Consider the following 57,671-nt stretch of genomic DNA (forward strand, 5'->3'; position numbering starts at 1 on the left):
CACGCACTCCACATCCTGGCCCCTGCACCACTGAACGCCCGACGGCCGAACCCCCCGGGCCCGCGGGCCCGGGGTCCTACGCGCCCTGGGCCGAGGTCAGGCCCTGGACGCGGGCCAGTATCGAGACCCGCTGTCCGGCCGCGCCCTTCGGCGGGTCGAGGGCCATCTCGTTGGAGATGAACTCCATCGTCAGGGACTGCTTGATCTCGCCCGTGGTGAGGGCCTGGACGTCCTTGTTGGGGGCGGGGACGGAGGCGCCCTCGGCGGCGGTCTGCTTCTCGTAGTGGCGGGTGGTGAAGAACACCAGCGCGCCGCCGTCCGCGGTGCGCAGCGCCAGAGGGGCGTAGGCGCCGTCCGTCATGGGCTGGTCGATGTACTGCCGTGCCAGCCCCGGCCGGCTCGCGGCCTTGGCACGCAGCTTGCGCCAGCCGGTGGTGTGGGTGCCGTCGGCGAAGGCGTCCCCGCCGCCGCCCAGGTACGTCGCGTAGTCCTTGCTCAAGTCGCCGGGCGCGACCGCCAGTTCGGTGCTGCTCTCGGGCAGGGCCTCGGCCAGGCCGTCCTCGTCCTTCCGGAACTCCGGCACGTCCCCGGGGGCCGCCAGCGTCAGATACGCCACCCGCCACTCCTCGGTGGCGCCGTAGCGCAGGAACACCAGAAGCCAGCGCTGGTCGCCGCCCTTGTTCCCCTTCGCGTCGGCGAGGAACCAGCGCGGCCAGCCCGCCTTCTTGGGGATCGTGAACCTGGCGTCCGTCAGCGTCAGCGGCGTGTGCGCGGGGTTGCCGCCCGGGTTGTTGGTGCGCCCCGCCTTCAGCCGCGCCCCGTCGATGGCGCCGAGCGCGCCGGTGACGAAGTCCGCGTCAAGGGAACGGTCGTAGGCCTTGTCCGCCGCGTTGTAGGCGTCGGTGAACCGTGTCAGCGCCTTCGCGGCCTCCGCGGGGGTGGTGGCCGGAAGCACCTCACGCTCTCCGTGCACCACCACGCACCCGCTCGCCGTCAGCGTCAGCGCGGCCGCCGTGACCGCCGCCGTCGCCCAACGCTCAAGCCTGCGAAGCCTGTGAGGGCCGCGAACCCTGCTCATCAGCCACCGTCACCTTCCTCTTCCCGGAGGCGAACCCTACCGGGGCGAAGAAGAACGTGAGCGTCGGGACCAGGTACAGCAGCCACACCGTGACCTGGAGGACCGTCGGGTCGGGCTGGAAGTTGAACACGCCCTTCAGCAGCGTGCCGTACCAGCTGTCCGGCGGGACGGTGCCGCTGATGTCGAAGGCCAGATTGCCCAGCCCCGGGACCCAGGCGGCCTCCTGGAGGTCGTGGAGGCCGTACGCCAGCACACCCGCCGCGACGACGACCAGCATGGCGCCGGTCCAGGTGAAGAACTTGGCGAGGTTGATCCGCAGCGCGCCCCGGTAGAACAGCCAGCCCAGGAGGACCGCCGTGGCCAGGCCCAGGGCGACCCCGATCAGCGGGCGCGGGGTGCCGTCGGAGGCCGCGTGCACCGACGCCCACACGAACAGCGCCGTCTCCAGGCCCTCGCGGCCCACGGCCAGGAACGCGGTGGCGACCAGCGCGCCCGTGCCCATCGCCAGCGCCTGGTCCAGCTTGCCGTGCAACTCGGACTTCAGGTGCCGGGCGGTGCGCCGCATCCAGAAGACCATCCAGGTCACCAGGCCCACCGCGATGATCGACAGGGTCCCGCCGAGCGCCTCCTGCGCCTCGAACGTCAGCTCCTGGGAGCCGAATTCGAGGACGCAGCCGAAGCCCATGGCGATGGCGACCGCGATGCCGATGCCGATCCAGATCGGCTTCAGGGCGTCCCTGCGGCCGGTCTTGACCAGGTAGGCGATGAGGATGCACACGACGAGGCTGGCCTCCAGCCCCTCGCGCAGGCCGATCAGATAGTTGGAGAACACGGGTTACGCCTCCTCGGACAGCAGGGTGCGGCCCCACCAGTCGTGCGCGTCACGCACGCCGGGCGGGATCGCGAAGACCGCCGAACCCACGTGCTGGATGTACTGGTTGAGCGCGTCCGACGCCGCCAGCCTGCGCTGGAGCGGGATGAACCCGTTGCGCGGGTCGCGCTGGTAGGCCAGGAAGAAAAGTCCGGCGTCCAGGCGGCCGAGGCCGTCGGTTCCGTCGGTGAAGGAGTAGCCGCGGCGCAGGATCGTGATCCCGCCGTTGGCGTCGGGGTGCGAGAGCCGTACGTGCGCGTCGGGCTTCATCGCCTTCAGGAACGGCTCGTCGTGCTCCTTGGCCCTGCCGACCGGTGCGCCCTCGCCCTTGTCCCGGCCGAAGATGTCCTCCTGCTCCTGGAGCGGAGCCCGGTCCCAGGTCTCGATGTTCATCCGGATGCGCCGGGCGACGAGGTACGAACCCCCGTGCATCCAGGCGTCGTTCGCACCGCCGTCCCCGTCGCCGACCCACACGAACTTCTTCAGCCGGCCGGTCTCGGTGCCCGCGATGTTGCGGGTGCCGTCCTTGAACCCGAAGAGATTGCGCGGGGTGTGGGCGTCCGGGGTGGTCGAGGAGGTCTTGCCGAAGCCGAGCTGGGACCAGCGGACGGCGACCTTGCCGAAGCCGATGCGGGCCAGGTTGCGGATCGCGTGCACCGCGACCTGCGGGTCGTCCGCGCAGGCCTGGACGCACAGGTCGCCGCCGGTGCGGGAGCGGTCCAGGTTGTCGCCGGGGAACTTGGGCAGGTCCACCAGGGCGGCCGGCCGCCTGTCCCGCAGCCCGAACCTCTCGAACAGCGACGGCCCGAAGCCGATGGTCAGCGTCAGCCGCGAGGGCTTGAGGCCCAGCGCCTCGCCGGTGTCGTCGGGCGGCGCCTCGGCGAGTCCGCCGTACGCGCCCTCGCCGACCTCCTTCCCGGCGGTCATCCGGCGCGCGGCGGCCGTCCAGTCCTTCAGCATCCGCACGAACTCGGCGCGGTCGTCGGTCTTCACGTCGAACGCGGCGAAGTGCAGCCGGTCCTGCACGGGCGTGGCGATGCCGGCCTGGTGGACGCCGTGGAACTCCGTCGCGCCGCCCGCGTCCGCGCCGACCGGGTCCAGGTCGGAGCCGGCCTTCGTCATCGCCACCGCGCCGCCGGCCGCGACGGCGCCGAGCGCGATCCCGGCCCCGCCCCAGCCGATCACGGCGCGGCGGGACGGAGTGCTGCCCTGGGTCTCGGTCATCTCCCGCCCTCTACTTCACGACGGCCGCGGCGAGCTTGGACAGCGGCTCGGCGAGCGCGTTCACCGCGTCCGAGAGCTCCTTGCGGTCGTCCTTGCCGACCTTGTCGTAGGAGACGAAGTCGTACGACGTCTTGTCCGTGCGGTACTTGTCGAGGAGCTCCTCGAGCGCCGCGAACTGCTTGTCGAGCTCCTTGGCCAGCGCCGGGTCGTTCTTCGAGGCGACCGGCTTGAGGAGTTCGTAGGCCTTCTGCGCGCCCTCGACGTTGCCCTTGAAGTCGACCAGGTCGGTGTGGGCGTAGCGGTCCTCCTCGCCGGTGACCTTGCCCTGGGCGACCTCGTCGAGGAGTTCCTTGGCGCCGTTGGCCATCGAGGTCGGGGTGATCGCGGCGGTGCCCACCCGCTTCTGCCAGTCCTGGAGGTCGGTGAGGAGCCGGTCGGCGAGCGTCTTCTCCTCGGTGCCGATCTTCCCGTCCTTCCACAGCGCCTTCTCCAGGCGGTGCCACCCGGTCCACTTCTGGCCGTCCTCCAGGCCGTCCTCGCGGACGTCGACCTTGGGGTCGATGTCGCCGAAGGACTCCGCGACCGGCTCGGTGCGCTCCCAGCCGAGGCGAGAGATCGCGTACGCCTTCTTGGCGGCCGGCACGTCGCCGGCCTTGATCGCCTTCACGAAGGTCTCGACGCGGGGGAGGGTCTCGTCGGCCTGCTCCTGGACGTACCGGCGGTAGTCGGCGACGGCCGTGTCCAGCTTCGGGTCGCGCTTGGCGACCGTGCCGCCGGTCGCCTTGACCTCCTGGCGGATGCCCTTGCCCTTCATGCCCGGCTTGCAGGCGATGACGTAGTCGCCGGCCTTCACCTCGGCGGTGACCTTCTGCTTGATGCCGGGGCCGATGTTCTCGCGCTCGGCGACGATCCGGTCGTCCGGGAAGAGGAGGTAGACCTCGGTGACCTTCGAGCCCTTGTTCTCGACGGCGAGCTCGAGGTGCCCGGCCGGGAACTCCTTCTTCGAGACCTCGCAGGCGTCGTCCTTCGCGGTCACGTCGACCACGCGGCCGCCGTCGTCCTGCGTGCCGCTCTTTTGCGTACAGGCCGTCACGGCGGTCAGAGCGACCGCGGCGGCGGCGGTGATGACGGAGAGGCGGACGGCTCGCATGCGAGGGCTCCCGGAAGTGGCTGGAAGGTGACCTGACGCCCCACGACAATTGGTGAGGCTTGCCTAACTTAACCGAGGCTTACCTCGTTCCTACCCGTGCGGACCGTGATTCAGGTCTCATGATCGGCGTACGGGAACGAATAGATCGCGAATGCGCCAAGCGGGGACAAAGGAATAGCCAAGGAAAGGTCAAGGGCTTCGTCCCGGGGTCACCAGGACCGCGCCCGTGCGCGGGTGCGGCAGCACCTCCACCGGGTGGTCGTAGACCCGGGCAACGGCACCTCGGGCGGCGGCTCCGGCGCGGGCGGCACCGGCACCTCCGGGGGTACGGGCGGCACCGGCTCGACGACCGGAGGCATCGGCTCGACCGCCGGCGGCATCGGCGGCAGCATGGCCGCCACCGGCTCCGACGCCCCCGTGGGCACCCTGGGCGCGGCCGCCGCGGCGACCGTGGCGGGGGGCGGGCGTGCTCTACGCGCTGTGCAGGCGGCGCGACACGCAGGCCTGATCCGCGTCGGCGGCGGTGCCGTCCCCGTTCGGGCGGCACCGCCGCCGCGATGCTTCAATGCCCGGGTGACTGACTACGACGTGCTGCGCGTCTTCTGCGGGCCGCGTGGCCGCTACGGCAACGAACTCGGTGTCGTCCGCGACGGCTCGCTCGTCCCCGACCAGGACGACCGCCAGGAGCTGGCCGCCAAACTCGGCTTCAGCGAGACGGTGTTCGTCGACGACCCCGAGCGCGGCGTCATCGACATCTTCACCCCCACCCTGCGCCTGCCGTTCGCAGGCCACCCCTGCGTGGGGGTGGCCTGGCTGCTTGACGTGCCGGAGCTGGTGACCCCCGCCGGGACCGTGGGCACCCGCTTGGACGGCGAGTTCACCTGGATCGAGGCCCGCCCGGAGTGGGCCCCGCCGCGCACCCTGCGCCAGTACGCCACCGCAGCCGAGGTCGACGACCTGCCCGTACCGCCACCCGGCGACTGGCTCTACGCCTGGTCCTGGGAGGACGAGGCCGCCGGCCGCATCCGCGCCCGCGCCTTTCCCGGCCGCGACGACGGCATCGAGGAGGACGAGGCAACGGGCGCGGCGGCGCTGTTGCTGACCGCCGAACTGGGCCGCGCCCTGAACATCGTCCAGGGCGCCGGCAGTCAGATTCTCACGGCTCCCCAGCCGGGCGGCTGGGTCGAGGTCGGGGGCCGCGTGGTCCTGGAACGCTGACGCGCACGGGCCGTCCCTCCCGTGGCCCACGGGTGGCCCCCGGCCAGGGTCACGCCGACAGGGGGAATTCCTCGCCCAGGGCGTGGAAGACCGCCGTGTTCAAGGTGAACGCCCGCTTGCACTCGGTCACGATCCGCTGCCTCTCCAGGTCGTCGACGTCGACGGTGTCCAGGAGTTCGCGGTAACTGCGCTTGAAGGCGGCCGGGTTGGGGATCTCCTCGAAGACGTAGAAGCGGACGCCGTCGCCCTTCTTCGTGAAGCCCCATGTCTTCTCGGCCTTGTCGCGGATGATCTGGCCGCCGGAGAGGTCGCCGAGGCAGCGGGTGTAGTGGTGGGCGATGTAGCCGGCCGCCCACTGCTCGGCGCACTCGCGTACCCGTGCCGCGTAGGCCTCGGTCGCGGGCAGCGCGTTCAGCCCCGAGCGCCAGGAGGCGCCCCGCAGATGCGCCAGGTCCCGCTCCAGCGCGGCCAGCCGGAACAGCTCGGGCCGGACGAACGGGCCCGCCACCGGATCCGACGCCAGCCGTCCGGCCCCGTCCTCCAGTGCCTCGTACACGAACCAGAGCTGCTCGGTGTACCGCGCGTACGCGTCCACGCCGAGCCGGCCGCCGAGCAGATCACTCATGAAGGTGGAGGTCTCCGCCTCCGCGTGCTGCTCGTGGGAGGCGGTGCGGATGAGTGCCGAGAAGGAATCCATGAGGCCATCCCCTAATAAGGTAAGCCCTGCCTAAATCAATGTTTTACCGACATGCTGTCGGGAAAACTCTACCCGAATTCCTGCCAAACGGACGCCAAGCGGACACAAGGGCAAGTGGACACAAGAAAAGGCCCCGCCCCCGAAGGCGAAGGGAGTGGGCACGGCAGAGGCGGGCGCGGTGCTACCGGGACTCATTCGCAGCGCACCGGGGTTCACGCCGTGGTGAAGCGAATCCGGCGGGTGCGACGCGGAGCGCCGCGGGATCGTTCCAGCGGAGCTGGATTCGGCTGATCCACTCCGGACCGTCAATGGCTGCTGCCAGCGCCCGGATCACCCACACGGAAACCGTGTCGCGCAGCGGCACAGCAACCCGTGGGACGGCCGGAATCCTCGGGCTTCAGCCCGAGGAGCATGTCAAGGCAGCGTCAGGATCTCCGCCCCCGTGTCCGTCACCACCAGCGTGTGCTCGAACTGGGCGGTGCGCCTGCGGTCCTTGGTGACGACCGTCCAGCCGTCGTCCCAGACGTCGTACTCGTAGGTGCCCAGCGTCAGCATCGGCTCGATCGTGAAGGTCATCCCGGGCTGGATGACCGTCGTGGCGTGCGGGCTGTCGTAGTGCGGGACGATCAGCCCGGAGTGGAACGACGTGTTGATGCCGTGGCCGGTGAAGTCGCGGACCACGCCGTAGCCGAACCGCTTGGCGTACGACTCGATGACCCGGCCGACGACGTTGATCTGCCGCCCGGGGCGGACCGCCTTGATCGCGCGGTTGAGGGCCTCGCGGGTGCGTTCCACCAGCAGGCGGCTCTCCTCGTCCACGTCACCGACCAGGTAGGTCGCGTTGTTGTCCCCGTGCACCCCGCCGATGTACGCCGTCACGTCCAGGTTGACGATGTCGCCGTCCCGCAGCACGGTCGAGTCCGGGATGCCGTGGCAGATGACCTCGTTGACCGAGGTGCACAGCGACTTGGGGAAGCCGCGGTAGCCGAGCGTGGAGGGATAGGCGCCGTGGTCGCACATGAACTCGTGGGCCACCCGGTCCAGCTCGTCCGTGGTGACGCCCGGCGCGATGTGCCGGGCCGCCTCCTCCATCGCCTGCGCGGCGATCCGCCCGGCGATCCGCATCGCCTCGACGGTCTCCGGCGTCTGCACCTCCGGCCCGGTGTACGGCTTCGGTGCGGGCCTGCCGACGTACTCGGGGCGGCGGATGTTTCCGGGCACGGAACGGGGCGGGGACAGCTCCCCGGGGACGAGCAGCGACTGGCCAGACATGTCGGCGAGTCTATCCAGGGGCGATGGGGGAACATGTCCGTGGCGAGAGGAGCTGGTCATGGCCCTGTTCAAGAAGCGGACCGCCGGAAAGCCGGGCGAGTGGTACTACTGCCTGGAGCACAAGAAGGTCGAGGAGGGGCCCGAGTGCCCCGCCAAGGACCGGTTCGGCCCGTACGCCTCCCGCGAGGAGGCGCAGCACGCGATGGACACCGCCCGCGAACGCAACCTCCAGTGGGAGAACGACCCCCGCTGGCACGACGCGCCGGCGGGCGGCACCGAGGAGGGCTGACCAGGCCCGAAGACGCCGATCACGCGGCCGCGCGCACGGCGGCGGCCGCGCGGTCCTCGCGCAGCCGCACCGCGTGCTCGTTCGTCCGGGCGTCGTACCGCATCAGCCCCGGCGGGCACAGCGCCAGCAGCCCCACCGCGCCCGCGCACAGCAGCCCGCCCGACCACACCGACGCCCGTACGCCCCACCACGCGGCGAACCCGCCCGATCGGCAGGCGGAGGGCCACCGGCAACCGGTTTTTCCGCCGCCCCGCTACCAGCGCGGCGGCGGAGGCGCCGTCAGGAGTTCCGTCAGCCGCGACAGGCGGTCCCGGAAGCGGCCGCGGCCACGCGGGGCCGGCAGCGCGTTCTCCCCGGCCGCCGCGCTCACCAGGTGCTGCACGGTGTCCAGGTCCAGCTCGGCCCCCGGCGGCACCGCCAGCGTCTCGTGCGCCATCGCCTCCAGCTCGCCCCCGCCGGAGCCCAGGGCCAGCACCGTCGCTCCGGCCCGCCGCGCCTCGTGCACGCGCTCCAGGAGCGGGGCGGGCTCCTCGGGGGCCACCACGAGCAGCGTCTCACCGCGCCGGGCCGCCGCCAGCCGACCCAGACCCACGGCCAGGTGCTCCCGGTCCGCGGGGCGGGGGGCGTGCCGTACGAGCGTCGGGGCCAGCTCCGGGGTGCCCGACCAGGCGGCCTCGTCCATCAGATGGGCCGCCAGGTGCCAGGGCTCGTCCTCCGGTGTGCCCACGAGCAGCAGCCCGCCCCCGTGCGACACCACGGACCCCCGCAGCACCCCCGCGAACCGCCGCGTGGCCCCCAGCCACTCCGTTCCGGCGAGCACCTCGCGCAGCAGCGTGACCCGTACGGCGTCCATACGCACGCATCCTGCCGCAAACAGGCACGGCCGGGGCGGACTTCGGTCCGCGTTCGCCCTCCCGGGGGACCCGGCGGCAGCGGGTGCCGCGGACGTAGAGTCGGCACATGACCTCTAGCGACAGTGCACACAAGGCCCCCGCCAAGGACCCCTGGGACCTCCCCGACGTCTCCGGGCTGGTCGTGGGGGTGCTCGGGGGAACCGGTCCGCAGGGCAAGGGCCTGGCCTACCGGCTCGCCCGCGCCGGGCAGAAGGTGATCATCGGCTCGCGGGCCGCCGAGCGGGCCAGGGCGGCGGCCGAGGAGACCGGGTACGGCGTCGAGGGCGCCGACAACGCCGAGACCGCGCGCCGCAGCGACATCGTGATCGTCGCCGTGCCGTGGGAGGGCCACGGCAAAACCCTCGACGCCCTGCGCGAGGAACTGGCCGGCAAGCTCGTCGTGGACTGCGTCAACCCGCTCGGCTTCGACAAGAAGGGCGCCTACGCGCTCAGGCCGGAGGAGGGCAGCGCCGCCGAGCAGGCCGCGGCCCTGCTGCCGGACTCACGGGTGACGGCGGCCTTCCACCACCTGTCGGCGGTCCTCCTCCAGGATCCCGGGATCGAGCGGATCGACACCGACGTGATGGTCCTCGGCGAGGCACGCGCCGACGTGGAGACCGTCCAGGCGCTGGCCGGCCGCATCCCCGGCATGCGGGGCGTCTTCGCCGGGCGGCTGCGCAACGCCCACCAGGTGGAGTCGCTGGTCGCGAACCTGATCTCGGTCAACCGCCGCTACAAGGCGCACGCGGGACTCCGCATCACGGACGTATGAGCCGATGGGGGACACTGATGCCGGACGCTTCCGCGCGGAGGCCTCCGCCACGCTCGAAGCAGTGTCCCCCGACAGGAGCCGACCGCCATGCAGCCCTCGCCCCCGCCCGGCCCGGCCCGGCGACTCGCCCTCTACGCCCTGATCGTCTGCGTGCTCGCCGTGGCCGCGGCCGTCGTCTCCTTCGTCCAGGGCAGTTGGCTCGGGGTGGTCTGGGTGCTGCTGGCCGGGCTGTCGTCCAACATGACCTGGTACTACGCCCGCCGCGGCCGGATGGGGCAGGACCGCTCCGTCACCGGCTGACCGCGCAGAACTCGCTGGTGCTCCCCCAGAAGCGGTACAGGTCCCGGCCGCAGGCCTGGTCCAAGTCCCCGACACCCAGGTGACGCAGGATCGCGTGGATCATGTCGAAGAAGGCGCTCCCGACCGACGGCAGGAACAGCAGCGCGAAGACCAGCAGCAGGCCGAACGGCGCGATCGACTGCACCTGGCGCTTGACGCCGTACGACAGCCAGGGCTCGATCACGCCGTAGCCGTCCAGGCCCGGCACCGGCAGGGAGTTCAGGATCGCGGCCGTCACCTGGAGCAGCGCGAGGAAGGCCAGCGCGAACCGGAACTCGCCGGGTACGCCGTCCAGCGCGTGCAGCCAGAACGGGGCCGTGCACACCATCGCCAGCAGCGCGTTCGTCAGCGGTCCCGCCGCCGAGACCAGGCTGTGCCGCCAGCGGCCCCGGATCCGGCCGCGCTCGATGAACACGGCGCCGCCGGGCAGCCCGATCCCGCCCATGATCAGGAACAGGAGCGGAAGCAGGATGCTCAGCACCGCGTGCGTGTACTTGAGCGGGTTCAGCGTCAGATAGCCCTTGGCGCCGACCGTGATGTCACCGCTGTGCAGCGCGGTGCGCGCGTGCGCGTACTCGTGCAGGCACAGCGAGACGATCCAGGCCGCGGTCACGAACAGGAACACCGCCAGGCCCGGGCGGGCCGCAATCGGTGCGAATCCGGTCCAGGCGGCCCAGCCCGCGACCGCGGTGACGGCCAGGATCGCGAGGAAGACGGGACTGACCCGGCGGTCACCGCGGTGGGTGGTGGCGGACGTCATGGGGGACGGCTCCTGTGCTCGTACGGTTCGTCCGGCGAGCCCGACCGTACCGGGCACACGGGGAGAACGGCCCGCTCCGGGCCACGGGTTCCCGGTCGCCCGCGCGCCGCGCCGCCGAAATCCCGTGACCGTCCGTGAGACCACCGGAGACAATGGACCCCGTGCGCTATCGCATCCTCGGCACCACCCAGGCGCTCCGCCCCGACGGCACCGTCGTCCAGGTCGGCGGGGCGCGGCTGCGTGCCCTGCTGACCGTGCTCGCCCTGCGCCCCGGCCGTACGGTCCCGGTGCGCGTCCTCGTCGACGAGGTGTGGGACGGCGAGCCGCCCGCCGACGCCACGGGTGCGCTCCAGGCCCTGGTAGGGCGGCTGCGCCGGGCGCTCGGCGCGGACGCGGTGGCCTCCGCGGAGGGCGGCTACCGGCTCGCCGCCGCGGCCGACGACGTCGATCTGCACCGCTTCGAGCGGCTGGCCGGGGAGGGCCTGCGTGCGCTGGGCGACGGCGACCCCGCGAAGGCGGTAGTCGTCCTCGACGACGCCCTCGCGCTGTGGCGCGGCCCCGCCTTGGCCGACCTGCCCGACCGCACCGCCGAGGCGGCCCGCTGGGACACCCGCCACCTGGACGTACGCCGGGCCCGCCTCACCGCCGCCCTCGCCCTCGGCCAGGCCGAGCAGACCCTGCCCGAGCTGACCGCCCTGTGCGACACCCACCCGCTGGACGAACCCCTCCGGGCCCTCCGCCTGCGCGCCCTGCGCGACGCGGGCCGCACGGCCGAGGCCCTGGCCGCCTACGAGGACGTACGCCGTCTGCTGGCCGACCGCCTCGGCTCCGACCCCGGCCCGGAACTGCGCGCGCTGCACGGGGAACTGCTGCGGCCGCACGGGCGGCGCCCCGCCGTCGGGCCGCGGCAGGCGCCCGACCCGGCCGCGGGCGCAGGGGCCCGGACCGCGGCGCTCGATTCCGGCACGGCGTCGGGACCGCGCGCCGCCGAGAACACCGCCCCTTCCGCGAAGGCACCCCTTGCCGGGCCCGGCGCCGGCGTCCCGGACGGCGCCGGGAGCGAGCAGGCGGCCCCCGCCGCGCTCACCCCCCGGCCCCCGAGCAACCTCCGCGCCCGGCTCACCTCCTTCGTGGGCCGCGAGGCCGACATCGAGACGATCCGGGCCGACCTCGGGGTCGCGCGGCTGGTGACCCTGCTCGGGCCGGGCGGGGCCGGGAAGACCCGGCTGTCGCAGGAGGCCGCCGAGGCCGTGCGGCCGGTGCCGCGGGACGGGGTGTGGCTGGCCGAACTCGCCCCCGTCGACGACGCCGAGGCCGTGTCCGAGGCCGTGCTCACGGCCGTCGGCGCCCGAGAGACCGTGCTGTACGGGGCCGGAGCCGAGGAGATGCGGGCCGCGGTCGCCGACCGGCACGACGACCCCGTCGAGCGGCTGGTGGAGCACTGCGCCCGGCGCCGCATGCTGCTCCTGCTCGACAACTGCGAGCACGTCGTCGACGCGGCGGCCCGTCTCGTCGAGGAACTGCTCGCCCGCTGCCCCCACCTCACCGTCCTCGCCACCAGCCGGGAACCCCTCGGCATACCCGGCGAGGTGCTGCGGCCGGTCGAGCCGCTGCCCGAGCCGGTAGCGCTGCGGCTGCTCGCCGACCGCGGCGCCGCCGTACGGCCCGGTTTCCGCACCGACGCCGACCAGGACACCGCGGACGCCTGCGCCGAGATCTGCCGGCGCCTGGACGGGCTGCCGCTGGCCATCGAACTCGCCGCCGCCCGGCTGCGGATGCTGGCTCCACGGCAGATCGCCGACCGGCTCGACGACCGCTTCCGCCTGCTCACCTCCGGCAGCCGTACCGTCCTGCCCCGCCAGCAGACCCTGCGGGCCGTCGTCGACTGGTCCTGGGACCTGCTCGACGCCGAGGAGCGGTACGTCCTGAGCCGGCTGTCCGTCTTCGCCGGCGGCTGCGACCTCGACGCCGCCGAGGCCGTGTGCGGCCCCGCCGCCTTCGACGCCCTAGCCTCCCTCGTCGACAAGTCCCTCGTGGTGGCCGCCCCCGCCGCCGACGGCGGGATGCGCTACCGGCTGCTGGAGACCGTCGCCGAGTACGCAGGGGAACGGCTCGACGAGGCCGGAGGCCGGGCCGGGACCGAGCGCGCCCACCTGACGTACTACCGCGAACTCGCCCGCACCACCGACCCGTTGCTGCGCGGCCCCGGTCAGCGCGCCGCCATCGGGAAGCTGGAGCGGGAGTACGAGAACCTGCGCACCGCCCTGCGCCACGCCGTCGCCGTGCGCGACGAGCAGGAGGGGCTGTGCCTGATCCTGTCGCTCGTCTTCTACTGGCAACTGCGCGACGCGCGCATCGAGGCCCGCAACTGGTGCGGCGAGGTCATGGCGCTCGGCCCCGACCCCTTCGCCGAGCCGGTCCAGCGCGCCGCCCCGGTCCGGCAGCGGTGCACGGACACCCCGCCGCCGATGACCGGCGAGGTCCTCGCGGAGGCCCGCCGGGGGCTGCACCTCGCCCATCTGGCCTGCATGGACACAGAGTTGGAGGCCTGGGAGTCCCCGGAGGCGCAACGCAAGCTGCGCGTCGTCACCGAGGTCTACGAGCCGGGTATGCCGCAGGTCTGCCGCAGCCCCGGCGTGCTCTGGACGTACGCGGTGATGCTGACCGGTGACGTGGAGCGCCTGCGCGAGGTCAGTGACGCCGCCGTACGCACCTGCCGCAGCGATCCGGGATTCGAGTGGGAGCTCGCCCACGCCCTCCAGTGGCGTGCCAACCTGCTGGCCAACCACACCGACTCGGCCGGGGACGCGGGCCGGGACGCCGACGAGTCCCTGGAGATCTTCCGGCGCCTCGGGGACGCCTGGGGCACCGCCGAGGCGCTCTCCGCACGCGCGGAGGCCCACGAGCGCACCGGCTCCCACCTGGCGGCCGCCGCCGACTACCGCGCGGCCGTCGAGCACGCCGAACGCCTCGGCGCCCACGCCCAGATCGCCGTCCTCAACGTCCGCCTCGGCGGCGTCCTGCTGGAGACGGGCGAGGCCGAACAGGGCGAGCGGATGCTGCGCGAGGTCGTCGAGCGGAGCGACGGCGGCCACAACGAGGCCATGCCGGCCGCCCGGATCTTCCTCGCCGGCCGGCTCAGCATGACCGGTCGCATCCCCGAGGCGCGCGAGCAACTGCGGCTTCTGCGCGAGGAGTTCACCATCTCGCACTTCGTCGTCTTCGACGCCTTCATCCTCGGCGCGGAGGCCTGGCTGGACGCGGCCGACGGCCGCTACGAGGACGCCCTGGACAAGTGCCGCCGGGCACTGGAGCGAGCCCAGAACCCGCTGTCCCAGGCCATCGCGCCCCATATGTTCTCGACGTATCTGACCATCGGCGCCGCGGCCGTCGCCGGCGCGGACGGCGGACGCCGCGCCCGGGACGCCGCCCGCTGCCTCGGCGCCGCCGACGCCCTGCTGCCGCCCCGCCACGTGCCCTCGTCCCTGGAACGCCACGTCCACGGCCAGGCGGTCGCCCGCATCCGGGCCGTACTCGGCGACGAGGCGTACGAGGCCGCGTACGCGGAGGGCGACGGCCTCTCCCCGCAGGAGGCCGCCGCCCTGATCTGAGCCGCACCGGCGCGAGGCCGTACGGTCAGCTCTTGGTGCGGAACTTGTGGATCGCGACGGGCGCCATCACCGCCGTGAGCGCCGCCGACCAGGCCAGGGTGATCCACAGGCTGTGCGCCACCGGGCCGCCCACCATCAGCCCGCGGGCGGTGTCCGCGAGGGCGGACAGCGGGTTGTACCGGGTGAAGGTCCGCAGCCAGCCCGGCATCGTCCCGGGCGGCGCGAAGATGGACGAGCCGAACTGGAGCGGCATCAGCACCAGGAAGCCCATCGCCTGCACGGACTGCGCGTTCTTCATCACCACGCCGAGCGTGAGGAACACCCACATCAGTGCCGAGCCGAACACCGCCGACAGTCCCACGGCGGCGAACAGGCCGGGCCAGCTCTCGATCTCGAAGCCGACCAGGACGCCGACGACCAGCAGCACGGCCGTCGCGATCAGCATCCGCACCAGCTCGACCGAGATCTTGGCGAACAGCACCGAGCCACGCCCGATCGGCAGGGACCGGAAGCGGTCCATGACACCGGAGTTGAAGTCCTGGTTGAAGCCGGTGCCCACGCTCTGGGCGAGGTTCATCCCCATCATGGCCATCAGGCCGGGCACGATGTACTGCACGTACTGCTGCTGTCCGCCGCCCAGCGACTGCCCGATCGAGCCGCCGAAGACGTACACGAACAGCAGTGTGAAGATCACCGGGAACAGGATCGCGTCGAACATCGACTCCGGGTCCTGCCGGATCCACAGCAGGTTGCGGCGGACCAGCGCGCCGGTGTGCCGCAGATGGCCGCGCAGCGGGATCCGGGCGTCGGCCTGGAGGCCGGGGGAGCCCAGGGGGGTCGTGGTGACGGCGCTCATACGGCGACCTCTTCGCGGGTGTCGGCGGGCACGGCGTCCTGCGGGGCACTGGCGCGGTGGCCGGTGAGGGACAGGAACACCTCGTCCAGGCTGGGCAGTTCGGTGGTGATGGAAGTGATCGTGACGCCGCGCGCGGTGACCGCGCCGACTACGGCGGTCAGCTGCTCGTCGCTGAGGACCGGCACGAGCAGGGAGCCGGTCGCGGTGTCGACGGTCGTCGCGGCGAGCCCGGTGATGCCCAGCTCGTCGAGCATCCCGGCCAGCGGGCGCAGTTCGAGCGCGTCGGCCGGCTTCACGCGCAGGGTGCGGCCGCCGACCTTCGCCTTCAGCTCCTCGATGCCGCCGCCCGCGACGACCTTGCCGCGGTCGACGACGGTCAGCTCGGAGGCGAGCTGTTCGGCCTCCTCCATGTACTGGGTGGTCAGCAGCACGGTGACGCCGTCGCCGACCATCGCCTTGACCTCGTCCCACACCTCGTTGCGGGTACGGGGGTCGAGGCCCGTGGTCGGCTCGTCCAGGAACAGGACGGCGGGCCGCCCGATCATCGAGGCGGCGAGGTCGAGCCGCCGCCGCATGCCGCCGGAGTAGGTGCGGGCCGGCCGCCGCGCGGCCTCGGTGAGCGAGAACCGCTCCAGCAGCTCGTCGGCGCGGGCGCGGGCCTCCTTGCGGGGCAGGTCCAGCAACCGGCCGATCAGGTACAGGTTCTCCCAGCCGGGGAGCTTCTCGTCGACGGAGGCGTACTGCCCGGTCAGCCCGATGACCCGGCGCAGCTGCCGGGGCTGCCGTACGACGTCGTGGCCGGCCACGACGGCGTGTCCCGCGTCCGGGGCGAGCAGGGTGGAGAGGATGCGTACGAGGGTGGTCTTGCCGGCCCCGTTCGGCCCGAGCACGCCCATCACGGTGCCCTCGCGCACGTCCAGGTCCACACCGTCCAGTGCCTTGGTCTCGCCGTAGTGCTTGACCAGCCCCCGCACGGTCACGGCGTTCGGTACGCCGCCGGGGTCGTCGTCGATTCGCGTCATGCCCTGAACGATGCCAGCCCCCACCGACAAACCACCGACAGCCCACCGACAGACGGCACCAGGCGCCGACATGTCACCGACGAGCACCGCAACCGTGAATCGAGGAACCACGACGGCGGGCAACCACCTCCGCGAGGAGGCGCCGGTTCAGGCGCAAAAAGGGGTCGGCCCCGCCGACGGGGGAAGATCGGCGGGGCTGCCCTGGTACCGCGATGGCTGAACCGGAGGTCAGTGCACCGAGTGCTCCTCCAGCGGGAACGTCCCGCCGACCACGTCCTGGGCGAAGGCCTTGGCCGCGTTGCCCATGACCTCGCGCAGATCCGCGTACTTCTTGACGAACTTCGGCACCCGCCCGCCGGTCAGCCCGAGCATGTCGGTCCACACCAGCACCTGCGCGTCCGTCTCGGGCCCTGCGCCGATGCCGACGGTCGGGATGTGCAGCACCCGCGTCACCTCGGCGGCCAGTTCGGCCGGCACCAGCTCCAGGACCACCGCGAACGCGCCCGCGTCCTGCACGGCCTTGGCGTCCCGCAGCAGTTGCTGCGCCGCCTCCTCGCCGCGGCCCTGGACGCGGTAGCCCATGGTGTTGACGGACTGCGGGGTCAGGCCGATGTGGGCCATGACCGGGATGCCGGACTCCACCAGGAGCCGGATCTGCTCGTGCGACCGCTCGCCGCCCTCCAGCTTCACCGCGCCGACGCCCGCCTCCTTCACCAGCCGGGTCGCCGAGCGCAGCGCCTGCACCGGGCCCTCCTGGTAGGAGCCGAAGGGGAGGTCGCCGACGATGAGGGCGCGCTTCGTGCCGCGGACGACCGCGGCCGACAGCATGGTCATCTCGTCGAGTGTGACGGGTACGGTCGTCTCGTAGCCGAGGTGGCAGTTGCCCGCGGAGTCGCCGACCAGCATCACGGGGATGCCGGCCTCGTCGAAGACGGACGCGGTCATCGCGTCGTAGGCGGTGAGCATGGGCCACTTCTCGCCGCGTTCCTTGGCGAGGGAGATGTCGCGGACGGTGATGCGGCGGGTGCCCTTCCCCCCGTACAGCGCCTTGCTGCCGTCGGAGGGCTTGTTGCGGGCAGCCGAAAGCTGCGTCATGACAACGGCTCCTTCAGTCATCTCGAGGCGCCCTGACGGCGTCCCCGGATCCCTCCCATGGTGGCACCTCGTGCCGGACACGGCCAGGGGAGCTCCGTGTGCGCAACGTCTCGGCACGCCGGGCGTAAGATCTGGGTAAAGGATTGCGATACGATACGGTCTCGTATCGCAAGTGTCCTAGGCTCGGCGCCATGACTTCTCCTGCCGACCGCGCCGCCCACGGCCCCCGGGTTCCGGAAGCGGTGCACCGCCGACGCTGGGCGATTCTCGGCGTGTTGATGCTGAGCCTGCTGATAGTGGTGCTCGACAACTCGATCCTGAACGTCGCGATCAAGACCATCTCGACCCCCGCCCCGACCGGCCTCGGCGCCACGCAGAGCGAGCTGGAGTGGGCGATCAACGCCTACACCCTCGTCTTCGCGGGCCTGTTGTTCACCGCGGGCCTCGTCGGCGACCGCACGGGGCGCAAGAAGGTCCTGATAGGCGGCCTCGTCGTGTTCGGCGCCGGTTCCGCGCTGGCCGCCGAGTCCGCTTCGCCGGGCCAACTCATCGCCTTCCGCGCCCTGATGGCTCTCGGCGCCGCCTTCGTCATGCCGGCCACCCTCGCCGTCCTGATGAACGTCTTCGAGCGCGAGGAGCAGCCCAAGGCCATCGGCATCTGGGCGGGCGGAGTCGGTCTGGCCATCGCGATCGGCCCGATCACCGGCGGTCTGCTCCTGGACCACTTCTGGTGGGGCTCGGTCTTCCTGGTCAACGTTCCCATCGTCATCCTCGCGGTCGCGCTGATGGTGTGGCTGGTGCCCGACTCCCGCGACCCGCGGCCCGGCCGCCTCGACCCGATCGGCGTGGTGCTGTCCGTCGTCGGCCTGGTCCTGCTCGTCTACGGCATCATCAGGGGCGGCGAGCTCGCCGACTTCACCGCCCCGACCGTGCTGTCGACGATCGCGGCGGGCCTGGTCGTCCTCGCGGCCTTCGTGGTCTTCGAAAAGCGCAGCGACCATCCGTCCCTGGACGTCACGTACTTCAAGAACAAGGTCTTCTCGGCCGCCATGACCGCCATCGCGCTGGTCTTCTTCGCGCTGATGGGCGTGACGTTCTTCGGCGTCTTCTACACCCAGAGCGTGCGCGGCTACTCGCCGCTGGAGTCCGGTGTGCTGATGCTGCCGCTGGCCGCCGCACAGTTGATCTTCGCGCCGCGGGCCCGGCTGGTCGTGGACCGCTTCGGCAACAAGGCCACCACCACGGGCGGACTGATCCTGCTCGCCGCCATGCTGGCCGCCTTCGCCGGCTTCGAGGCCGGCACGCCGATCTGGCTGCTGGAGGTCGTCTTCTTCCTCATGGGCACCGGCATGGCGCACATCATGACGCCGACCAGCGTCGTCATCATGCAGGCCCTGCCCCGCGAGAAGGCCGGCTCGGCCTCCGCGCTCAGCAACACCTTCCGCCAGGTCGGCGGCGCCCTCGGCATCGCCGTCCTCGGCTCGGTGCTCTCGACGGCGTACCGCAACGACATCGAAGGCAAGCTCGGCCTGCTGCCGGCCGGACTGCGCGACAAGGCCGGCGAGTCCATCGAGGCCACCCTCGGCATCGCGGCCAGGCTCGGCCCGCAGGGCAAGGCCCTGATCGGCCCGGCCAACGACGCCTTCCTGCACGCCATGCACGTCACCGCGCTGTGCGGCACCGTGGTCGCGCTCGTCGGCGCGGTCGTGGTGGCCGTGTTCCTGCCGGGCAAGGAGGCCGTGCCGCAGAAGGGCGAGGAGGAAGAGGAGTTGGTGGCGGCGGTGGAGTAGCCGGGCGCGACGGGGCCACGCGGCGACGGGGGACTGCCGGCCGGAGGCGGCCGACGGTGGGTTGGACCCACCGACGAGCGCCCGATAGGACAATCTCCCTGTACGACGAAAGGACGGCCCAGGTGAGCCTTGCCGACAGCCACGCCGCTGCCGACGCCCCCGTGCGGGGGCGCCCTCGCAGTGAAGCGGTGGAACGCGCCATCGTCGAGGGCGTGATGAAGCTGCTGGAGGACGGCGTGCCGCTGGCCGAGCTCTCGATAGAACGCATCGCCCGCACCGCGGGCGTCGGCAAGGCCACCATCTACCGGCGCTGGAGCGGCAAGGAGGAGCTGTTCGTCGACGTCGTACGCGCCGCCGAGCCCCCGGACCCCGAACTGCCCGGCACCTCCATGCGCGACGACCTCGTGGCCATCCTCGAACAGCTGCGCCGCCGCGGCCTGGTGAGCCGCAGCTCGCTCATCCTGCACAACGTCTACGCCCAGATGAAGAGCAGCCCGAAGATCTGGTGCGCCTACCACGCGACCGTCGTCGAGCCGCGGCGCAGGCTCCAGGTGGAGGTCCTGCGCCGCGGGCAGCGCGACGGCGAACTGCGCCGGGACATCGACGTCGATCTGCTCGGCGACCTCTTCGTCGGCCCCATGCTGGTGCGCAGCGTGATGCGCCCCGACGCCGAGCTGCCCGAGGGTCTGTCGGAGCAGATGGTGGACTCGGTGCTCGAAGGGCTACGGCCTGTCAGTTCCGCTCGCTGATGTGCGCGTTTCGTCACAGATGGGGCCGGGGGCGGCGCAACCGGAACTCCGCGCGCCGACTCCTTCGTCCTCCTGCCCGTACGGCCGTAAAGGACGGCGGGAACGGTGCCGATCATCCCCTAGGGTCGTAGAACACGGGGGTGAACGGTGTGCACGGCAGGCAGTGAGGCGACGGTATGGCGCGACAGGCGTATGTGACCGAGACGGCGGGCGGCTCGGGGCCCGAGCGCCGAGGAGACCGGCTCCGGCGCCTGGCGCACGGCTTCTCGGACGGCCGGCGCGGCGACGCGCGGATCTGGCGCCGGGGCCTCCTGCTCGCCGCGTTCGCGGTCGTCCTCGCCCTGGTGATGCTCATGCACGCGCAGATCCCCAACCGGATCGGCAACGTCGGCAGCCTCACAGAGACCTTCCTGCCGTGGGCGGGCCTGTTCGTACCGGTGCTGCTGGTCCTGGCCCTGGTGCGCAGGTCGGCGACCGCGCTGATCGCCGTGCTGCTGCCCCTGATCGTCTGGTTCAACCAGTTCGGCGGCCTGCTCACCGGCAAGACGGGCAGCGGCGGCGACCTGATGGTCGCCACGCACAACGTCAACGCCGACAACCCCGACCCGTCCGGCACCGCCCGGGAACTGGCCGCGTCCGGGGCCCAGGTGCTCGCCCTGGAGGAGCTGAAGGCGTCCGCGCTCCCCGTCTACGAGCGGACGCTCGCCCCGGCGTACCGGTACCACACGGTGCAGGGCACGGTCGGGCTGTGGAGCAAGTACCCGATCAGCGGCGTCCGCGCCGTCGACATCAAGCTGGGCTGGACGCGTGCCCTGCGCGCCAGCGTGGGGACGCCCGAGGGGCCCGTCGCGGTGTACGTCGCCCACATGCCCTCGGTGCGGGTGAAGCTGAACGCCGGGTTCACCGCCGCGCAGCGCGACGAGAGCGCGGACGCGCTGGGCGAGGCGATCGCCGATGAGCAACTGCCCAGGGTGGTCCTGCTCGGCGACCTGAACGGCACCATGAACGACCGCTCGCTCAACGCCGTCACCTCCCAGATGCGTTCCACCCAGGGCGCGGCGGGCAGCGGTTTCGGGTTCAGCTGGCCGGCGTCGTTCCCGATGGCGCGGATCGACCAGATCATGGTCAGGGGAGTGGAGCCGGTGAGCTCCTGGACCCTGCCGCGCACGGGCAGCGACCATCTGCCGGTGGCCGCGCGTGTGAACGTCACCACATCGGCAACCGGGTCTTAACCTGCTGGAATACTGGGCCTGAGAGGCTTTGTTCCGTCTCTGAACATACGCGGATCAACGCGGTACGGAACTCGTGCCCCGCACGCTTCAAAGCTCTGAAAGGCCCTTCATGCCCCTGGCTGTGCTCGCCCTCGCCGTGGGCGCCTTCGGCATCGGTACGACCGAGTTCGTCATGATGGGGCTGCTCCCCGACGTCGCGGACGACCTGCACGTCTCGATCCCGGCCGCCGGACACCTGGTCTCGGCGTACGCGCTGGGCGTGGTCATCGGCGCTCCACTGCTGGCCGCCGTCACCGCGCGGCTGCCCCGCCGGCACGTCCTCGTCGGCCTCATGGCACTGTTCGTCGTCGGCAACGCGCTGTCCGCCCTGGCCCCCGGCTACCACTGGCTGCTGGCCGCCCGCTTCCTCAGCGGACTGCCGCACGGCGCCTTCTTCGGCGTGGGCGCCGTGGTCGCGGCGACCATGGTGCCGCCGGAGCGCAAGGCCCGCTCGGTGTCCCTGATGATGCTCGGCCTGACCCTGGCGAACGTCGTCGGTGTCCCGGTCGCCACGCTCATGGGCCAGCACCTCGGCTGGCGGGTGACCTTCCTCGCGGTCAGCGCGATCGGGGTCGCCGCGATAGCGTCCCTCGTCCTGCTGGTCCCGCACGACCGCGGCCACGCCCCCGCGGCCGGCCTGCGCCGCGAACTGGCCGCCCTGCGCTCGCTCCCGGTCTGGCTGGCCCTGCTGACGACCGTGGCGGGCTTCGGCGCGCTGTTCTCGGCGTACAGCTACATCACGCCGATGCTCACCGGCTCCGCCGGGTACGCCGAGGCCGGAGTGACGCTGCTGCTGGCCCTGTTCGGGGTGGGCGCGACCGCCGGCAACCTGCTGGGCGGGCGCCTGGCCGACCACTCGACACGGGGCACGCTGTTCGGCGGGCTCACCGCGCTGGCGGTCGTGCTGGCGCTGTTCCCGCTGCTGATGCGGACCGAGTGGAGCGCGGCCCTCGCGGTGGCCCTGCTGGGCACGGCGGCCTTCGTCACGGGTTCGCCGCTTCAACTCATGGTCATGGAGAAGGCGTCCACGGCCCCGTCCCTGGCCTCCGCGGCCAACCAGGCCGCGTTCAACCTGGCCAACGCGGGCGGCGCCTGGATCGGCGGGCTGGCGCTCGCCGCGGGCCTCGGCGTGACCTCGCCGGCGCTCGCGGGGGCCGCCCTGGCGGTGCTGGGCCTCGCGGTGGCCGGTGTGGCCTACCGGGTGGACCTGGGGCGGGCCGGTGCCGTGCGGGGGCGGGAGCGTGTGGTCGCCTCGCACGTGCCGGCCGCGGCCCGTCCGGGGGTCCCTGCCCGCTCGACGAGCACGGGGCAACTCCGGGACGAGGCCGTGCGGGCCGAGGGCGGGGCGGGCGGTCCGGGGGCCTAGGCCCGTCGTCACATTCCCCTCTGCCCCGCGACGCCTGGCACGCTCCCCTCGAGCTCTTCGAGCAGGGGAACCCCTACTCGCCGCACCGGGCGAAAGCCCAAGTACGTCCAGTACGAGGACTTCCGCCTGGCACGCTCCCCCCCCGAGCTCTTTGAGCAGGGGGGACCTCCAGAGCACGCACCAGACGTCGCGGGGCCGCCCTTGGGGCGACGACGGGAATGTGACGACCGGCCCTGGGGTCTTTCGTTTGGATCGGGCCCGGATCAGGGAGCGGGGTCCGGTACTGGGGGCACCTCCCACGCCCTTCAGGCAGTGGGGGGTGGATCGCAAGGCGGAGGAGGGCGGCAGGGCGGGGCCTGCCGACCGACGGCAACGCGGCTGGGGGCCCTGCCCGGAGAGCTTGGGGGAGTGGTGCCAGGGTCCGCGAGCCCGGCGTGATCCAAACGAAAGACCTAGCCCCCCGGGGGGACCCGGACACCCTTACTTGCGTACGGGAACGGCGCCTACGCCGACTCCCGCCAGCGGTTGGTGATCGGCAGGCGCCGGTCCTTCCCGAAGCCCTTCGCGGAGATCTTCGTGCCCGGCGGGTACTGGCGCCGCTTGTACTCCGCCGTGTCGACCATGCGGAGCGTCTTCGCGACCAGCTCGCGGTCGTATCCGGCCGCGACGATCAGGTCGGCGCCCTTGTCCTGGTCGACGTAGAGCTCGAGGATCGCGTCCAGCACCGGGTAGTCCGGGAGCGAGTCGGTGTCGACCTGGCCGGGGCGCAGCTCCGCACTCGGCGGCTTGGTGATGGAGCTCTCCGGGATCGGCGGGGTCTCGCCCCGCTCGGCCGCGGCCCGGTTGCGCCACTCGGCCAGCCGGAAGACCGACGTCTTGTACACGTCCTTGATCGGGCCGTACGCGCCCACCGAGTCTCCGTACAACGTCGAGTAGCCCACCGCCAGCTCCGACTTGTTGCCCGGCGCCAGCACGATGTGGCCCTCCTGGTTGGAGACCGCCATCAGCAGCGTGCCGCGCAGCCGGGACTGGAGGTTCTCCTCCGCCAGGCCCGTCAGGCCCAGGGAGCCCATGTACGCGTCGAACATGGGAGCGATCGGGACGGTGCGGAAGTTCAGGCCGGTGCGCCGTGCCAGCTCCGCGGCGTCGTCCTTGGAGTGCTCGGAGGAGTACTTGGACGGCATGGAGACGCCGTACACGTTCTCCGCGCCCACCGCGTCGCAGGCGATCGCCGCGACCAGCGCGGAGTCGATGCCGCCGGACAGGCCGATCAGCACGGAGCGGAAGCCGTTCTTGCGCACGTACGCGCGCAGGCCCACGACCAGTGCCGTGTAGATCTCCTCGTCGTCGTCCATGCGCTCGGCGTACTCGCCGGTCGGCTCCGGCTCGTAGGCCGGCAGCGGCTCCTCGGACAGCACCGTCCGGTCGATGCGCAGACCGTCGTCGACCACGCCCGTCGGGGCGTTCGCCGAGGCGGCCGGCAGGTCCAGGTCCAGCACCATGAGGTCCTCGGCGAACTGCGGCGCCCGCGCGACCACCTCGCCGTCCGGGGCGACCACGATCGAGTCGCCGTCGAAGACCAGCTCGTCCTGGCCGCCGGTCATGGCGAGGTAGGCGAGGGTGCAGCCCGCCTCCTGGGCCCGCTTGCGGACCAGGTCGAGGCGGGTGTCGTCCTTCAGGCGCTCGTACGGCGAGGCGTTGATCGAGACCAGCAGCCCCGCGCCCGCGCTGCGCGCGGCCGGCACCCGGCCGCCGTCCTGCCACAGGTCCTCGCAGATGGCGAGCGCGACGTCGACGCCGTGGACGCGCAGGACCGGCATGGTGTCGCCGGGGACGAAGTAGCGGAACTCGTCGAAGACGCCGTAGTTCGGCAGGTGGTGCTTGGCGAAGCTCAGCACCACCTCGCCGCGGTGCAGCACCGCCGCCGCGTTCTGCGGCGCGCCGGCCGGCATGCCGTACTTCGGCTGGGCGGTCTCACCGCGGTCGAGGTAGCCGACGAGCACCGGCAGCTCCCCGAGGTCCTCCGCGGCGAGCCGGGCGGCGAGGTCGCGCAGCGCGGCGCGGGACGCCTCCACGAAGGACGACCTGAGGGCCAGGTCCTCGACGGGGTACCCGGTCAACGCCATTTCCGGGAACACCGCGAGATGCGCTCCGCACCCGGCGGACTCCCGAGCCCGGCGGACGATCGCCTCGGAGTTCCCGGCGAGGTCTCCGACGCGCGAGTCGATCTGGTTCAGGGCGAGACGTAGTTGAGGCACGCGCCCAGTGTAATCGTCAAAGCGACGCGATAGCCGGGCCCGCACATGTGTCCCACCCCACGTCCGGACCCCACCTACGTTCCCCCTGGGCGCCGCGCTGACCTTGACGCCGCGCGCCGGGCTCGGCCTCACCCGTCGCCCCGGGCCACCCCGCGCTGACCTGCGCCGGCGCGCCCGTCCGGGGGCCCCGCGTCGGCCCGTGCGGCCTGGGCCGCTCTGTGCCGGCCTTGGCCGGGCCCTGTCGGCCCAGGGCCGTCTTTGCGCGCCTGCCCCGCGCGGTGGGGCTTCCGCAGGTTTTGCACGCGCGCGCGTGTACTGTCGCTGCGCGCGGCACGCGGAAGAGGTGGTCCGGCTGGGCGCCGGTGGATGGCCGTACACGCGCGTGCCCGCCCCTCGGGAAGAGGAGCGGGCACACGGTGCCGGGCCGGTGTCAGCGGCGCGGGTAGGACTCGACGTAGCCGGGTGCGGGGGAGCCGACGCCGGTGACGGTGTCGTAGCCCTCGACCGCCTTGAGCGAGCTGTCCTTGCCGAGGCTGCGCACGGAGACGCTCAGGCCGTCCGCGGCGTCGACGCCGTTGACGTAGTCGACCCGCGCGACCGCGAGGTCCTTGCCGGTCGGCTGGTCCACCACGTCGTGGTACACCGCCGAGCCGTACTTGGCGTAGATCGCCGGGTTGGCGAAGCCGATCGCCTTGCCGCCGCGGGCCTCCTGGGCGAGGGCCTGGACGGCCGCCATGACGGGCGCGGCCAGTGAAGTGCCGCCGATGCGGTACTCGCTGTACTGCTGCGACCCGTCCGGGAAGGTCTGCGTCTGGCCCACCAGGAAGCCGGTGTTCGGGTCGGCGACCGCCGCGACGTCCGGGACGACGCGGTTGCCGGCGGCGTTGTTGGCCGTGGCCAGTGCCTTCGGCACGACGCCCTTCTGGTACGACGGCTGCGGCACGGTCCGGCTGGTGCCGCCGCCCGCGCCCGAGGTGAACGCGCCCGGGAAGTCCACCCAGCTCTTGCCGTCAGCGGACAGCGTGGCCTTCTCGGTGCCCCAGCCGGTTTCCCAGAGGTAGTTGTCGTTCTTGCCGACGGCCAGCGAGGTGCCGCCGACCGCGGTCACCCAGGCGGAGTTGGCCGGGGTGTCGACCTGCTTCGTCCCGGTGTCGGCGACCTCGTCGCCGTCGTCGCCGGAGGAGAAGTAGAAGCCGATGCCCTCGACCGCTCCGAACTGGAAGACCTGGTCGTAGGCGGCAGCGACGTCCGGCGTCTCGTTGGCCTCGATGTCGCCCCAGGAGTTGGAGACGATGTCGGCGAGGTGGTTGTCGACGATCTTGCTCAGCGAGTCGAGCAGGTCGTCGTCGTAGCAGGAGGCGGCGCCCACGTAGACCACGTCCGCGTCCGGCGCGACCGCGTGCACGGCCTCGACGTCGAGGGTCTCCTCGCCGTACCAGCCGGCCGCCCCGCACTCCTTGGTCTTGCTGTACTTGCCGGGCAGCACCTGCCGCAGCTGGCCCGTCTTCCAGGCCGCGTCACCGTTCTTCTCCGCGTAGGTGGCCGCGTCGAAGGCGATGGTCGGCGAGGCGTAGGCGTCGGTGATGGCGACGCGGACGCCCTTGCCGGTGTGCTTGCCGGCACCGTAGGCGGCGCGCAGCTGCTTGCCCGTGTAGCCCTGGACGGCGTACGGGACCTTCTGGCCGTACGCGGACGGCAGGGTGCTCGCGATGTTGGAGCCGTAGTACGTCGAGAACGGCCCGGCGTTCTTGAACACGTCGTCCGGTGGCGGCAGCTGGTCCTTGTGCTTCGCCTTGTGCGGCGCGTTGTCCAGGCCGGTGACGGTCAGGACGGCGCCGTTCAGGGAGGCCGGCACCGAGGCCGTCCGCGCCGGGGCGCGGTAGGTCCTCGAGCCCTTGGCGAAGTTGTGCATCTGGGCGCCGAACGCCTTCTCGGCGGCGGCGACGTCACCGGAGACGGCGACGTAGTGCGGGGTCACGGAGGTGACCTTCAGCCCCGACGACGCCAGCCACGACTTCACGGCGGCCACCTGGGCCTTCGTCGCGCCGAAACGCGCCTGCGCCTCCTGGGCGCTCAGGTACTTGCCGTACGAGGCCGAGGACGGGTCGGACACCGCCGTGGCGTACTGGGCGAGGCCCGCGGCGTCCCGTCCGGCCAGGTAGACCCGGGCGTGGACCTGGGCGCTGTCCGAGGTGGCGCCCTTGTCCGCCGTGGCCGTCGCCCAGACGGGCTTGGTGCCCGTGAGCGCGCTGCGGCCCGGGTTGTCCGCGGCGTGCGCGGGTATGCCGAGCGCGAGTGCGCCGGCGAGCAGCGGCAGGGTCGCCGCCATGCTCGCTCCGGCGCGCGCTGTGGCACGGTTGGATCTCATAGGAACCCCCTGCGATGCGTTCGCATGTGACGCAATGAGTGGTCGGTCCTCGCGTAATCCGCGGAGAGCCCGCGGCGGTTCGGGCCCGAATGGATCACGCGAACGGCGCCACTCTTCCCGATGAACCGTTCATGTCAGGGGAATGCGGAGGCCAAGAGAAACCCAAGGAACCTGTCAGGCAGGGAGAATTACGGCTTTCGCCCGCGGTCCGAGAAGGGGGAAAAGGGGCGTCCGGGTCACGAACGGGGCGCCGCGCCACGCTCCTTGAGCATGTCGGCCATCAACCGCGTCTCCGATCGCTGCGATTCGACCATGCCCCGCGCGAGCCTCTTCTCCACGCCGACCGTGCAGCGGGCGACGCAGCCCTCGGCCATGTGGACGCCGCCGTTGTGATGGTCCGTCATCAGCTGGAGGTAGAACACCTCGGCCCGCCTGCCGCTGAGTTCGCCGAGCTTGCGCATCTCGGCGTTGGTCGCCATGCCGGGCATCAGCGCGCCGTCCTCGCCGGCGGGCATGTCACCCATGCCCATCCACGTCATCGGCGGGTCCGCCGACACCTTCGGCAGCTCCCACAGGTCGAGCCAGCCCAGCAGCATGCCCCGCTGGTTGGCCTGCGTCTGCGCGATGTCGTAGGCGAGGCGGCGCACTCCGGTGTCCGTGGTGCGGTCGCGCACGACGAACGACATCTCGACGGCCTGCTGGTGATGGACCGCCATGTCCCGGGCGAAGCCGGCGTCCGCGGAGTCGGCGGCGGGCGCCGTCGCGGCGGAGCGCGCCCCGCCGCTGTCCTCGGCCACCGCGTGCGTGATCGCGCCCGTCGCGACCAGCGCGGCCGCCGCGGCTCCGGCGATCAGCCCGACGTGCCTCACCGGTCCAGTCCGCCCGTGCAGGTGGCACCCGGCTCGGGCGTCTGCGGGCCCTGGACGAACTCGGCGAGGAACTTGTCCACTTGCGGGTCGTTCACGCCGGTCACCGTGCGCTGGTGCGCCCAGGCGGACAGCATGAGGGGGTCCTTCTGGTCCTCGACCGGGCTCATCAGCGTGTACGGGGTCTTCCTCACCTTCGCCGCGAGCGCGGCCACGTCCGCCTTGGACGCCTTGCTGTTGTACGTCACCCACACGGCGCCGTGCTCGAGCGCGTGCACGGCGCTTTCGTTCTTCACCGGTTCGGTGTACACGTCGCCGTTGCAGTTCTGCCAGACCGGGTTGTGGTCGCCGCCGACCGGGGGCTCCATCGGATAGGTCACCGGGGCGGTGGTGTGGTCGCGGTCCAGCGTGCCCTTCCAGGTCCGTACGCCGTCCGCGCGGGTGACGAAATGCCCTCCGTCACCGCCCTTCTCGTCGCTCGCCGCAGCCGGCGCGGCGTCCGAGGACCCCGAGTGCAGGAGCACCACGCCGCCGGTGACCAGTCCGGCCACGACGACCACGCTCGCGGCCACCGTGAGCCACCGCGTGCGCCGCTCCCGGGCGCGCTGCGCCCGGCGCATCTCCTCTGTACGGGCTTTGTGCTGTTCGGTACCGGTCCGGTGCGGGGAGTCCATGGCGGAGTCCTTCGTGGGGGAAGGGGCGGGCGGGTGTGGCGGGCGGGGGCTTTGCGTACCCAAGGGCTCGCTGATCGTAGTGGGACGAAAGCGTCGGCAGGGAGACCGCCGATAAGTTGAACGGCGGATGCGCATTATCTACCCTGGCCCGCATGCGGCTGCTGCGTTCCACCGACATGGCGCTGCGCGTCCTGATGAGGCTCGCGGTCGCCGGCGAGTCCAGCCCCACGACCCGGGAGGTCGCGGGCGACATGGGCGTGCCGTACACGCATACCGCGAAGGTGGTCGCCGAGCTCCAGCACCGCGGTCTGCTCGAGGCCCGCCGCGGCCGCGGCGGCGGACTGACGCTCACCGAGGCGGGCCGCAACGCCTCGGTCGGCGCCCTCGTACGCGCCCTGGAGGGCGAGGGCGACGTGGCCGACTGCGACGGCGGCACTCCCTGTCCGCTCAGAGCCGACTGCCGCCTGCGCGGCGCCCTGCGCCGGGCCCAGGAGGCCTTCTACGCCGCGCTCGACCCCCTCACGGTCGCCGACATGGTCGCGGCCCCGACGGGACCGCTGCTGCTGGGGCTGCCCAGCGTGCGGTCGGCGACCTGAGCGGAGGGACTCGCACGGTCTGACCCGGCCAGACCCGAAGGACGAGCACACCGAAGGCCGGCCGAGGCGGTTTCACACCGTCTCGGCCGGCCTTCGGAGCACACCGGCCGGATCGGTCAGGCGGCCGGCTGGGCCAGCCACAGGTCCGGGCCGAAGACCTCGTAGTGGATGTCGGCCGGGGACACACCCTTGCCGATCAGCTGCTCGCGCACCGCCCGCATGAAGGGCAGCGGGCCGCACAGGTACGCGCGCGTACCGGCCGGGACGTCGATGTCGCCGAGGTCGACCAGTCCGGGTCGCCCGGCACCTGCCGCGTCCTCGTCGTACTGCTCGTAGAAGAAGACCGGCCGCGCGTCCGCCAGCTTGGCCGCGTAGGCCTCGTGCTCGGAGCGGAGCGCGTGCGCGGTGGGGGAGCGGTCGGCGTGGACCACGGTCACCGGAGCGCTGTGACCGGTGAGGGCGAGCTGCTCCAGCATGGCGATCATCGGGGTGACGCCGATGCCCGCGGAGGCGAGCACCAGCGGCGCCTCGGTCTCCTCCAGGACGAGGTCGCCGTACGGGGCGGACAGCTGGAGGACGTCGCCCTCGCGCACGTGGGCGTGCAGGTGGTTCGAGACCTCCCCGTCGGGCGTCGTGGCGTCGCCGGCCACCCGCTTGACGGCGAACTGCCGCACCGGCGAACCGGGGGCCGCGGTCAGGCTGTACTGGCGTATCTGGCGGGCCCCGTCCGGGAGCTCGACGCCGACCGAGACGTACTGGCCGGCGCGGTACCCGGGCACCGGGGCGTCGTCGACGGGGCGCAGCTTGAAGGTGGCCACGTCCGCGGTCTCCTCGATCCGCTCGACGACCTCCCACTCGCGCCAGCCGCGCTGCTCGCTCTGCTCGTACAGACGCTTCTCGATGGCGATGAGCGCGTTGGCCATCAGCCAGTAGACCTCGGTCCAGGCGGTGGCGACCTCCGGGGTCACCGCCTCGCCGAGCACCTCGGCGATGGCCGCGAACAGGTGCTCGTGGACGACCGGGTACTGCTCCGGAACCACCCCCAGGGACGCGTGCTTGTGGGCGATGCGCTGGAGCATCAGGTCGGGCCGCTGGTCCGGGTTGTCCACGAGGTACGTGGCGAAGGCGGCGATGGAGCCGGCCAGAGCCTGCTTCTGCGTGCCGGCGGCCTGGTTGCCGCGGTTGAACAGGTCGCGCAGCAGCTCGGGGTGGGCGTCGAACAGTCTGGCGTAGAAGCGCTCGGTGATCTGGCCGATGGCCGCGCCGACGGCGGGGAGGGTGGCGCGGACGGTGGCCGCTGACTGCTCGGACAGCATGGTGACTCCTCGATGACTCGATCGAATGGGCTCGATCGCTCGACCGATCGAAACGATATTGAAACTTGCATTTGAGATGCAAATTTAAGGGGGGTGGTCTCGGTCACGTGGGTGAGGGTTCGGCCATTACGGATGACGGTGCGAGCGGGCAAGATGGGCGGCAGAGCGGTAAACCTCCCGTACTCGGGGCGATCGCCCCCGCACGACGGCCGGGCGACCGGGCGCCGCAACACGGGTGAAACGCGGCCGTGGTGGGATGCTCAGGTGCCCGACGGTCTCCCGTGACAGCGAACACAGGTGGCCTGACCAGCAAGGATGGGGAAGCGGAAGATGGACAAGCAGCAGGAGTTCGTGCTCCGGACGTTGGAGGAGCGCGACATCCGGTTCGTACGCCTGTGGTTCACGGACGTGCTCGGCTTCCTCAAGTCCGTGGCCGTCGCGCCCGCCGAGCTGGAACAGGCCTTCGACGAGGGCATCGGCTTCGACGGCTCCGCCATCGAGGGCTTCGCCCGGGTCTACGAGTCCGACATGATCGCCAAGCCCGACCCGTCCACCTTCCAGATCCTGCCCTGGCGTGCCGAGGCCCCCGGTACGGCCCGTATGTTCTGCGACATCCTCATGCCGGACGGCTCCCCGTCCTTCGCCGACCCCCGCTACGTCCTCAAGCGCGCCCTGGCCCGCACCTCGGACCTCGGCTTCACCTTCTACACCCACCCCGAGATCGAGTTCTTCCTGCTCAAGAACCGTCCGCTGGACGGCTCCCGCCCCACGCCCGCGGACAACTCCGGCTACTTCGACCACACTCCGCAGGCCATCGGCATGGACTTCCGCCGTCAGGCGATCACCATGCTGGAGTCGATGGGCATCTCGGTGGAGTTCTCCCACCACGAGGGCGCCCCGGGCCAGCAGGAGATCGACCTGCGCTACGCCGACGCCCTGTCCACCGCGGACAACATCATGACGTTCCGCCTGGTCATGAAGCAGGTCGCGCTCGAGCAGGGCCTCCAGGCCACCTTCATGCCCAAGCCCTTCTCGGAGTTCCCCGGCTCCGGCATGCACTCGCACCTGTCGCTCTTCGAAGGTGACCGGAACGCGTTCTACGAGTCCGGCGCCGAGTACCAGCTCTCCAAGGTCGGCCGCTCCTTCATCGCGGGCCTCCTCCGCCACGCCGCCGAGATCTCCGCAGTCACCAACCAGTGGGTGAACTCCTACAAGCGCATCTGGGGCGGCTCGGAGCGCACCGCGGGCGCCGGCGGCGAGGCCCCCTCGTACATCTGCTGGGGCCACAACAACCGCTCGGCCCTGGTCCGCGTCCCGATGTACAAGCCCGGCAAGACCGGCTCCGCCCGTGTGGAGGTCCGCTCCCTCGACTCCGGCGCGAACCCCTATCTGGCCTACGCCGTCCTCCTGGCCGCCGGCCTCAAGGGCATCGAGGAGGGCTACGAGCTGCCGCCGGGCGCCGAGGACGACGTCTGGGCCCTCTCCAACGCCGAACGCCGCGCGATGGGCATCGAACCGCTCCCGCAGAACCTCGGCGAGGCCCTGACCCTGATGGAGAACAGCGACCTGGTCGCCCACACCCTCGGCGAACACGTCTTCGACTTCTTCCTCCGCAACAAGCGCGCCGAGTGGCACGAGTACCGCTCGGAGGTCACGGCCTTCGAACTGAAGAAGCACTTGCCGGTGCTGTAGGCGCAGGTCAGAGCTGGTTTCCCGCCGATTCAGCGGATGGGGCCGACGATCGCCGACCGTCGGCAGAGCCAGTTCGGCCTGGTCGGGCTGCTCACCATGACCGATATCCGTCGTCGCGACGACCAACGTCTTCCTCGCGGTGCCTGAGCGGCGCCGTCCCATGAAAGGGCCGCACTCCCGTGCGGCCCTTTCATGTCCGGTGCCGGTGCCGGGTGTCCGGCACGCGCGTTACGCGGGGCGGACGACGCTGTGGATCGGCATGTAGTAGATCGACTCCTCGCGGACGTTCGTGCCCGAGCGCGGCGCGTGGATCATCATGCCGTCGCCGATGTAGATCCCGACGTGGCTGATGTCGTTGTAGAAGAAGACCAGGTCGCCGGGCTCGGCCTCGGAGACGGGGACGGTCGTGCCGACCTCCACCTGGTCCCAGGTGGTGCGCGGCAGCGAGATCCCGGCGGACTTCCAGGCGGCCTGCGTGAGCCCGGAGCAGTCGTACGAATCGGGGCCGGACGCCCCCCCACACATACGGCTTGCCCATCTGGGCCCTCGCGAAGTCGATGACCTTGGCGGCCTTGGCGGCATAGCCGGTGCTCGATCCGGCGCCCGTGCTCGTGCCGACTTCCGTGCTCGTGCCGGCTCCGCTGCTCGCCTCCGCGCCGGAACTCTGAGCCGCCTGTTCCTGCTTGCGCTTCTGCGCCGCCTCCTCCGCCGCCTGCCGGCGGGCCAGTTCCGCAGCCTTCTGCCGGGCGACCTCCTGCTTCTTCTTCTCGATCGCCGCCAGCCGCGCCTTCTCCTCGGCGGTCAGCGTCGACAGCAGACGGCGCGCCTCGCTGAGCTTCCTCTGGACGTCGAGCTTGCTGGTCCTCAGATCGTTCTGCGAGGTAGTCAGCGACTCCAGGATCTTCGTCGCCTCGGCGCGCTTCTTCGTCGTCGCGAGCTGCGCGGTCTGGTAGTCGTCGACGGCCTTCTTCTGCCGCTCGGTGAGCTGGCTCAGCAGATGGTCCTGGTCGAAGTACTGCTGGGGGTCCTTCGCGAGCAGCAGCGTCGCGGTGCCGGAGACCCCGCCCGTGCGGTACTGGGCGGCGGCGAACAGGCCGAGCTCGCGCCGCGCCTCGTTCAGCTTCGCGGTGCGCTTCGCCACGTCGTCGAGGAGGCCGTTCACGCGCTTGCGCTGCGTGGCGGTCCTCTCCTTCGCCGCGTTGTACTTCTCGGTGGCCACTCCGGCCTGGTGGTAGAGGTCATCGACCCTCTTCTGCACCTCTTCGAGACTGGGCTCGTGGGGCTGCGCGGGCGCGGCGTTCGCCGTCTGGGACAGCAGTGCCACGGAGGTGAGGGCCGCGGTCGTCAGACCGAGGGCCGGGGACGTGCGAAGTCCGGCGATCCGGGTGGCCGTGGTCCGGGCTTTGCGGTGCGACGCCAAGGTCGGCGACTCCTTCCATGGACCGCCTACCGGGTTAGCTGTCGGGTTCGGGCGAGTGGTTCGGAAGGGCTGCCCTACCGTCCCGTTCGCGCCGTGGGGGACGCGTGAACGGGACCGATTCACCCCAGGGGATGAGTTGGGTCCCCGGCTCCGGCTGCCGTGAAGCGCACCGGACTCGGCGCAGGCCACCCGTCCCGGCGTCGTTCGCCGGTGGGGGTACGGGGTGCCCGCCGGGCACGCTAGCCAACGCCTGTGACTGCTGTGAAGGTTGGTGCGTGATATGTCCGCTACATTTTCGTGACTTTCACCAGGCGTATACGGAGGACCGCACTCCGCTGTTTTCGGTGCCGGGCCCCGGAAGCACGCGGACACCCTCCCCGGGAGGGCGCTCCCGACCTGTGCGTCTTCCTCCGCAACAAGCGCGCCGAGTGGCACGCGTACCGCTCGGAGGCCCGGTCCTGGCCCCGCCCACGCCCGAGATCCTCGATGCCGCGCTCTCCGTGCGGGCCCGGTACGCGTCGCTCGGCCTTGACCTCGTGGATGCGGTGAACGCGGCCCTCGCCGCCGAGTACGACACGGACGCCGTCCTCACCAGGGACCTGCGGGACTTCCGGACCGTACTGTCCGGTGGGCGGCAAGTATCCCTGCTTCCGGGTCCTTCCGGACGATCTCCGACCGGGCCGCTGCGCCCACGCGCGGTCGCGGGAGGCGGGCCGCCGTCAGGGCTCCGGCCCGGGAGTCCGGATAGGCTCTGGCCAGGACGGGCTGGATCCGACGGGAGGCCGGGATGACGGCGCCGGGGCGCAGGAGCAGTACCTTCACGCGGCTGCTGCGGCACGGCTTCATCCATGCCTCGGACGCCGAGCGGCTGCTGGACGGTCCGGACCTCGCGCCGCTCAGGGACGATCCGGTGCTGCTGGAGGCGCTGGGCGCCACCGCCGACCCGGACCTCGCACTGGGCGGGCTGGTCCGGCTGCTGGAGGCGCAGCCGGAGTCCAAGGCCCGCCGTGAGCTGCTCGACACGCTGATAGCGGCCAAGCCGCTGCGCGACCGGCTGCTCGGCGTGCTCGGCGCCTCCGCCGCGCTCGGCGACCACCTCGCCCGGCACGCCGGCGACTGGCGGGCGCTGGTCACCTACGAGCCGAGCGACCTGCACCCGGGGGTGGAGGAGTTCGAGCACGGGCTCGCCGAGGCCGCCGACCCGGTCGCGCTGCGCGTCGCCTACCGGCGCTGCCTGCTGTCCATCGCCGCCCGCGACGTGTGCGGCACCACCGATGTCGCCGAGACGGCCGCCGAGCTCGCCGACCTCGCCACCGCCACCCTGCGCGCCGCGCTCCGGCTCGCGCGGGCCGCCGCGCCCGAGGACGACGCGCTGTGCCGGCTCGCGGTGATCGCGATGGGCAAGTGCGGCGGCCACGAACTCAACTACGTCTCCGACGTCGACGTGATCTTCGTCGGTGAGGCCGCGGACGGCGCCGACGAGGTCAAGGCCCTGCGCGCCGCGACCCGGCTCGCCTCGCACATGATGCGGATCTGCTCCGAGACGACCGTGGAGGGCTCGATCTGGCCGGTCGACGCCAACCTGCGGCCCGAGGGCCGCAACGGACCGCTGGTGCGCACCCTCAGCAGCCATGTCGCCTACTACCAGCGCTGGGCCAAGACCTGGGAGTTCCAGGCGCTGCTCAAGGCCCGCCCGGTGGCCGGCGACCTGGAACTGGGCGGGCAGTACATCGCCGCGCTCGACCCGCTGGTCTGGCAGGCCGCCGAGCGCGAGAACTTCGTCGCCGACGTGCAGAAGATGCGCCGCCGCGTGGTCGAGACCATCCCCGTGGCCGAGGTCGAGCGCGAGCTGAAGCTAGGGCCGGGCGGCCTCAGGGACGTCGAATTCGCCGTGCAGCTGCTTCAGTTGGTGCACGGCCGGACCGACCCGTCGCTGCGCAGCGGCTCCACCCTGGACGCGTTGCAGGCGCTGGCCGCCGGCGGGTACGTCGGCCGCGTGGACGCCGTACAGCTCGACGACGCCTACCGGTTCCTGCGCTCCCTTGAGCACCGCATCCAGCTGTTCCGGCTGCGGCGCACCCACCTCGTCCCCGAGGACGAGGCCGATCTGCGCCGGCTCGGACGGTCGCTCGGCCTGCGCAGCGACCCGATCACCGAGCTCACCCGCGAGTGGAAACGGCACACCAGCGTCGTACGCCGGCTGCACGAGAAGCTGTTCTACCGGCCGTTGCTCGACGCCGTCGCGCAACTCGCGCCCGGCGAGGCACGGTTGAGTCCGGAGGCCGCGCGGGAGCGGCTGGTCGCACTCGGGTACGCCGACCCGGCCGCGGCGCTGCGGCATCTGGAGGCGCTGGCCTCCGGCGTCACCAGGAAGGCGGCCATCCAGCGGACCCTCCTGCCCGTGCTGCTGGGATGGTTCGCGGACTCCGCCGATCCGGACGCCGGGCTGCTGAACTTCCGCAAGGTGTCGGACGCGCTCGGCAAGACCCCCTGGTATCTGCGACTGCTGCGGGACGAGGGGGCCGCCGCCGAGAACCTCGCCCGGGTGCTGTCGGCCGGGCGGCTCGCCCCCGACCTGCTGATGCGCGCACCCGAGGCCGTGGCACTGCTGGGGAACGGCGACGCGGGCGGCCTCGAACCGCGCGGGCGCGCCCAGCTGGAGCAGGAGGTCCTCGCCGCCGTCCGCCGCGCCGAGTCCGCCGAGCAGGGCGTCACGGCGGCACGCGGCGTACGGCGGCGGGAGCTGTTCCGCACCGCCGCCGCCGACATCGTCGGCTCCTACGGCACCGAGACCCGGCCCGCCGAGGCCGACCAGGGCGCGCTCGTGGACCAGGTGGGCGGCGCCGTGTCCGACCTGACGGCGGCGACGCTGGCCGGCACCCTGCGGGCCGTCGTGCGCAGGGAATGGGGGGACACCCTGCCGACCCGGTTCGCGATCATCGGCATGGGGCGGTTCGGAGGGCACGAGCTGGGCTACGGCTCGGACGCGGACGTGCTGTTCGTGCACGAGCCGTGGGACGGCGCCGACGAGCAGGAGGCCGCCGAGGCCGCCGCCCGGGTGGTCGCCGAGATGCGGCGGCTGCTCCAGATCCCGAGCGCGGATCCGCCGCTGCTGGTCGACGCGGATCTGCGGCCCGAGGGGAAGTCGGGGCCGCTGGTGCGGACGCTCAAGTCGTACGAGGCGTACTACCGGCGATGGTCGCTGGTGTGGGAGTCGCAGGCGCTGCTGCGGGCCGAACCGGTGGCCGGGGACGCGGACCTGGGGCGGCGGTTCGTCGAGCTGATCGACCCGTTGCGGTATCCGCGCGGCGGGCTGCGCGAGGACGCGGTGCGGGAGATCCGGCGGCTGAAGGCCCGGATGGAGTCCGAACGGCTGCCGCGCGGCGCCGATCCCAAGCTGCACACCAAACTGGGGCCGGGCGGGCTGTCCGACGTGGAGTGGACCGTGCAGCTGCTGCAGATGCGGCACGCGGCGGCGGAGGCGTCGCTGCGGACCACGCGGACGCGTGAGGCGCTGGCGGCGGCGCGGGAGGCGGGACTGGTGTCCCCGGAGGACGCCTCGACGCTCGACGAGGCGTGGGTGCTGGCCACGCGGGTGCGCAACGCGGTGATGCTGGTGCGGGGACGGGCCGGGGACACGTTCCCCACCGAGCCGCGGGAGCTGGCCGCGGTGGGGCGGTACCTGGGGTACGGGCCGGGGCACGCGGGCGACATGCTCGACGCGTACCGGCGGACGGCACGCCGGGCCCGGGCGGTCATGGAGGAGCTGTTCTACGGCTCGTGACACGGCGGCCTGGTGGCACCACCAGGGCTCTATGCCTCCGTCGGCCGCAGAGCCGGCGTCAGCCGCGGCAGGGCGTGCGGCAGCGACCCGTACCAGAAGCGGGCCACCGTGAAGCCGAACGAGAGGCACAGGACGCCGCCGACCGCGTCGAGCCAGAAGTGGTTGGCGGTGGCGACGATGACGACAAGGGTGGCCACGGGGTAGAGCAGGCCGAGGACGCGCAGCCACGGGACCGCGCACAGGGCGAAGGCGGTCAGGCCGCACCACAGGGACCAGCCGATGTGCATGGACGGCATCGCGGCGTACTGGTTGGACATGTTCTTGAGGTCGCCGGAGGCCATGGATCCCCAGGTGTGGTGGACCTGGACCGTGTCGACGAAGTGGCCGCCGGTCATCAGGCGCGGGGGCGCCAGCGGGTACAGGTAGTAGCCGAGCAGGGCAACGCCCGTCGTCACGAAGAGGGTGAGCCGGGCGGCCGCGTAACGGCCGGGGTGCGTGCGGTAGAGCCACACCAGGACGCCGATGGTGACCACGAAGTGCAGCGTCGCGTAATAGTAGTTCATGCCGATGATCAGCCAAGTCACCGAGTTGGCGGCATGGTTGATCGAGTGTTCGACGGCGATGCCGAACTGGTGCTCGGCGCTCCAGATCCAGTCCGCGTTGCGCAGCGCCTGGGTCTTCTGCTCCGGGACCGCGTTGCGGATCAGCGAGTACGTCCAGTAACTCACCGCGATCAGCAGGATCTCGAACCACAGCCGCGGTCGGCGGGGGGCACGCAGCCGCTCCAGGACGGTGGGGGGCTGCTCGTCCGTGACGAGGGGTGGAACGGCCTCTTCCCGGCCATTCAGTCGTGTCACGGTCGAGTCACCCATAGGCACAGAGTCTGCCAGAAAAGCGTTCGTCCACCGATCATCCCCCGGTCGGGTTCCGTTCGCATGTTCTCCGGCCTCAGGGACGATGGCGGTCCCCGGGGGCCGAAGCGGTCGAACCGCGCACCACCAGCTCCGGCATGAACACAAACTCGCTGTGCGGCGCGGGGGTCCCGCCGATCTCCTCGAGCAGCGTGCGCACCGCCGCCTGACCCATCGCCGGCACCGGCTTGCGGATGGTCGTCAGCGGTGGGTCGGTGAAGGCGATCAGGGGGGAGTCGTCGAAGCCCACCACGGAGACGTCCCGGGGGACCTCCAGGCCGCGCCGGCGGGCCGCCCGGATCGCGCCGAGCGCCATCATGTCGCTGGCGCAGACGATCGCCGTGCAGTCGCGTTCGATGAGCGCGGTGGCCGCGGCCTGGCCTCCCTCCAGGGTGTAGAGGGAGTGCTGGATCAGCTCGGACTCGACGACCTCCGCTGTCAGGCCCAGCTGGTCCTGCATGGCGCGGACGAAGCCCTCGATCTTGCGCTGGACCGGGACGAAACGCTTCGGGCCGAGGGCCAGGCCGATGCGGGTGTGCCCCAGGGAGGCGAGGTGCGTGACCGCCAGCGTCATCGCGGCCCGGTCGTCGGGCGAGATGAACGGCGCCTGCACCTTGGGGGAGAAGCCGTCCACGAGGACGTAGGGCACGCCCTGGGCGCGCAGGCGCTCGTAGCGCCCCATGTCGGCGGTGGTGTCCGCGTGCAGACCGGAGACGTAGATGATCCCGGCGACCCCGCGGTCCACCAGCATCTCGGTCAGCTCGTCCTCCGTGGATCCGCCGGGGGTCTGGGTGGCGAGCACCGGGGTGTAGCCCTGCCGGGTCAGCGCCTGGCCGATGACCTGCGCCAGCGCGGGGAAGATCGGGTTCTCCAGCTCCGGGGTGATCAGCCCCACCAGGCCCTCGCTGCGCTGCCGCAGCCGTACCGGGCGCTCGTAGCCGAGGACGTCGAGGGCGGCCAGCACGGACTGGCGCGTGGTGGCGGCGACGCCCGGCTTTCCGTTGAGGACGCGGCTGACGGTCGCTTCGCTCACCCCCGCCTGGGCAGCGATGTCGGCAAGCCGTGTGGTCACATGACCGGACTGTACCGGTCGGCCCCCGCCCTGCACACCGACGGGGCGCCTGGTGCGAGCCGTCGAACGACCCGCTGCGGGCTGCTGCGTCATCACGATCCCTCGTGTTCGGTCGGCGTCCGGTCGACGTCCGGGTTTCGGCGTCCGGTCCGCAACGGGATGATTCCTCCCTCGCCACGGTCTGGCAAGGGCTTGCAGAGTCTTGCACAAGTGTCCGACGGGCTGCCCACCCGCGTGAAATCAGGGCGACAGGGCCTGACTCGACAGGTCACGAAGGGGTAACTCGCCCGTTGTCTTGCACTTTTTTTCTGCAAGGTCTTTCGCGGTGCTTGCAACGCTGTTACGTTCTCGGTCGCCCGGCGGCGGCAACGGCGCGGTCGGCAAGTCGGCAGGGCGGCGGACGGGGCCGTTCCCTGTTCACGGGCTTAACCCTCAAGGAGAACTCATGCGGCGTGGCATAGCGGCCACCGCGCTGGTGGCGTCCCTCGCCCTCGCGGCGACGGCGTGCGGCGGGAGCGACAGCGACAACGGCGGCAAGGCCGACGGCCCGGTGACCATCACCTGGTGGGACACCTCCAACGCCACCAACGAGGCACCGACGTACCAGGCTCTGGTCAAGCAGTTCGAAGCGGCCAACAAGGACATCAAGGTCAAGTACGTCAACGTCCAGTTCGACCAGGCGCAGAACAAGTTCGACACGGCCGCCGGCTCCAAGGGCGCCCCGGACGTGCTGCGCTCCGAGGTCGGCTGGACCCCGGCCTTCGCCAAGAAGGGCTACTTCGTGCCGCTGGACGGCACCGAGGCCCTCGCCGACCAGGACAAGTTCCAGCCCAGCCTGATCAAGCAGGCCCAGTACGAGGGCAAGACCTACGGCGTCCCGCTGGTCACCGACACCCTGGCCCTGGTCTACAACAAGGACCTGTTCAAGAAGGCCGGCATCACCGAGGCCCCCAAGACCTGGGACGAGCTGAAGTCCGCCGCCGCCGAGATCAAGGACAAGGCCGGCGTCGACGGCTACTGGGGCTCCACCCAGGCCTACTACGCCCAGAACTTCCTCTACGGCGAGGGCACCGACACCGTCGACGCCGACGCCAAGAAGATCACCGTGAACTCGGCGCCCGCCAAGAAGGCCTACGGCACCTGGCTCGGCCTGTTCGACGGCAAGGGCCTGCACAAGGCGGACACCACCGCCGAGGCCTACCAGCACATCCAGGACGCGTTCGTCAACGGCAAGGTCGCCGCGATCATCCAGGGCCCCTGGGAGATCACGAACTTCTACAAGGGCTCCGCGTTCACGGACAAGTCCAACCTGGGCATCGCCACCGTCCCGGCCGGCTCCTCCGGCAGGGCGGGCGCCCCGACCGGCGGCCACAACCTCTCGGTCTACGCCGGCTCGGACAAGGCCCACCAGGACGCGGCCCTGAAGTTCGTGAAGTGGATGACCTCGGCGAAGACCCAGGAGGCCATCGCCCTGAAGAACTCCACGCTGCCCACCCGCGACGACGCCTACACCGCGGAGGTCAAGGCCGACCCCGGCATCGCCGGCTACCAGGGCGTCCTGTCCGCCGCCCAGCCGCGCCCGGCGCTGCCCGAGTACAGCTCCCTGTGGGGCCCGCTCGAAGCCGAGCTGGCCAAGGTCGCCGCCGGCAAGGAGTCCCTGGACAAGGGCCTGAGCAACGCCGAGCTCGCGATCAGCAAGCTGGTCCCCGACTTCAGCAAGTGAGCCCGCGTGGCCGTCGGAGTCCTCCCGCGACGGGGAGGACTCCGACGGCCACCGGCCTGCGCCCGGCCCAACTCCCTGATCTTGCAAAAGGTGTCGAACCATGACAGTCGCCATCGACCGCGCGACCGGCAGGCGCCGCGGTGACCGCGCGCCTCGGCCCGGGCTGGGGCAGCGCCTGAAGAACGGATTCCACAAGTACTGGTACGCCTACGCGATGATCGCACCGGTGGTCGTCGTGCTCGGCGGCATCGTGGGCTACCCCCTGGTCCGGGGCTTCTACCTGACCCTCACCGACGCCAACAGCCTGAACTCGGCGCGCACCATCGGCGTCAACCACATCGAGGCCACCTACAAGTTCATCGGGCTGGACAACTACCAGGACATCCTGTTCGGCCCGACCTCGTACGACCGGTTCTGGTCGCACTTCCTGTGGACCGTCTTCTGGACGGCCGCCTGCGTGTTCCTGCACTACAGCATCGGCCTCGGCCTCGCGCTCATGCTCAACCAGAAGCTGCGCGGCCGCACCTTCTACCGGCTGCTGCTGGTCCTGCCCTGGGCCGTGCCGGCCTTCGTCACGGTCTTCTCCTGGCGGATCATGCTCGCCGACTCCGGTGTGCTCAACCAGATGCTCGGCAGCCTGCACCTGCCCCAGCCGCAGTGGCTGGAGGACACCTTCTGGCAGCGGTTCGCCGCGATCATGGTCAACACCTGGTGCGGGGTGCCGTTCATGATGCTCTCGCTGCTCGGCGGCCTGCAGTCCATCGACTCCACGCTCTACGAGGCCGCGGAGATGGACGGCGCGAACGCCTGGCAGCGGTTCCGGCACGTCACCCTGCCGGGCCTGCGCTCGGTCAGCTCCACCGTGGTGCTGCTCGGCGTGATCTGGACCTTCAACCAGTTCGCCATCATCTTCCTGCTGTTCGGCCCCACCAGCGCGCCCGACGCCCAAATCCTGGTCACCTGGGCCTACTACCTGGGCTTCGGACAGCAGCCGCGCGACTTCGCCCAGTCCGCCGCGTACGGCGTACTGCTGCTGTCGATCCTCACCGTCTTCACCTCCTTCTACTTCCGCTGGCTGAAGCGCAATGACCAGCTCGCCGTCTGACGCCGCAGGAGCCGTTTTCATGAGCACCACGACCCTCGAAAAGACACCGGCCGGGCCGGCCTCAGCCCCGACGCGCCCGAGCCGGACCCGCCGCAGGGGCGAGCGCGGCCCGCTCGGCGGCGCCCTGCTGCACGGCGGCCTCACCGTGGCGAGCCTCATCGCGCTGGCCCCGGTGGCCTGGCTGTTCTTCCTGTCCCTCGGCCCGGACAAGGACGACTACCTGCACCCCGGCGAGATCGTCGGCAAGCTGACCTTCTCCAACTACGCCTTCGTGCTCCAGCACACGGCCTTCTTCGACTGGTTCCGGTCCACGATGATCGTGGCCCTCGGCACCACCCTGATCGGCGTCTTCGTCGCCGCCACCACCGGCTACGCGGTCTCGCGCATGCGGTTCCCCGGCTACAGGCAGCTGATGTGGGTGCTGCTGCTCACCCAGGCCTTCCCGATCGCCATCCTGATCGTGCCGATGTACGAGATCTTCAGCCAGCTCGGTCTCATCGACACCTACTGGGCCCTGATCGTGATCAACTGCACCACGGCCGTGCCCTACAGCGCCTGGCTGCTCAAGGGATACTTCGACACCATCCCCTTCGAGATCGACGAAGCGGGACGCGTGGACGGGCTCAGCCCCTTCGGCACCTTCCTGCGGCTGATCCTGCCGCTGGCCCGCCCGGGACTGGCCGTCGCGGCCTTCTACAACTTCATCACCGCCGTCGGCGAGGTCGCGTTCGCGACCACCTTCATGCTGGACGACTCCAGGTACACCTTCGCGGTCGGTCTGCAGAGCTTCGTCAGCGAGCACGACGCCCAGTGGAACTACATGGCCGCCACCGCGGTGTTGATCGCCGTTCCGGTGTCGGTCTTCTTCTACCTTGTCCAGAAAAACCTCGTCACCGGCCTCACCGCGGGCGGCACCAAGGGCTGACCCCACCCATGTTCAACGGCTCCCGCGCCTGCCCGCGCGGGTGGCGGCCGCGGTGCCCTCCCCAAGCTCTTCGAGGGGGGACCCCAGACCCCACTGTCACCGCGGCCGCCTCGTCACCCGGACGCCGTCTCCCGCATCCATGACAAGCAATCGCCCCCGAGCTCTCGCCTTCGCCCGAGCAGGGGGAACCCGACGCACCAAGGACGCCATGAGCAAGCAGCACTTCCCGGCCGAATCCCCCCTCTCCGAAGCGGCTGCCACCACCGTCGCCCCGCGCCGCGACTGGTGGCGGGACGCGGTGATCTACCAGGTCTATCCGCGCAGCTTCGCCGACAGCGACGGCGACGGCATGGGCGACCTGGAGGGCGTACGCTCCCGCCTGCCGTACCTGCGCGACCTCGGTGTGGACGCCGTCTGGCTCAGCCCGTTCTACGCCTCCCCGCAGGCCGACGCCGGCTACGACGTCGCCGACTACCGGGCCGTCGACCCCATGTTCGGCAACCTGCTGGACGCCGACGCGCTGATCCGCGACGCGCATGCGCTGGGCCTGAGGATCATCGTCGACATCGTGCCCAACCACTCCTCCGACCAGCACGAATGGTTCAGGCGCGCGCTCGCGGAGGGACCCGGCTCCCCGCTGCGCGACCGCTACCACTTCCGCCCCGGCAAGGGCACGGACGGCGAGCTCCCTCCCAACGACTGGGAGTCCATCTTCGGCGGCCCCGCCTGGACCAGGGTCACCGAGCCGGACGGCACCCCGGGCGAGTGGTATCTGCACCTGTTCGCGCCCGAGCAGCCCGACTTCAACTGGGACCACCCGGCCGTCGGCGACGAGTTCCGCTCGATCCTGCGGTTCTGGCTCGACATGGGCGTCGACGGCTTCCGCATCGACGTGGCCCACGGCCTGGTCAAGGCCGAGGGTCTGCCCGACCTCGGCACCCACGACCAGCTGAAGCTGCTGGGCAACGATGTCATGCCGTTCTTCGACCAGGACGGCGTGCACGCCATCTACCGCCAGTGGCGGCACATCCTCGACGAATACTCGGGCGAGCGGATCTTCGTCGCGGAGGCGTGGACCCCGACCGTCGAGCGCACCGCGAACTACGTACGCCCCGACGAACTGCACCAGGCGTTCAACTTCCAGTACCTGAGCACCGAGTGGGACGCCGACGAGCTCCGCGTGGTCATCGACCGCACCCTTCAGGCCATGCGCCCGGTGGGTGCCCCGGCCACCTGGGTGCTGTCCAACCACGATGTCACCCGGCACGCCACCCGCTTCGCCAACCCGCCCGGCCTCGGCACCCAGATCCGCAGCGCCGGCGACCGCGAGCTGGGCCTGCGCCGGGCGCGCGCGGCCACGCTCCTGATGCTGGCGCTGCCCGGTTCGGCCTACGTGTACCAGGGCGAGGAACTGGGCCTGCCGGACGTCGTGGACCTGCCGGACGAGGTGCGCCAGGACCCGGCGTACTTCCGGGGCGAGGGCCAGGACGGGTTCCGCGACGGATGCCGGGTGCCGATCCCGTGGACCCGCGAGGGCTCCTCCTACGGGTTCGGCGGCGGTGGCAGCTGGCTTCCGCAGCCCGCGCACTGGGGCCGGCTGAGCGTGGCGGCCCAGCAGGGCGTGCCGGGCTCCACCCTGGAGCTGTACCGTTCGGCCCTCGCCGCCCGCCGCGCCCACCCCGACCTGGGCGCCGGCGACGGGGTGGAGTGGCTGCGCGCGCCCGAGGGCGTCGTCGCCTTCCGCCGCGGCGAGTTCGTCTGCGTGGCGAACACGACCGGCGAGTCGGTGACCACTCCGGCGTACGGCCGTGTGCTGCTCACGAGCGGTGAGGTGACGGAGGCGGACGGCGAGGCGAAGGTCCCGTCCGACACGACGGTGTGGTGGACCACGGCCTGACCCGACAGGTCACAGTTCCACATCAACTCCCCACGGCCCGCTGCCCGTTGAGGCAGCGGGCCTTCTGTCATCCGGGGTCATCGACTTGCTGGACCTTTCAGCAAGAGCCTTCACGAAGAAGGAACCCCACATGACCATCCGCAGACCCCTTTCATACGCGGCCCGGCCTCGCCGGCAAGCCGACTTGCTGACGACCCGGCGCCGCTTTCCGTGACGGCGGGGCCGGCGCTTCGGTGGTGGACCATCGGTCCTTGCCGGGGCGCGGGTGAGCGGTCTCCATGAAAAAATTTGCCGTGATTTTCAGAGGTCTTGCTGTAAGGCTTGCGCAGGCGATACGGTCGCGCCCACGCCCGGCGGCGTCGTCGATGCCGGGGCGAGGGGTCGCAATCAAGTGAGCCGTACCGCCAAGGAGTTCACCCCGTGATACCGAGATGGCCGGCGCCCTCGCGGCGCCGCACCCCGTCAGGCAGACGCGTCGCCGCCGTCACCGCGGCCGCGCTCGCCGCAGCGCTCGTCCCACCGCTCACGGCGCGGGCCGCCGAAAAGCCGCCCGCACCACCCTCGGACGCGAAGCTGGCCGCCGAGCCGGCCCGGCACGACACGACCCGGGAGCAGTTCTACTTCGTCCTGCCGGACCGTTTCGCCAACGGGGACACGGCCAACGACCGGGGCGGGTTGACCGGTTCACGGCTCGTCACCGGCCACGACCCCACCGACAAGGGCTTCTACCAGGGCGGTGACCTCGAGGGACTGACGAACCGGCTCGACTACATCAAGGGTCTGGGTACCACGGCCATCTGGCTGGCGCCGATCTTCAAGAACCAGCCCGTGCAGGGGACAGGAAAGGACGCCTCGGCCGGCTACCACGGCTACTGGATCACCGACTTCACCCAGGTCGACCCGCACTTCGGCACCAACAAGGACCTCGCGACCCTCATCTCCAAGGCACACGCCAAGGGCATGAAGGTCTTCTTCGACGTCATCACCAACCACACCGCCGACGTCATCGACTACGAGGGCGGCTCGCACGAGTACCTGTCCAAGGGCGCCTTCCCGTACCTGACGAAGGACGGCCGCCCGTTCGACGACGCCGACCACGCGGACGGCACGAAGAAGTTCCCCGCCGTCGACGCCTCCTCCTTCCCGCGCACGCCGGTCGTCCCGGCCGCGAAGAAGAACGTCAAGGTCCCGTCGTGGCTCAACGACCCGACGATGTACCACAACCGCGGCGACTCCACCTACGCCGGTGAGAACTCCACCTACGGCGACTTCTCCGGCCTCGACGACCTGTGGACCGAGCGTCCCGAGGTCGTCAGCGGCATGGAGAAGATCTACGAACGCTGGGTGAAGGACTTCGGTGTCGACGGCTTCCGCATCGACACCGTCAAGCACGTCGGCATGGAGTTCTGGACCCAGTGGGCCACGGCGCTCGACAAGTACGCCGCCGCCCACGGCCGTAAGGACTTCTTCATGTTCGGCGAGGTCTACTCCGCCGACACCTCCGTGAACGCCCCGTACGTCACCGAGGGCCGCCTCGACGCCACACTCGACTTCCCGTTCCAGGACGCGTCCCGCGCCTACGTCTCCCAGGGCGGCAGCGCGAAGAGGCTCGCGGGCGTCTTCGGCGACGACTACAAGTACACGACCGACAAGGCCAACGCCTACGAGCAGGTCACCTTCCTCGGCAACCACGACATGGGCCGCATCGGGTACTTCCTCGAGCAGGACGACCCCAAGGCGACCGACGCCGAGATCCTGCGGAAGGACAAGCTCGCCAACGAACTCATGTTCCTCAGCCGCGGCAACCCCGTCGTCTACTACGGCGACGAGCAGGGCTTCACCGGCTCCGGCGGCGACAAGGACGCCCGCCAGACCATGTTCGCCTCCAAGGTCGCCGACTACCTCGACGACGGCCGGATCGGCACCGACCGCACCCACGCGAGCGACGCCTACGAGACCACCGCGCCGCTCTACCGGCAGATCGCCGATCTCGCGAAGCTCCGCAGGGACAACCCGGCCCTCACGGACGGGGTCCAGACCGAGCGCTACGCGGCGGACGGGCCCGGTGTCTACGCCTTCACCCGCACCGACGCCCGGACCGGGACCGAGTACGTCGTCGCCTTCAACAACGCGGGCGAGGCGAGGTCGGCCGCCTTCGCCACCGGCTCGGCGGGGACGACGTACCACGGGATCCACGGCACCGAGGCATCCGTGACCTCCGACGCCGACCGCAGGGTCACCGTCACCGTCCCGGCCGGATCCGCCGTCGTCCTCAAGGCCGCGGGCACCCTCGACCGGCCCGCCACCAAACCGGCCGTCACCCTCACGCCCCCCGCCGCGGGCGCCACCGGCACCGTCGAGCTGAGCGCCGACGTCACCGGCGGGCAGCTCAACCGGGTCGTCTTCGCCGCTCAGACCGGGAGCGGCCCCTGGAAGGTGCTCGGCTCCGCCGACCACGCCCCCTACCGGGTCACCCAGACCCTGGCCCGGACCGTCCCGGCCGGCACCGCCCTGCGCTACAAGGCGGTCGTCGTCGACTCCGCCGGCCGCACGGCGAGCGCGACCGCGGCGTCCACCACCGGCACCCCGCCGGCCCCCGAGGTCCCCACCGCCTCCTCCCGCGACTACGCGGTCGTCCACTACAAGCGCGCCGACGGCGACTACGCGAACTGGGGCCTGTACGCCTGGGGCGACCTCGCCGACGGCGAGTCGACCACCTGGCCGAACAGCCACCCGTTCACCGGCCGGGACGCCTACGGCGCCTTCGCCCACGTCAAGCTGAAGCCGGGCGCCTCCGACGTCGGCTTCCTGGTCATCGACAAGGACGGCGACAAGGACGTCTCCGCCGACCGGTCCATCGACGTCACCAGGACCGGCGAGGTCTGGGTCGAGCAGGGCAAGGAGGCCGTGCAGACGGCCCGGCCCGCCGACTACCCGGCGCAGGACACGACCAAGGCGGTCCTCCACTACCACCGCGCCGACGGGACCTACGACGGCTGGGGCCTGCACGTCTGGACCGGCGCCGCCGACCCCACCGACTGGTCGAAACCCCTCCAGCCGGTCGAGACTGATGCGTATGGCGCGGTCTTCGAGGTACCGCTCACCGACGGTGCCACCAGCCTCAGCTACATCATCCACAAGGGCGACGAGAAGGACCTGCCCGCCGACCAGTCCCTGGACCTCAAGGCGGCCAACGGCCACGAGGTGTGGCTGATGAGCGGCCAGGACAAGCCGCTGCTGCCGCAGCCCACCGGCGGCGCGGGCGCCCTCGACCTCACCACCTCGAAGGCGATCTGGATCGACCGGGACACGGTGGCCCTCAAGGGCGTGGAAGGCGCAGCCTCCACCCAGCTGGTCTACTCCCACGACGGCTCGATCACCGTCCAGGACGGGACCCTGACCAGCGATGACGAGCGCTGGCTGCGACTGGCGAGGACCACGCTCACCGACGCGCAGAGGACGAAGTTCCCGCACCTGAAGGACTACACCGCCTGGTCCGTCGACCCCCGCGACCGCGCCCGGGTCCGCGAGGCCCTGCGCGGCCAGGTCGTCGCCTCCCAGCGGGCCGCTGGGGGTACCTCCCAGGCGTCAAGCTCTGGGGGAGGCGCCGTGCTCGCGGCGACGGGCGTCCAGCTCGCCGGCGTGCTCGACGACGTGTACGGCACCTCGGCCACCGAGGCGCAGCTCGGCCCCGTCTTCCACCAGGGCCGGCCCACGCTGAGCGTGTGGGCGCCGACCGCGCAGAGCGTGGCCCTGGAGCTGGGCGGCAAGGCGGTCGCCATGCACCGGGACGACACGACCGGCGTCTGGTCCGTCACAGGCCCGGCGTCGTGGAAGAACAAGCCCTACCGGTATGTCGTGAAGGTGTGGGCGCCCACCGTCCGCAAGGTGGTCACCAACAAGGTCACCGACCCGTACTCGGTCGCCCTCACCGCGAACTCCGAGCGCAGCCTCGTCGTCGACCTGGACGACCGGGCGCTGGCCCCGAACGGCTGGTCGGGCCTGGCCAAGCCCAAGGCCGTACCACTCCGCGACGCCCAGATCCAGGAGCTGCACATCCGGGACTTCTCCGTCGCGGACAGGACGGTCCCGGCCGGGGACCAGGGCACCTACCTGGCCTTCACCGACAAGAACAGCGACGGCTCCCGGCACCTGCGGGAGCTGGCGAAGGCGGGCACGTCGTACGTGCACCTGCTGCCCGCCTTCGACATCGCCACCATTCCGGAGAAGAAGGCCGACCAGGCGGCCCCGGACTGCGACCTGGCCTCCTACCCGGCCGACTCCGAGCGGCAGCAGGCGTGCGTGGCGAGGACCGCCGCGAAGGACGCCTACAACTGGGGCTACGACCCCTACCACTACACGGTCCCCGAGGGCTCCTACGCCACCGACCCGGACGGCACGGCCCGTACCGTCGAGTTCCGGCAGATGGTCAAGGCGCTCAACCAGGACGGGCTGCGGGTCGTCATGGACGTCGTCTACAACCACACGGCCGCCGCCGGCCAGGCGGACACCTCCGTGCTCGACAAGGTCGTGCCCGGCTACTACCAGCGGCTCCTCGCCGACGGCTCGGTGGCCAACAGCACCTGCTGCGCGAACACCGCGCCCGAGAACGCCATGATGGGCAAGCTGGTCGTGGACTCGGTCGTCACCTGGGCCCGGCAGTACAAGGTCGACGGCTTCCGCTTCGACCTCATGGGCCACCATCCCAAGGCCAACATGCTCGCCGTCCGCAAGGCGCTCGACGCGCTCACGCCCGAGAAGGACGGCGTGGACGGCAGGGACATCATCCTGTACGGAGAGGGCTGGAACTTCGGCGAGGTCGCCGACGACGCGAGGTTCGTCCAGGCCACGCAGCGGAACATGGCGGGCACGGGCATCGCGACCTTCTCCGACCGGGCCCGTGACGCGGTCCGCGGCGGCGGCCCCTTCGACGACGACCCGGGCATCCAGGGCTTCGCCTCCGGCCTCTACACCGACCCCAACTCCTCCCCGAGCAACGGCACCGGGGCCGAGCAGAAGGCCCGCCTGCTGCACTACCAGGACCTCATCAAGGTCGGTCTGAGCGGCAACCTCGCCGCGTACCGCTTCACCGACACCAGCGGCAAGGAGGTCACCGGCGCCGAGGTCGACTACAACGGCGCGCCCGCCGGATACGCGGACGCCCCCGGCGACGCCCTCGCCTACGCCGACGCGCACGACAACGAGTCCCTGTTCGACGCCCTCGCCTACAAGCTGCCGTCCTCCGCTGGCGCGGAGGACCGGGCCCGGATGCAGGTACTGGCCATGGCGACGGCCGCGCTGTCGCAGGGTCCCGCACTGTCCCAGGCCGGGACCGACCTGCTGCGCTCGAAGTCCCTCGACCGCAACTCCTACGACAGCGGCGACTGGTTCAACGCCATCCACTGGAACTGCGCCGACGGCAACGGCTTCGGCCGCGGGCTGCCCATGGCGGCCGACAACCAGGACAAGTGGCCGTACGCCAAGCCGCTGCTCACCTCCGTCTCGGTGGGCTGCCCGCAGATCCAGGGGGCCTCGGCCGCGTACCGGGACCTGCTGCGCATCCGCACCACGGAGCAGGCCTTCTCCCTGGCCACGGCCGCGCAGGTGCAGCGGAAGCTGTCCTTCCCGCTGTCGGGTGGCAACGAGACGCCCGGCGTGATCACCATGAGGCTCGGTGACCTCGTCGTGGTGTTCAACGCCACGCCCGAACAGCAGCGCCAGCGCGTCGCGGAACTCGCGGGAACCGGCTACCGGCTGCACCCGGTGCAGGCGGCGGGCGCCGATCCGGTGGTGAAGGCCTCGTCGTACGAGAGGGCGACCGGGACGTTCACGGCCCCGGCGCGTACGGTCGCGGTGTTCAGGAACTAGCGCGGGTCCCCGGTCGACCCGGAACAGGAGTGCTCATGCCGCAGATCACCGTCGACTACTCCGAGCGGTTGGCCGACGCCTTCGACCGGAGTGCCTTCGCGCGGGAGCTGCACGCCCGCACGGTCGGGATCGCGGCCGCCAAGCCCCCGGCGTGCAAGACGCAGTTCCGCCGGACCGAGGACACCGCCGTCGGTCCGGACACCGAGGGGCACGCGATCGTGCACGTCACCATCGGCCTGCTGGCCGGCCGCACCGACGAGACCAAGGCACGCCTGACGGAGGCGGTCCTCGAAGCGCTGCGGCAGCATGTGAAGCCGGTCGACGGCCTGGCCCTGCACGCGTCGGCCGAGGTGCGCGACCTCGACGCCTCGTACCGGAAGTTCGACGCCTAGGAGGCGAGACCGACGAGCCGGCTGACCAGGTCCACGAAGGGGCCCTCGGCCGGCTCGTCCTTGAAGATCCGGCGCATGAGCGCGCCCATCTCCTCGTCGTGGGCGGCGCTGACGGCGACGAGCGCGCCGAAGTCGTGCACCAGCTGGAGCTCCAGCTCGGCGCGCGGGATGCGCCGGCCGTCCAGCCAGATCAGCGCCGTCGACTCCGCGAGCGAGATCCACGAGCGGACGACCAGTTCCAGCCGTGCGGGCGGCTCCTCGACCCCGAGATGCGAAAGGATCTGGTCGTACGCGGCCTGCCGGACGGAGTCGATGAGCGCGTTCGTCGTCGACGTTGTGCTCAACAAGCGGGTTCCGCCCGCGGGGACGGCCGGGCCGCCGCGCATCAGGGCCGAGAATCCGGGCCCGTGCTCGTCCACGAAGTCGAAGAACCGGCGCATCACCCGCAGCAGCCGCGCCCCCAGCGGGCCCTCGTGCGGCTCCGAGAACCGGCCCGCCAGATCGTCCGATGCACGTTTCAACGCGGCCTCGTACAGGCTGAGTTTGCCCGGGAAGTAGTGGTAGACCAGCGGGCGCGAGATGCCCGCCGCCGACGCTATCTCGTCGATGGAGACCTCGTCGGGCGAGCGGCGGCTGAACAGTTCGAGGGCGACGCCGATCAACTGCTGCCGTCGTTCCTCGACCCCCATCCTGCGGCGAACCCCGGTAGTCATACGAACACCTTACCGATCGATTCCGGCCCCCGAACGGGCCGGAGAGGACCGACCGCGGTGTTCGGCCCCGGTCACGCCGCCACGCCGGCCGGTCACTTCTGGCGCAGCACGTCGACGGACCTGCCGTCGTCCAGCGTTCCCCTCAGGTCGGCCTGGGCTCCCTGCCGGGTCCGTACGGCGAGCAAGCGGCCCTGGGAGGAGGCGCGGACCCCGCCCGTGGCGCTGATCGAGGCGGTGTCCCGGCTGCCGGCCGCGAGCAGGTACCAGGTGCCCGCCTGCGACTTCCACAGCACCCCGGCCAGCACGTGCGGATCGCGGGCGCCGCACGCCGGCACGTTCTCGGCCTGGGCCGCGACCGCCGCGTACTTCCCGCCGGGGGTGTGGAACTGCGCCAGCACCCGGGGCCCGTCGCCGCGCCAGGTCTCGGCCCGGGTGCACACCCACGAGGCCGTGCCGGTCGCGTCGGGCAGCGGCTGCTCGGCGTACGCCCAGGCGTTGACCGAGCGGACGCCCTGTGCGCGCACGGAACCCAGTGAGCAGGCCAGCGGCGCCCAGGCGCGCAGCCCCGCCGCGCCGGACACCTCCTGCGGGGTGTCCGGGCGGCCCGTGGTGAGGCGGGCGGGGGCCAACTCGCCGAGGTCGGCCAGGACATGCGTGCCGGGTTCGCCGGTCAGCTGGAGCACGTTCCACGAGGTGCAGGCACCGGTCTGCTGGACCGGGCCGGCCAGGGGCCCGGTGACTCCGTCCGTGAGACCGAGGTCCATCGCCCCCGCGTCCGGCTTGAGCAGGTCCCGCTCGGCCGCCGCCTTCACCCAGGGCGCCGTCAGATAGCGGACGTTGCGGTCGGAGCGGCCCAGCACCACCGCGCTCGCCTCCGTGCCGGCGGCGCCGTCGACCCGGGCGAAGTCGAGAGCGGCCCCGGCCGCGGTGTCCTTCGGCTCGGCGTAGCGGGCGATGCGCAGGCCGTCGTAGAAGAGCACCACGCGCGCGTTGTCGACGTCGCCGGCGTAGAGCAGTTGCGGTGGTCCCGCGGGGCCGCCCGAGGCGGTGCCGGGGGTGGCCGAGACCCGTACGGACCCGCCGGGGCGGGCCCAGACGGCGAGGGCGCGGCGCAGCAGGGCCGTGTCGCCGGTCAGGCCGCCGCGGGCCGGCCACACGGAGAGGTCCAGCCGCGCGGAGGTCCGCCAGGCGGTGGGGGCGATCCTGATCAGCCTGCCCGGGTCCAGGGCGGCCTCGGCGGACGGGTTGTGCGCGTAGGCGGGCTCGGCGGCGCCGTCGGGGCCCCAGCCGCCGCCCGGCAGGGCGACCAGCGCACCGGACACGGTGAGGGCCGCCGCCGCGGCGAGCGCGGCCCTGGTGCGCTGCCTGCGCCGCTTGAGGTCGGTGGGCCGGGCCTGCAACGAGCAGGGGTCGAACTCGGGGGAGTCGAGGAGCGCGTACTGGGCGGGCAGGCGGTCGGCCTGGCGCAGCGCGGCGCCCGGGTCGGCCACGCCGGCGGCCTTCAGCACCTCCCGAACGGCGGGGTCCGGGAGCCTTTCCAGGCCGCGCAGGACATAGGCGGCACGGGCCGGTCCGGACAGGGTCGCCAGCTTCTGGTCCAGGGCGAGTTCGTCGGCGCCGCCCGAGCGCGGGAACAGGCGCAGGCCCCACACCAGGGGCAGCAGCGGCGGCAGTTGTGCGCGTCCGGGCCGGACCCTGCGCCGGAGCGGGCGGCCCGCCCCCAGTGCCGTGCGGATCACGTGGAGGCGGACGAAGGCGTAGCCCGGGTCGGACTCGCGGCCGGCCGACTGGGCCGGGATCACGGACGCCGAGGCCCGGCCGCGCGGCAGCGCCCGCTGTGCCAGCGCGTGCGCGGTGAGCACGCGGCGGCCCCGTCCGAGTCCGGGCGGCAGCACCAGATAGGCGAGCCGGACCAGCCGCGGATAGTGCTCGAGGAGCGCGGCCTCGGCCCGCTCGGCATCGACGACCGGCCCGGGGGAGGACTTGTGGCGCGGGGCGACATCCTGTGACTGCACGTCCAGGCAAACGAGCGAGCCGATCCTTGGTCACACCGCGGTCCGGTGGTCTCAGTCCTCCCGCTCGACCAGCAGCCGGGCGTAGTTGGCCATCGAGCGCTGGTAGCGGGGCAGGTGGGGCGCGAGGGCGCCGAGGACGAGCGACAGGCCCTCGCGGTCACGGCCGAGACTGGACAGGCACAGGGCCAGACACGCCCGGACGGCGTCGTCCAACTCGTCGCAGGACGCGTCAAGTTCTGGCGTGAGCAGCTTGACGCCCTCCTCCGGCCGGCCGATGTTCCGCAGCGAGCTGGTCAGTTGGATCCTGGTCCGGCGGCCCCGGTAGCCGCTCAGGCCGCGCGCCAGCGCCTCCTGGTAGAGCGGCACCGCCCGGTCCGAGTGGCCGGTGGAGTCCCAGGCGCAGGCCTGCTCGAACGGGCCGAGCGGGCTGCCGTCCGGCAGTTCGGCGACGAGCGCGTCGATCCGCGCCCGGAACGAGGGCGCCTCGTGCTCGGAGTAGTCGTCGAAGCGGGCCCAGGCGGCGGCCACGCGGTCTTCCCAGTCCTGGTTCACCGGCTCACGTTCGCACGCGCGTTCAGGCGCCGTCCACCTGATTGAGCGCTGTGCGCGCCGGAGCCGTATCGGAGGGCGGCCCCTGCCGGGGCCCGGTACGGCATGCCTGTGGCTCGTGCCGCCGGGAACGGAGTGCCGGAAGCGACCGGAGGAACAGATGAGGGTGACCCGACCGATGCTCGCGGTGGCCGGTGTCGCGGCGGCACTGGCGCTGACGGGGTGCGGCTCCGGCGACGGCGCGGCGGCGGAGGTGCCGCCGACGGCGACCGGCAGCCTGGAGAGCCTGGCCGCCGAGGTGAAGTGCGAGCCGGACATGCAGACCGACGCCGACACCATCCGGCAGGCGATCTGCACCAACGCCACCGGCAGGTTCGTCCTCGCCACCTTCGCCACCGACCGCGGCCGGCGGGAGTGGATCGACGAGGCCAAGGACTACGGCGGCTCCTACCTCGTCGGCCGCAAGTGGGTCGCCGTCGGCGACAGCGGCGTGGTCACCGCGCTGCGCGCCACCCTCGGCGGTGACGTGGAGACCGGCACCGACCACAGCGCCCACGGCGGCTGAGCCGCCCCCACTCACGGCCAAACGGCGAAGGCCGGCGGCGGGATCTCCCGCCGCCGGCCTTCCTCGATGGATCAACGGCTCAGTGCGTCACTTGCAGTTCCGGCCCGAGTTGATGCAGTTGGCGATCTTGTTCGCGAGGCCGCCGTTCGTGATGTTGATGAAGTCGTCGTGGTCGGTGGCCGCCTTGTGGAGCTGCTCCGGGAAGCCGTCGACCGCGTAGGCGTTCTTCACCACGCCGTTCTCGACGGCCGGCTGCGGCACGTCGTAGACCAGGCGCATCATCAGTTGCGGGATGGCCTTGAAGCCGCTGGGGCAGTTGCCGCGCTCGTCGGCGAAGGCCACGTGCGTACGGTGGTTGGCGCTGTCGGTGTTCTGCCCGTCCCAGCAGCTCTGGAAGGCGAACGTGCGGACCATCCTGCTGCCCTGCGGGCAGATCGGGTACTGCTCCGTCAGCTGGACCTTGTTCTCGAAGCCGGTGCAGCTCCAGTGCGCGTTGGCGTTGGCCAGACCGTTGGTCGTGGTCTTGGCGTCACCGGTGATGATGCGCAGGAACTGCGGCATGGCGACGACCTTGCCGGTCGGGCTGCCCACGTACTTGATCTGTGCCTGCAGGGGCTTCAGGATCCGGCCGACGTTGCCCTCCTTGCCACCGCCGTCCGCGTCCTGGTCGAAGTCCTGCGTGCCGTCCTGGACCCGGACCACCGGCCAGTAGTACGACGACAGGTCATTCTTGTTCCGGCAGCTGGTGCCGCCCTGGAGGAACGTGTCGTTGCTCGCGAACGCGTCGATCTTCTGGTTGCCGACGTAGTCGTGCAGGTGGTGGGCGCCGTTGGCCACGCCGGGCGCCACGATCACATTGTCGGTGTTGTGGTTGCCGTTGGCGTTCACACCGCAGCGCGTGGTGAAGGAACCGGTCGACGCGTTGCGGTTCTTGCGCGGCTTGGCCGGGACGTTGGGCTGGACCGTGGTGATGTCCACGAAGTCCGCCGCGACCGGGCCGTTTCCGGCCTGACCGCCGATGCCCTGCTGCCCGTCGCCGCCCTGCTGGCCGCCGTCGCTCTGGCCGCCGTTGCCGCCCGGCTGCCCGGTGTCCTGCCCGGTGTCCTGGCCGGCCTCGTCGGCGCCCGCGCCCGTCTGGTTCTGCTCGGCGGGGGTGCCGGTGCAGGGTGCGAGATCGTCGAGGTCGCCGGGGGTGTTGCCGCCGACCCGGGTGATCTCCAGCTTGATCCGGTCGAGGATCACCTTCCGCCGGTCCTTCAGCGGACCCAGGATGGAGTTGCGGACGAAACTCGCGTCCCTGGCCTGTGCGTCGCGCGTGGTCGCCAGCCGCTGGTACGCCTCGGTGATCTGCTGGTCGAGCGTGGCGAGTTCGCCGTCGACCTCTCCACGGGCCTGCTCCGGCACGGCGGTGAGCTCCTGGCCGACGTCCGGGCACGAGATCGTCGCGACCTGCGCGTTGACGGCCTTCGTCCGGTTGCCTCCCCACGCGTCGTTCTTCGACTCGTGCGCGGATGCGTAGTAGTTCGCCCAGACAATCCCGCCCCCACCGAGCGCCAGGGCCGCCGCCCCGGCTATGGCCTTGGTGGCCGGCGGCATTCGGCGTTTGCGTGTGTTGCGTCCCATGGAACTCCTCTGACTTCCTTGCGGGGCAGCATCGAGGCGCCCGACAGGGGTGAAGCGGCTCCCATGGATACGGAAGCGGTCCCGGGGGTGTTCAGCCGACCCACGAATTGATGCGCGATCCGTGGGTCAATCAGGTCACAACTGCCCCTATTCTGCTGCGAGTTGCAGCAGCATCGGCGGGCACCCGGACCGCCTGGTGCCGCGGCAGGCAACGTTCGCCCGTCAAGGAGCGGCCTCCGGCGCGTGCTCTGGAGGTCCCCCTGCTCGGAGAGCTTGGGGGAGTGCCGGCCGGAAGTCCTCGTAGTGGACGTACTTGGGCCTTCGGCCGGTGCGGCGAGTGGGTGACCCCCTGCTCGAAGAGCTCGGGGGAACGTGCCGGGGGTCGCGACGGCGCGAACGTCGCCTGTCGGGGCACTAGAGCCCGAGCACCTTCGCCTCCAGGGCCGGATCCACGCCCACCGGAGGCCGGTCCGGCCGCTGGGGGGCCGTACCGCCAAGGGCCTGGAGCCAGGCCCAGGTGTCCGCGACCGTCTCGGTCACGGGACGGCAGCGCAGACCGGTCGCCAGAGCCCGGCTGACATCGGCGCCGTGCAGCGCGTGGTGGCCCTCGCTGCCCGGTGGCATCCACACCGGCAACTCCGTCCAGGGCTCGATGCCCGCGGCGAGAACCGTCTCCGGATCGGTCCAGCGCAGCTCGGCGTCGGCGCCGGTGGCCCGCACGCAGGCCTCCAGCAGCTCGCCCATCGTCGCGTGCCCCTGCGGGCTGATCATGTTGTACGGCCCGCTCAGCTCCCGCTCCACCGCGCCGAGGATCCACGCGGCGAGGTCGCGGACGTCGATGTACTGAAGGGGCAGGTCCCGCGGACCGGGCGCCAGTACGGGGCCGCCCCGGGCGATCCGGTTCAGCCACCACGGCAGCCGCCCGATGTTCTCGTGCGGTCCGAGGATCAGCCCGGCCCGTACGAGCACCGAGCGGTCCGCCCCGAAGGCCTCCACCGCGGCCAGCTCGGCGCCGA

The 57,671-nt window shown here is 71.6% G+C and carries 42 protein-coding genes, 2 pseudogenes and 1 riboswitch (1 of these 45 running past the window's edge); of the genes and pseudogenes, 19 read left to right on the forward strand and 25 right to left on the reverse strand.

Going from position 1 to position 57,671, the window contains the following annotated elements:
• Window positions 1-76: 76 nt before the first annotated feature.
• The 4 genes from ACFY4A_RS01845 to efeO are packed head-to-tail and all read right to left on the reverse strand — an operon-like array spanning window position 77 to window position 4,323.
• Window positions 77-1,078, reverse strand: a complete 1,002-nt coding sequence (locus ACFY4A_RS01845) for a hypothetical protein (RefSeq protein WP_390827437.1) — start codon at window positions 1,076-1,078, stop codon at window positions 77-79.
• Window positions 1,038-1,910 carry an iron uptake transporter permease EfeU gene (efeU, locus tag ACFY4A_RS01850; protein WP_390827438.1) on the reverse strand — a complete coding sequence of 291 codons (873 nt, stop codon included), beginning with the start codon at window positions 1,908-1,910 and terminating at the stop codon, window positions 1,038-1,040. The genes ACFY4A_RS01845 and efeU overlap by 41 nt, the downstream gene beginning before the upstream one ends.
• 3 nt (window positions 1,911-1,913) lie before the next feature.
• Window positions 1,914-3,173 carry an iron uptake transporter deferrochelatase/peroxidase subunit gene (gene efeB / locus ACFY4A_RS01855; protein ID WP_390827439.1) on the reverse strand — a complete coding sequence of 420 codons (1,260 nt, stop codon included), beginning with the start codon at window positions 3,171-3,173 and terminating at the stop codon, window positions 1,914-1,916.
• Window positions 3,174-3,183: 10 nt separating this feature from the next.
• A complete protein-coding gene (gene efeO, locus ACFY4A_RS01860) occupies window positions 3,184-4,323 on the reverse strand; it encodes an iron uptake system protein EfeO (protein WP_390827440.1) in 1,140 nt (379 codons plus the stop codon).
• Window positions 4,324-4,896: 573 nt separating this feature from the next.
• Between efeO and ACFY4A_RS01865 the strand changes: the two genes are divergently transcribed.
• Window positions 4,897-5,541, forward strand: coding sequence for a PhzF family phenazine biosynthesis protein (locus ACFY4A_RS01865; protein ID WP_390827623.1), 645 nt, complete (start codon window positions 4,897-4,899; stop codon window positions 5,539-5,541).
• Between the two features lie 49 nt (window positions 5,542-5,590).
• On the opposite strand, the gene ACFY4A_RS01870 is transcribed toward ACFY4A_RS01865, so the two are convergent.
• Both ACFY4A_RS01870 and map read right to left on the reverse strand, forming a co-directional pair.
• On the reverse strand, window positions 5,591-6,238 hold the full coding sequence (locus ACFY4A_RS01870) for a heme oxygenase (biliverdin-producing) (protein ID WP_390827441.1): 648 nt from the start codon (window positions 6,236-6,238) through the stop codon (window positions 5,591-5,593).
• Window positions 6,239-6,652: 414 nt separating this feature from the next.
• The gene (gene map / locus ACFY4A_RS01875) at window positions 6,653-7,510 is read right to left on the reverse strand and encodes a type I methionyl aminopeptidase (RefSeq protein WP_390827442.1); all 858 of its coding nucleotides are present in this window, start codon (window positions 7,508-7,510) and stop codon (window positions 6,653-6,655) included.
• A gap of 58 nt (window positions 7,511-7,568) precedes the next feature.
• Here map and ACFY4A_RS01880 point away from each other — a divergent pair, with 58 nt between their 5' ends.
• On the forward strand, window positions 7,569-7,799 hold the full coding sequence (locus ACFY4A_RS01880; RefSeq protein WP_390827443.1) for a hypothetical protein: 231 nt from the start codon (window positions 7,569-7,571) through the stop codon (window positions 7,797-7,799).
• Window positions 7,800-7,818: 19 nt separating this feature from the next.
• Here ACFY4A_RS01880 and ACFY4A_RS01885 read toward each other — a convergent pair.
• Window positions 7,819-8,010 (reverse strand): annotated as a pseudogene (locus ACFY4A_RS01885) (MFS transporter); the annotation flags it as partial.
• Between the two features lie 42 nt (window positions 8,011-8,052).
• Window positions 8,053-8,652 carry a hypothetical protein gene (locus ACFY4A_RS01890; protein ID WP_390827444.1) on the reverse strand — a complete coding sequence of 200 codons (600 nt, stop codon included), beginning with the start codon at window positions 8,650-8,652 and terminating at the stop codon, window positions 8,053-8,055.
• A 107-nt stretch (window positions 8,653-8,759) separates the two neighbouring features.
• Here ACFY4A_RS01890 and npdG point away from each other — a divergent pair, with 107 nt between their 5' ends.
• A complete protein-coding gene (npdG, locus tag ACFY4A_RS01895) occupies window positions 8,760-9,464 on the forward strand; it encodes an NADPH-dependent F420 reductase (protein WP_390827445.1) in 705 nt (234 codons plus the stop codon).
• Window positions 9,465-9,551: 87 nt separating this feature from the next.
• Window positions 9,552-9,764, forward strand: coding sequence for a hypothetical protein (locus ACFY4A_RS01900; protein WP_390827446.1), 213 nt, complete (start codon window positions 9,552-9,554; stop codon window positions 9,762-9,764).
• Here ACFY4A_RS01900 and ACFY4A_RS01905 read toward each other — a convergent pair.
• The gene (locus tag ACFY4A_RS01905) at window positions 9,754-10,563 is read right to left on the reverse strand and encodes a site-2 protease family protein (RefSeq protein WP_390827447.1); all 810 of its coding nucleotides are present in this window, start codon (window positions 10,561-10,563) and stop codon (window positions 9,754-9,756) included. The two genes, ACFY4A_RS01900 and ACFY4A_RS01905, sit on opposite strands and share 11 nt — an antisense overlap.
• Window positions 10,564-10,715: 152 nt before the next feature.
• Here ACFY4A_RS01905 and ACFY4A_RS01910 point away from each other — a divergent pair, with 152 nt between their 5' ends.
• Window positions 10,716-14,174 (forward strand): BTAD domain-containing putative transcriptional regulator, encoded by a 3,459-nt coding sequence (locus tag ACFY4A_RS01910; RefSeq protein WP_390827624.1) that lies wholly within the window; start codon window positions 10,716-10,718, stop codon window positions 14,172-14,174.
• A 25-nt stretch (window positions 14,175-14,199) separates the two neighbouring features.
• Here ACFY4A_RS01910 and ACFY4A_RS01915 read toward each other — a convergent pair whose 3' ends face one another.
• The 3 genes from ACFY4A_RS01915 to panB form a co-directional block, all read right to left on the reverse strand.
• Window positions 14,200-15,030 carry an ABC transporter permease gene (locus tag ACFY4A_RS01915; protein WP_390827448.1) on the reverse strand — a complete coding sequence of 277 codons (831 nt, stop codon included), beginning with the start codon at window positions 15,028-15,030 and terminating at the stop codon, window positions 14,200-14,202.
• On the reverse strand, window positions 15,027-16,052 hold the full coding sequence (locus ACFY4A_RS01920) for an ATP-binding cassette domain-containing protein (RefSeq protein ID WP_390827449.1): 1,026 nt from the start codon (window positions 16,050-16,052) through the stop codon (window positions 15,027-15,029). The genes ACFY4A_RS01915 and ACFY4A_RS01920 overlap by 4 nt, the downstream gene beginning before the upstream one ends.
• A 228-nt stretch (window positions 16,053-16,280) precedes the next feature.
• A complete protein-coding gene (panB, locus tag ACFY4A_RS01925; protein WP_390827450.1) occupies window positions 16,281-17,147 on the reverse strand; it encodes a 3-methyl-2-oxobutanoate hydroxymethyltransferase in 867 nt (288 codons plus the stop codon).
• Between the two features lie 191 nt (window positions 17,148-17,338).
• Here panB and ACFY4A_RS01930 point away from each other — a divergent pair, with 191 nt between their 5' ends.
• From ACFY4A_RS01930 to ACFY4A_RS01945, 4 genes are all read left to right on the forward strand, one after another.
• Window positions 17,339-18,937, forward strand: a complete 1,599-nt coding sequence (locus tag ACFY4A_RS01930; protein ID WP_390827451.1) for an MFS transporter — start codon at window positions 17,339-17,341, stop codon at window positions 18,935-18,937.
• 122 nt (window positions 18,938-19,059) lie between these two features.
• Complete coding sequence (locus ACFY4A_RS01935) at window positions 19,060-19,686, forward strand: TetR/AcrR family transcriptional regulator (protein ID WP_390827452.1); 627 nt, start codon at window positions 19,060-19,062, stop codon at window positions 19,684-19,686.
• 176 nt (window positions 19,687-19,862) lie between these two features.
• Window positions 19,863-20,918 carry an endonuclease/exonuclease/phosphatase family protein gene (locus ACFY4A_RS01940; protein ID WP_390827453.1) on the forward strand — a complete coding sequence of 352 codons (1,056 nt, stop codon included), beginning with the start codon at window positions 19,863-19,865 and terminating at the stop codon, window positions 20,916-20,918.
• Window positions 20,919-21,027: 109 nt separating this feature from the next.
• Window positions 21,028-22,323, forward strand: a complete 1,296-nt coding sequence (locus ACFY4A_RS01945) for an MFS transporter (RefSeq protein ID WP_390827454.1) — start codon at window positions 21,028-21,030, stop codon at window positions 22,321-22,323.
• A 503-nt stretch (window positions 22,324-22,826) separates the two neighbouring features.
• Here ACFY4A_RS01945 and ACFY4A_RS01950 read toward each other — a convergent pair.
• The 4 genes from ACFY4A_RS01950 to ACFY4A_RS01965 form a co-directional block, all read right to left on the reverse strand.
• Window positions 22,827-24,581 carry an NAD+ synthase gene (locus ACFY4A_RS01950; RefSeq protein ID WP_390827455.1) on the reverse strand — a complete coding sequence of 585 codons (1,755 nt, stop codon included), beginning with the start codon at window positions 24,579-24,581 and terminating at the stop codon, window positions 22,827-22,829.
• 430 nt (window positions 24,582-25,011) lie between these two features.
• Entirely contained in the window at window positions 25,012-26,949 is a 1,938-nt protein-coding gene (locus ACFY4A_RS01955; RefSeq protein WP_390827456.1) for a protease pro-enzyme activation domain-containing protein, read from the reverse strand.
• Window positions 26,950-27,185: 236 nt separating this feature from the next.
• Window positions 27,186-27,818: a DUF305 domain-containing protein gene (locus ACFY4A_RS01960; protein ID WP_390827457.1), complete on the reverse strand. Its 633-nt coding sequence runs from the start codon at window positions 27,816-27,818 to the stop codon at window positions 27,186-27,188.
• Window positions 27,815-28,489, reverse strand: coding sequence for a DUF3105 domain-containing protein (locus ACFY4A_RS01965; protein WP_390827458.1), 675 nt, complete (start codon window positions 28,487-28,489; stop codon window positions 27,815-27,817). The genes ACFY4A_RS01960 and ACFY4A_RS01965 overlap by 4 nt, the downstream gene beginning before the upstream one ends.
• A 152-nt stretch (window positions 28,490-28,641) precedes the next feature.
• On the opposite strand from ACFY4A_RS01965, the gene ACFY4A_RS01970 reads away from it, so the two are divergent.
• A complete protein-coding gene (locus ACFY4A_RS01970; RefSeq protein WP_390827459.1) occupies window positions 28,642-29,085 on the forward strand; it encodes an RrF2 family transcriptional regulator in 444 nt (147 codons plus the stop codon).
• 116 nt (window positions 29,086-29,201) lie between these two features.
• Here ACFY4A_RS01970 and ACFY4A_RS01975 read toward each other — a convergent pair whose 3' ends face one another.
• Window positions 29,202-30,401, reverse strand: coding sequence for a globin domain-containing protein (locus tag ACFY4A_RS01975; RefSeq protein WP_390827460.1), 1,200 nt, complete (start codon window positions 30,399-30,401; stop codon window positions 29,202-29,204).
• Window positions 30,402-30,731: 330 nt separating this feature from the next.
• On the opposite strand from ACFY4A_RS01975, the gene glnA reads away from it, so the two are divergent.
• Window positions 30,732-32,093: a type I glutamate--ammonia ligase gene (glnA, locus tag ACFY4A_RS01980; protein WP_390827461.1), complete on the forward strand. Its 1,362-nt coding sequence runs from the start codon at window positions 30,732-30,734 to the stop codon at window positions 32,091-32,093.
• Window positions 32,094-32,321: 228 nt separating this feature from the next.
• Here glnA and ACFY4A_RS01985 read toward each other — a convergent pair.
• A pseudogene (locus tag ACFY4A_RS01985) lies at window positions 32,322-33,513 on the reverse strand (NlpC/P60 family protein).
• Between the two features lie 7 nt (window positions 33,514-33,520).
• Window positions 33,521-33,704: riboswitch (cyclic di-AMP (ydaO/yuaA leader) on the reverse strand.
• Window positions 33,705-34,300: 596 nt separating this feature from the next.
• Here ACFY4A_RS01985 and ACFY4A_RS01990 point away from each other — a divergent pair.
• Window positions 34,301-37,297: a bifunctional [glutamine synthetase] adenylyltransferase/[glutamine synthetase]-adenylyl-L-tyrosine phosphorylase gene (locus ACFY4A_RS01990; protein ID WP_390827462.1), complete on the forward strand. Its 2,997-nt coding sequence runs from the start codon at window positions 34,301-34,303 to the stop codon at window positions 37,295-37,297.
• A gap of 29 nt (window positions 37,298-37,326) precedes the next feature.
• On the opposite strand, the gene ACFY4A_RS01995 is transcribed toward ACFY4A_RS01990, so the two are convergent.
• Together ACFY4A_RS01995 and ACFY4A_RS02000 are read right to left on the reverse strand one after the other, a co-directional pair.
• Window positions 37,327-38,169 (reverse strand): phosphatase PAP2 family protein, encoded by an 843-nt coding sequence (locus ACFY4A_RS01995; RefSeq protein ID WP_390827463.1) that lies wholly within the window; start codon window positions 38,167-38,169, stop codon window positions 37,327-37,329.
• 76 nt (window positions 38,170-38,245) lie between these two features.
• Window positions 38,246-39,280, reverse strand: coding sequence for a LacI family DNA-binding transcriptional regulator (locus ACFY4A_RS02000; protein ID WP_390827464.1), 1,035 nt, complete (start codon window positions 39,278-39,280; stop codon window positions 38,246-38,248).
• Between the two features lie 445 nt (window positions 39,281-39,725).
• On the opposite strand from ACFY4A_RS02000, the gene ACFY4A_RS02005 reads away from it, so the two are divergent.
• From ACFY4A_RS02005 to ACFY4A_RS02030, 6 genes are all read left to right on the forward strand, one after another.
• Complete coding sequence (locus tag ACFY4A_RS02005) at window positions 39,726-41,003, forward strand: extracellular solute-binding protein (protein WP_390827465.1); 1,278 nt, start codon at window positions 39,726-39,728, stop codon at window positions 41,001-41,003.
• A 100-nt stretch (window positions 41,004-41,103) separates the two neighbouring features.
• A complete protein-coding gene (locus tag ACFY4A_RS02010; RefSeq protein WP_390827467.1) occupies window positions 41,104-42,108 on the forward strand; it encodes a carbohydrate ABC transporter permease in 1,005 nt (334 codons plus the stop codon).
• 19 nt (window positions 42,109-42,127) lie between these two features.
• On the forward strand, window positions 42,128-43,033 hold the full coding sequence (locus ACFY4A_RS02015) for a sugar ABC transporter permease (protein WP_390827468.1): 906 nt from the start codon (window positions 42,128-42,130) through the stop codon (window positions 43,031-43,033).
• Between the two features lie 208 nt (window positions 43,034-43,241).
• Window positions 43,242-44,930, forward strand: coding sequence for a glycoside hydrolase family 13 protein (locus tag ACFY4A_RS02020; protein ID WP_390827469.1), 1,689 nt, complete (start codon window positions 43,242-43,244; stop codon window positions 44,928-44,930).
• Between the two features lie 420 nt (window positions 44,931-45,350).
• The gene (pulA, locus tag ACFY4A_RS02025) at window positions 45,351-50,798 is read left to right on the forward strand and encodes a pullulanase-type alpha-1,6-glucosidase (protein WP_390827470.1); all 5,448 of its coding nucleotides are present in this window, start codon (window positions 45,351-45,353) and stop codon (window positions 50,796-50,798) included.
• A gap of 35 nt (window positions 50,799-50,833) precedes the next feature.
• The gene (locus ACFY4A_RS02030) at window positions 50,834-51,190 is read left to right on the forward strand and encodes a 5-carboxymethyl-2-hydroxymuconate Delta-isomerase (protein WP_390827471.1); all 357 of its coding nucleotides are present in this window, start codon (window positions 50,834-50,836) and stop codon (window positions 51,188-51,190) included.
• On the opposite strand, the gene ACFY4A_RS02035 is transcribed toward ACFY4A_RS02030, so the two are convergent.
• The 3 genes from ACFY4A_RS02035 to ACFY4A_RS02045 all read right to left on the reverse strand — a co-directional run bounded on the left by ACFY4A_RS02035 (window position 51,187) and on the right by ACFY4A_RS02045 (window position 54,470).
• On the reverse strand, window positions 51,187-51,903 hold the full coding sequence (locus tag ACFY4A_RS02035; protein ID WP_390827472.1) for a TetR/AcrR family transcriptional regulator: 717 nt from the start codon (window positions 51,901-51,903) through the stop codon (window positions 51,187-51,189). The genes ACFY4A_RS02030 and ACFY4A_RS02035 overlap by 4 nt on opposite strands.
• 92 nt (window positions 51,904-51,995) lie before the next feature.
• Window positions 51,996-53,918, reverse strand: coding sequence for a hypothetical protein (locus ACFY4A_RS02040; protein WP_390827473.1), 1,923 nt, complete (start codon window positions 53,916-53,918; stop codon window positions 51,996-51,998).
• A gap of 51 nt (window positions 53,919-53,969) precedes the next feature.
• A complete protein-coding gene (locus tag ACFY4A_RS02045) occupies window positions 53,970-54,470 on the reverse strand; it encodes a tetratricopeptide repeat protein (protein WP_390827474.1) in 501 nt (166 codons plus the stop codon).
• A gap of 157 nt (window positions 54,471-54,627) precedes the next feature.
• Between ACFY4A_RS02045 and ACFY4A_RS02050 the strand changes: the two genes are divergently transcribed.
• The gene (locus ACFY4A_RS02050; RefSeq protein WP_390827475.1) at window positions 54,628-55,032 is read left to right on the forward strand and encodes a hypothetical protein; all 405 of its coding nucleotides are present in this window, start codon (window positions 54,628-54,630) and stop codon (window positions 55,030-55,032) included.
• A gap of 87 nt (window positions 55,033-55,119) precedes the next feature.
• On the opposite strand, the gene ACFY4A_RS02055 is transcribed toward ACFY4A_RS02050, so the two are convergent.
• A complete protein-coding gene (locus ACFY4A_RS02055) occupies window positions 55,120-56,655 on the reverse strand; it encodes a DUF1996 domain-containing protein (protein WP_390827476.1) in 1,536 nt (511 codons plus the stop codon).
• 414 nt (window positions 56,656-57,069) lie between these two features.
• Window positions 57,070-57,671, reverse strand: the 3' portion of a protein-coding gene (locus ACFY4A_RS02060) for an NAD-dependent epimerase/dehydratase family protein (RefSeq protein ID WP_390827477.1). 391 nt of this gene lie beyond the right edge of the window; 602 of the gene's 993 nt are visible here — the last part of the coding sequence; the start codon falls outside the window, past its right edge; its stop codon occupies window positions 57,070-57,072.

Origin of the sequence: Streptomyces sp. NPDC001292 (genome assembly GCF_042896465.1) — a bacterium.
Lineage (GTDB): Bacteria > Actinomycetota > Actinomycetes > Streptomycetales > Streptomycetaceae > Streptomyces.

Coding starts and splice junctions, on each gene's coding strand:
- ACFY4A_RS01845 (WP_390827437.1), bottom strand. CDS start 1,078: ATGAGCAGGGTTCGCGGCCCTCACAGGCTTCGCAGGCTTGAGCGTTGG.
- efeB (WP_390827439.1), bottom strand. CDS start 3,173: ATGACCGAGACCCAGGGCAGCACTCCGTCCCGCCGCGCCGTGATCGGC.
- efeO (WP_390827440.1), bottom strand. CDS start 4,323: ATGCGAGCCGTCCGCCTCTCCGTCATCACCGCCGCCGCCGCGGTCGCT.
- ACFY4A_RS01870 (WP_390827441.1), bottom strand. CDS start 6,238: ATGGATTCCTTCTCGGCACTCATCCGCACCGCCTCCCACGAGCAGCAC.
- map (WP_390827442.1), bottom strand. CDS start 7,510: ATGTCTGGCCAGTCGCTGCTCGTCCCCGGGGAGCTGTCCCCGCCCCGT.
- ACFY4A_RS01880 (WP_390827443.1), top strand. CDS start 7,569: ATGGCCCTGTTCAAGAAGCGGACCGCCGGAAAGCCGGGCGAGTGGTAC.
- ACFY4A_RS01890 (WP_390827444.1), bottom strand. CDS start 8,652: ATGGACGCCGTACGGGTCACGCTGCTGCGCGAGGTGCTCGCCGGAACG.
- npdG (WP_390827445.1), top strand. CDS start 8,760: ATGACCTCTAGCGACAGTGCACACAAGGCCCCCGCCAAGGACCCCTGG.
- ACFY4A_RS01900 (WP_390827446.1), top strand. CDS start 9,552: ATGCAGCCCTCGCCCCCGCCCGGCCCGGCCCGGCGACTCGCCCTCTAC.
- ACFY4A_RS01905 (WP_390827447.1), bottom strand. CDS start 10,563: ATGACGTCCGCCACCACCCACCGCGGTGACCGCCGGGTCAGTCCCGTC.
- ACFY4A_RS01910 (WP_390827624.1), top strand. CDS start 10,716: ATGGACCCCGTGCGCTATCGCATCCTCGGCACCACCCAGGCGCTCCGC.
- ACFY4A_RS01915 (WP_390827448.1), bottom strand. CDS start 15,030: ATGAGCGCCGTCACCACGACCCCCCTGGGCTCCCCCGGCCTCCAGGCC.
- ACFY4A_RS01920 (WP_390827449.1), bottom strand. CDS start 16,052: ATGACGCGAATCGACGACGACCCCGGCGGCGTACCGAACGCCGTGACC.
- panB (WP_390827450.1), bottom strand. CDS start 17,147: ATGACGCAGCTTTCGGCTGCCCGCAACAAGCCCTCCGACGGCAGCAAG.
- ACFY4A_RS01930 (WP_390827451.1), top strand. CDS start 17,339: ATGACTTCTCCTGCCGACCGCGCCGCCCACGGCCCCCGGGTTCCGGAA.
- ACFY4A_RS01940 (WP_390827453.1), top strand. CDS start 19,863: ATGGCGCGACAGGCGTATGTGACCGAGACGGCGGGCGGCTCGGGGCCC.
- ACFY4A_RS01945 (WP_390827454.1), top strand. CDS start 21,028: ATGCCCCTGGCTGTGCTCGCCCTCGCCGTGGGCGCCTTCGGCATCGGT.
- ACFY4A_RS01955 (WP_390827456.1), bottom strand. CDS start 26,949: ATGAGATCCAACCGTGCCACAGCGCGCGCCGGAGCGAGCATGGCGGCG.
- ACFY4A_RS01965 (WP_390827458.1), bottom strand. CDS start 28,489: ATGGACTCCCCGCACCGGACCGGTACCGAACAGCACAAAGCCCGTACA.
- ACFY4A_RS01970 (WP_390827459.1), top strand. CDS start 28,642: ATGCGGCTGCTGCGTTCCACCGACATGGCGCTGCGCGTCCTGATGAGG.
- ACFY4A_RS01975 (WP_390827460.1), bottom strand. CDS start 30,401: ATGCTGTCCGAGCAGTCAGCGGCCACCGTCCGCGCCACCCTCCCCGCC.
- glnA (WP_390827461.1), top strand. CDS start 30,732: ATGGACAAGCAGCAGGAGTTCGTGCTCCGGACGTTGGAGGAGCGCGAC.
- ACFY4A_RS01990 (WP_390827462.1), top strand. CDS start 34,301: ATGACGGCGCCGGGGCGCAGGAGCAGTACCTTCACGCGGCTGCTGCGG.
- ACFY4A_RS01995 (WP_390827463.1), bottom strand. CDS start 38,169: ATGGGTGACTCGACCGTGACACGACTGAATGGCCGGGAAGAGGCCGTT.
- ACFY4A_RS02005 (WP_390827465.1), top strand. CDS start 39,726: ATGCGGCGTGGCATAGCGGCCACCGCGCTGGTGGCGTCCCTCGCCCTC.
- ACFY4A_RS02010 (WP_390827467.1), top strand. CDS start 41,104: ATGACAGTCGCCATCGACCGCGCGACCGGCAGGCGCCGCGGTGACCGC.
- ACFY4A_RS02015 (WP_390827468.1), top strand. CDS start 42,128: ATGAGCACCACGACCCTCGAAAAGACACCGGCCGGGCCGGCCTCAGCC.
- ACFY4A_RS02020 (WP_390827469.1), top strand. CDS start 43,242: ATGAGCAAGCAGCACTTCCCGGCCGAATCCCCCCTCTCCGAAGCGGCT.
- ACFY4A_RS02030 (WP_390827471.1), top strand. CDS start 50,834: ATGCCGCAGATCACCGTCGACTACTCCGAGCGGTTGGCCGACGCCTTC.
- ACFY4A_RS02035 (WP_390827472.1), bottom strand. CDS start 51,903: ATGACTACCGGGGTTCGCCGCAGGATGGGGGTCGAGGAACGACGGCAG.
- ACFY4A_RS02050 (WP_390827475.1), top strand. CDS start 54,628: ATGAGGGTGACCCGACCGATGCTCGCGGTGGCCGGTGTCGCGGCGGCA.
- ACFY4A_RS02055 (WP_390827476.1), bottom strand. CDS start 56,655: ATGGGACGCAACACACGCAAACGCCGAATGCCGCCGGCCACCAAGGCC.